The sequence below is a fragment of the Microcoleus sp. A006_D1 genome, from assembly GCF_036702805.1.
In the GTDB taxonomy this organism is placed as follows: domain Bacteria; phylum Cyanobacteriota; class Cyanobacteriia; order Cyanobacteriales; family Microcoleaceae; genus Microcoleus.
In genome coordinates, this window is sequence record NZ_JAUBVZ010000014.1 from 58770 (window position 1) to 116440 (window position 57671).

At 47.2% G+C, this 57671-nt stretch carries 56 protein-coding genes and 3 pseudogenes (1 of these 59 only partly in view); 25 read left to right on the top strand and 34 right to left on the bottom strand.

Annotated features, from left to right (window positions below):
• From QUB68_RS22270 to QUB68_RS22310, 9 genes and pseudogenes are all read right to left on the bottom strand, one after another.
• A pseudogene (locus QUB68_RS22270) lies at window positions 1–438 on the bottom strand (hypothetical protein); the annotation flags it as partial.
• 104 nt (window positions 439–542) lie between these two features.
• The gene (locus tag QUB68_RS22275) at window positions 543–1010 is read right to left on the bottom strand and encodes a hypothetical protein (RefSeq protein WP_332996523.1); all 468 of its coding nucleotides are present in this window, start codon (window positions 1008–1010) and stop codon (window positions 543–545) included.
• Window positions 1007–1516: a hypothetical protein gene (locus QUB68_RS22280; protein ID WP_332996525.1), complete on the bottom strand. Its 510-nt coding sequence runs from the start codon at window positions 1514–1516 to the stop codon at window positions 1007–1009. The genes QUB68_RS22275 and QUB68_RS22280 overlap by 4 nt, the downstream gene beginning before the upstream one ends.
• Before the next feature lie 471 nt (window positions 1517–1987).
• The gene (locus QUB68_RS22285; protein WP_332996527.1) at window positions 1988–2377 is read right to left on the bottom strand and encodes a HEPN domain-containing protein; all 390 of its coding nucleotides are present in this window, start codon (window positions 2375–2377) and stop codon (window positions 1988–1990) included.
• Window positions 2374–2700 (bottom strand): nucleotidyltransferase domain-containing protein, encoded by a 327-nt coding sequence (locus tag QUB68_RS22290; protein WP_332996528.1) that lies wholly within the window; start codon window positions 2698–2700, stop codon window positions 2374–2376. The genes QUB68_RS22285 and QUB68_RS22290 overlap by 4 nt, the downstream gene beginning before the upstream one ends.
• 285 nt (window positions 2701–2985) lie before the next feature.
• Complete coding sequence (locus QUB68_RS22295) at window positions 2986–4200, bottom strand: acetate kinase (protein ID WP_332996530.1); 1215 nt, start codon at window positions 4198–4200, stop codon at window positions 2986–2988.
• Between the two features lie 68 nt (window positions 4201–4268).
• Window positions 4269–4907 (bottom strand): histidine phosphatase family protein, encoded by a 639-nt coding sequence (locus tag QUB68_RS22300; protein ID WP_332996532.1) that lies wholly within the window; start codon window positions 4905–4907, stop codon window positions 4269–4271.
• A 28-nt stretch (window positions 4908–4935) separates the two neighbouring features.
• Complete coding sequence (locus tag QUB68_RS22305) at window positions 4936–5622, bottom strand: DUF3226 domain-containing protein (protein ID WP_332996534.1); 687 nt, start codon at window positions 5620–5622, stop codon at window positions 4936–4938.
• The gene (locus QUB68_RS22310) at window positions 5615–6682 is read right to left on the bottom strand and encodes an AAA family ATPase (protein ID WP_332996536.1); all 1068 of its coding nucleotides are present in this window, start codon (window positions 6680–6682) and stop codon (window positions 5615–5617) included. Before QUB68_RS22310 ends, QUB68_RS22305 begins: the two co-directional genes overlap by 8 nt.
• 95 nt (window positions 6683–6777) lie before the next feature.
• On the opposite strand from QUB68_RS22310, the gene QUB68_RS22315 reads away from it, so the two are divergent.
• Window positions 6778–6987, top strand: a complete 210-nt coding sequence (locus tag QUB68_RS22315; protein WP_332996538.1) for a DUF433 domain-containing protein — start codon at window positions 6778–6780, stop codon at window positions 6985–6987.
• A gap of 182 nt (window positions 6988–7169) precedes the next feature.
• Here the strand turns inward: QUB68_RS22315 and QUB68_RS22320 are convergent, their stop codons facing one another.
• A complete protein-coding gene (locus QUB68_RS22320) occupies window positions 7170–9647 on the bottom strand; it encodes a phosphoketolase family protein (RefSeq protein WP_332996540.1) in 2478 nt (825 codons plus the stop codon).
• Between the two features lie 400 nt (window positions 9648–10047).
• Here QUB68_RS22320 and QUB68_RS22325 point away from each other — a divergent pair, with 400 nt between their 5' ends.
• From QUB68_RS22325 to QUB68_RS22355, 7 genes and pseudogenes are all read left to right on the top strand, one after another.
• Window positions 10048–10278, top strand: a complete 231-nt coding sequence (locus tag QUB68_RS22325) for a hypothetical protein (protein ID WP_332996542.1) — start codon at window positions 10048–10050, stop codon at window positions 10276–10278.
• Window positions 10269–10643 (top strand): type II toxin-antitoxin system VapC family toxin, encoded by a 375-nt coding sequence (locus QUB68_RS22330; protein WP_332996544.1) that lies wholly within the window; start codon window positions 10269–10271, stop codon window positions 10641–10643. The genes QUB68_RS22325 and QUB68_RS22330 overlap by 10 nt, the downstream gene beginning before the upstream one ends.
• A gap of 196 nt (window positions 10644–10839) precedes the next feature.
• Window positions 10840–11199 carry a DUF433 domain-containing protein gene (locus QUB68_RS22335; protein WP_332996546.1) on the top strand — a complete coding sequence of 120 codons (360 nt, stop codon included), beginning with the start codon at window positions 10840–10842 and terminating at the stop codon, window positions 11197–11199.
• Between the two features lie 58 nt (window positions 11200–11257).
• Window positions 11258–11584, top strand: a complete 327-nt coding sequence (locus QUB68_RS22340) for a DUF433 domain-containing protein (protein WP_332996547.1) — start codon at window positions 11258–11260, stop codon at window positions 11582–11584.
• Between the two features lie 4 nt (window positions 11585–11588).
• A pseudogene (locus QUB68_RS22345) lies at window positions 11589–11942 on the top strand (DUF5615 family PIN-like protein).
• Window positions 11943–12232: 290 nt separating this feature from the next.
• Entirely contained in the window at window positions 12233–12592 is a 360-nt protein-coding gene (locus QUB68_RS22350; protein ID WP_332996549.1) for a DUF433 domain-containing protein, read from the top strand.
• 4 nt (window positions 12593–12596) lie between these two features.
• The gene (locus QUB68_RS22355; protein WP_332996551.1) at window positions 12597–12947 is read left to right on the top strand and encodes a DUF5615 family PIN-like protein; all 351 of its coding nucleotides are present in this window, start codon (window positions 12597–12599) and stop codon (window positions 12945–12947) included.
• A gap of 33 nt (window positions 12948–12980) precedes the next feature.
• On the opposite strand, the gene QUB68_RS22360 is transcribed toward QUB68_RS22355, so the two are convergent.
• Together QUB68_RS22360 and topA are read right to left on the bottom strand one after the other, a co-directional pair.
• Complete coding sequence (locus tag QUB68_RS22360; protein WP_332996553.1) at window positions 12981–13226, bottom strand: hypothetical protein; 246 nt, start codon at window positions 13224–13226, stop codon at window positions 12981–12983.
• 194 nt (window positions 13227–13420) lie between these two features.
• A complete protein-coding gene (topA, locus tag QUB68_RS22365) occupies window positions 13421–16195 on the bottom strand; it encodes a type I DNA topoisomerase (protein ID WP_332996555.1) in 2775 nt (924 codons plus the stop codon).
• Window positions 16196–16681: 486 nt separating this feature from the next.
• On the opposite strand from topA, the gene QUB68_RS22370 reads away from it, so the two are divergent.
• The 3 genes from QUB68_RS22370 to QUB68_RS22380 all read left to right on the top strand — a co-directional run bounded on the left by QUB68_RS22370 (window position 16682) and on the right by QUB68_RS22380 (window position 18141).
• The gene (locus QUB68_RS22370; RefSeq protein WP_332996557.1) at window positions 16682–16975 is read left to right on the top strand and encodes a type II toxin-antitoxin system HigB family toxin; all 294 of its coding nucleotides are present in this window, start codon (window positions 16682–16684) and stop codon (window positions 16973–16975) included.
• A gap of 14 nt (window positions 16976–16989) precedes the next feature.
• Window positions 16990–17367: a helix-turn-helix domain-containing protein gene (locus QUB68_RS22375; RefSeq protein WP_332996558.1), complete on the top strand. Its 378-nt coding sequence runs from the start codon at window positions 16990–16992 to the stop codon at window positions 17365–17367.
• Window positions 17368–17469: 102 nt separating this feature from the next.
• The gene (locus QUB68_RS22380) at window positions 17470–18141 is read left to right on the top strand and encodes a VOC family protein (RefSeq protein WP_332996560.1); all 672 of its coding nucleotides are present in this window, start codon (window positions 17470–17472) and stop codon (window positions 18139–18141) included.
• A 14-nt stretch (window positions 18142–18155) separates the two neighbouring features.
• On the opposite strand, the pseudogene QUB68_RS22390 reads toward QUB68_RS22380, so the two are convergent.
• The 4 genes and pseudogenes from QUB68_RS22390 to QUB68_RS22405 form a co-directional block, all read right to left on the bottom strand.
• Window positions 18156–18381: pseudogene (locus tag QUB68_RS22390) on the bottom strand (helix-turn-helix transcriptional regulator).
• 27 nt (window positions 18382–18408) lie between these two features.
• A complete protein-coding gene (locus QUB68_RS22395) occupies window positions 18409–18564 on the bottom strand; it encodes a hypothetical protein (protein WP_332996566.1) in 156 nt (51 codons plus the stop codon).
• 6 nt (window positions 18565–18570) lie between these two features.
• Window positions 18571–18837, bottom strand: coding sequence for a LysR substrate-binding domain-containing protein (locus QUB68_RS22400; protein WP_332996568.1), 267 nt, complete (start codon window positions 18835–18837; stop codon window positions 18571–18573).
• Window positions 18838–18869: 32 nt separating this feature from the next.
• Complete coding sequence (locus tag QUB68_RS22405; RefSeq protein WP_332996570.1) at window positions 18870–19337, bottom strand: LysR family transcriptional regulator; 468 nt, start codon at window positions 19335–19337, stop codon at window positions 18870–18872.
• Window positions 19338–19461: 124 nt separating this feature from the next.
• Here QUB68_RS22405 and QUB68_RS22410 point away from each other — a divergent pair, with 124 nt between their 5' ends.
• Genes QUB68_RS22410 through QUB68_RS22425 form a run of 4 tightly spaced genes read left to right on the top strand, consistent with a single transcriptional unit; the run spans window position 19462 to window position 23235 of the window.
• Window positions 19462–20106: a DsbA family oxidoreductase gene (locus tag QUB68_RS22410; RefSeq protein WP_332996572.1), complete on the top strand. Its 645-nt coding sequence runs from the start codon at window positions 19462–19464 to the stop codon at window positions 20104–20106.
• 43 nt (window positions 20107–20149) lie between these two features.
• Entirely contained in the window at window positions 20150–21427 is a 1278-nt protein-coding gene (locus tag QUB68_RS22415; protein WP_332996574.1) for an NAD(P)/FAD-dependent oxidoreductase, read from the top strand.
• Entirely contained in the window at window positions 21424–22605 is a 1182-nt protein-coding gene (locus QUB68_RS22420; protein WP_332996576.1) for an FAD binding domain-containing protein, read from the top strand. Before QUB68_RS22415 ends, QUB68_RS22420 begins: the two co-directional genes overlap by 4 nt.
• 3 nt (window positions 22606–22608) lie before the next feature.
• Window positions 22609–23235, top strand: a complete 627-nt coding sequence (locus QUB68_RS22425; RefSeq protein ID WP_332996578.1) for a TMEM175 family protein — start codon at window positions 22609–22611, stop codon at window positions 23233–23235.
• A 165-nt stretch (window positions 23236–23400) separates the two neighbouring features.
• On the opposite strand, the gene QUB68_RS22430 is transcribed toward QUB68_RS22425, so the two are convergent.
• From QUB68_RS22430 to QUB68_RS22445, 4 genes are all read right to left on the bottom strand, one after another.
• Entirely contained in the window at window positions 23401–23493 is a 93-nt protein-coding gene (locus QUB68_RS22430) for a helix-turn-helix domain-containing protein (RefSeq protein WP_332996581.1), read from the bottom strand.
• Window positions 23471–23689: an AraC family transcriptional regulator gene (locus QUB68_RS22435; RefSeq protein ID WP_332996583.1), complete on the bottom strand. Its 219-nt coding sequence runs from the start codon at window positions 23687–23689 to the stop codon at window positions 23471–23473. Before QUB68_RS22435 ends, QUB68_RS22430 begins: the two co-directional genes overlap by 23 nt.
• A 24-nt stretch (window positions 23690–23713) precedes the next feature.
• Entirely contained in the window at window positions 23714–24271 is a 558-nt protein-coding gene (locus QUB68_RS22440; RefSeq protein ID WP_332996584.1) for a hypothetical protein, read from the bottom strand.
• A 218-nt stretch (window positions 24272–24489) separates the two neighbouring features.
• Window positions 24490–25083, bottom strand: a complete 594-nt coding sequence (locus QUB68_RS22445; RefSeq protein ID WP_332996586.1) for an MmyB family transcriptional regulator — start codon at window positions 25081–25083, stop codon at window positions 24490–24492.
• 213 nt (window positions 25084–25296) lie between these two features.
• On the opposite strand from QUB68_RS22445, the gene QUB68_RS22450 reads away from it, so the two are divergent.
• The 6 genes from QUB68_RS22450 (at window position 25297) to QUB68_RS22475 (ending at window position 30863) form a co-directional block, all read left to right on the top strand.
• Entirely contained in the window at window positions 25297–26133 is an 837-nt protein-coding gene (locus QUB68_RS22450; RefSeq protein WP_332996588.1) for a HipA family kinase, read from the top strand.
• On the top strand, window positions 26111–26494 hold the full coding sequence (locus QUB68_RS22455) for a DUF3037 domain-containing protein (protein ID WP_332996589.1): 384 nt from the start codon (window positions 26111–26113) through the stop codon (window positions 26492–26494). Before QUB68_RS22450 ends, QUB68_RS22455 begins: the two co-directional genes overlap by 23 nt.
• A 20-nt stretch (window positions 26495–26514) precedes the next feature.
• Window positions 26515–26925: an MAPEG family protein gene (locus QUB68_RS22460; protein WP_332996591.1), complete on the top strand. Its 411-nt coding sequence runs from the start codon at window positions 26515–26517 to the stop codon at window positions 26923–26925.
• Window positions 26926–26997: 72 nt separating this feature from the next.
• Entirely contained in the window at window positions 26998–27870 is an 873-nt protein-coding gene (gene blaOXA / locus QUB68_RS22465) for a class D beta-lactamase (protein WP_332996593.1), read from the top strand.
• Between the two features lie 318 nt (window positions 27871–28188).
• Window positions 28189–29139: an ABC transporter ATP-binding protein gene (locus QUB68_RS22470; protein ID WP_332996594.1), complete on the top strand. Its 951-nt coding sequence runs from the start codon at window positions 28189–28191 to the stop codon at window positions 29137–29139.
• 50 nt (window positions 29140–29189) lie between these two features.
• A complete protein-coding gene (locus QUB68_RS22475; RefSeq protein ID WP_332996596.1) occupies window positions 29190–30863 on the top strand; it encodes a hypothetical protein in 1674 nt (557 codons plus the stop codon).
• Window positions 30864–31546: 683 nt separating this feature from the next.
• On the opposite strand, the gene cruG is transcribed toward QUB68_RS22475, so the two are convergent.
• The 11 genes from cruG to QUB68_RS22535 all read right to left on the bottom strand — a co-directional run bounded on the left by cruG (window position 31547) and on the right by QUB68_RS22535 (window position 50444).
• Window positions 31547–32749: a 2'-O-glycosyltransferase CruG gene (gene cruG / locus QUB68_RS22480; RefSeq protein ID WP_332996598.1), complete on the bottom strand. Its 1203-nt coding sequence runs from the start codon at window positions 32747–32749 to the stop codon at window positions 31547–31549.
• 281 nt (window positions 32750–33030) lie between these two features.
• Window positions 33031–33969, bottom strand: coding sequence for a gamma-carotene 1'-hydroxylase CruF (gene cruF / locus QUB68_RS22485; protein ID WP_332996599.1), 939 nt, complete (start codon window positions 33967–33969; stop codon window positions 33031–33033).
• Window positions 33970–34079: 110 nt separating this feature from the next.
• Window positions 34080–34352: a hypothetical protein gene (locus tag QUB68_RS22490; protein WP_332996601.1), complete on the bottom strand. Its 273-nt coding sequence runs from the start codon at window positions 34350–34352 to the stop codon at window positions 34080–34082.
• Between the two features lie 150 nt (window positions 34353–34502).
• The gene (locus tag QUB68_RS22495; RefSeq protein ID WP_332996603.1) at window positions 34503–37118 is read right to left on the bottom strand and encodes a CHAT domain-containing protein; all 2616 of its coding nucleotides are present in this window, start codon (window positions 37116–37118) and stop codon (window positions 34503–34505) included.
• 114 nt (window positions 37119–37232) lie between these two features.
• Entirely contained in the window at window positions 37233–40196 is a 2964-nt protein-coding gene (locus tag QUB68_RS22500; RefSeq protein ID WP_332996605.1) for a two-partner secretion domain-containing protein, read from the bottom strand.
• A gap of 60 nt (window positions 40197–40256) precedes the next feature.
• Complete coding sequence (locus QUB68_RS22505; protein ID WP_332996606.1) at window positions 40257–43220, bottom strand: two-partner secretion domain-containing protein; 2964 nt, start codon at window positions 43218–43220, stop codon at window positions 40257–40259.
• Window positions 43221–43272: 52 nt separating this feature from the next.
• Complete coding sequence (locus tag QUB68_RS22510; protein ID WP_332996608.1) at window positions 43273–43890, bottom strand: Uma2 family endonuclease; 618 nt, start codon at window positions 43888–43890, stop codon at window positions 43273–43275.
• Between the two features lie 169 nt (window positions 43891–44059).
• A complete protein-coding gene (locus tag QUB68_RS22515; RefSeq protein ID WP_332996610.1) occupies window positions 44060–46075 on the bottom strand; it encodes a ShlB/FhaC/HecB family hemolysin secretion/activation protein in 2016 nt (671 codons plus the stop codon).
• Between the two features lie 369 nt (window positions 46076–46444).
• Entirely contained in the window at window positions 46445–47449 is a 1005-nt protein-coding gene (locus tag QUB68_RS22520) for a protochlorophyllide reductase (RefSeq protein WP_332996612.1), read from the bottom strand.
• 331 nt (window positions 47450–47780) lie between these two features.
• Window positions 47781–48344, bottom strand: a complete 564-nt coding sequence (locus QUB68_RS22530) for a Uma2 family endonuclease (protein WP_332996615.1) — start codon at window positions 48342–48344, stop codon at window positions 47781–47783.
• A gap of 75 nt (window positions 48345–48419) precedes the next feature.
• Complete coding sequence (locus QUB68_RS22535; RefSeq protein ID WP_332996617.1) at window positions 48420–50444, bottom strand: RluA family pseudouridine synthase; 2025 nt, start codon at window positions 50442–50444, stop codon at window positions 48420–48422.
• A 256-nt stretch (window positions 50445–50700) separates the two neighbouring features.
• On the opposite strand from QUB68_RS22535, the gene QUB68_RS22540 reads away from it, so the two are divergent.
• The 4 genes from QUB68_RS22540 to QUB68_RS22555 all read left to right on the top strand — a co-directional run bounded on the left by QUB68_RS22540 (window position 50701) and on the right by QUB68_RS22555 (window position 54284).
• On the top strand, window positions 50701–52383 hold the full coding sequence (locus tag QUB68_RS22540; RefSeq protein WP_332996618.1) for a tetratricopeptide repeat protein: 1683 nt from the start codon (window positions 50701–50703) through the stop codon (window positions 52381–52383).
• A 40-nt stretch (window positions 52384–52423) separates the two neighbouring features.
• Window positions 52424–52561: a hypothetical protein gene (locus QUB68_RS22545; RefSeq protein ID WP_332996619.1), complete on the top strand. Its 138-nt coding sequence runs from the start codon at window positions 52424–52426 to the stop codon at window positions 52559–52561.
• A 256-nt stretch (window positions 52562–52817) separates the two neighbouring features.
• Window positions 52818–53129, top strand: a complete 312-nt coding sequence (locus QUB68_RS22550; RefSeq protein WP_332996623.1) for an RNA recognition motif domain-containing protein — start codon at window positions 52818–52820, stop codon at window positions 53127–53129.
• A gap of 543 nt (window positions 53130–53672) precedes the next feature.
• On the top strand, window positions 53673–54284 hold the full coding sequence (locus tag QUB68_RS22555) for a hypothetical protein (protein WP_332996624.1): 612 nt from the start codon (window positions 53673–53675) through the stop codon (window positions 54282–54284).
• Between the two features lie 305 nt (window positions 54285–54589).
• Here QUB68_RS22555 and egtD read toward each other — a convergent pair whose 3' ends face one another.
• From egtD to egtC, 3 genes are all read right to left on the bottom strand, one after another.
• Entirely contained in the window at window positions 54590–55633 is a 1044-nt protein-coding gene (gene egtD, locus QUB68_RS22560; RefSeq protein ID WP_332996627.1) for an L-histidine N(alpha)-methyltransferase, read from the bottom strand.
• Between the two features lie 344 nt (window positions 55634–55977).
• The gene (egtB, locus tag QUB68_RS22565; RefSeq protein ID WP_332996630.1) at window positions 55978–57348 is read right to left on the bottom strand and encodes an ergothioneine biosynthesis protein EgtB; all 1371 of its coding nucleotides are present in this window, start codon (window positions 57346–57348) and stop codon (window positions 55978–55980) included.
• A protein-coding gene (gene egtC, locus QUB68_RS22570; protein WP_332996632.1) for an ergothioneine biosynthesis protein EgtC crosses the window boundary here: on the bottom strand, window positions 57320–57671 show its 3' end. It continues 437 nt past the right edge of the window; only the last 352 of its 789 coding nucleotides appear in the window; its start codon lies beyond the right edge, outside the window; its stop codon occupies window positions 57320–57322. Before egtC ends, egtB begins: the two co-directional genes overlap by 29 nt.

Here is a 57671-nt window from a genome sequence, read left to right on the forward strand (position 1 = left end):
GGTGTAAATTTCCAAGGATGCCTGAAAAGCTGCGATCGCCAGTTCGAGATTCTCGGCTTTTTCCCCTCTGATTCTGTTGTGGTAGAAAGTTCCCACACATAATTGAAACATTGCCCACTTTTCCGAGTCAGCTTCGCGGGTGACAACAGTTAATCCTATCTCCAAACAAGCAATACTAACCTCTAAATTACTTGCCCAACTGCCTTGACGCAACTTATAAAAACTCATACCCAAATTGCATAAAAAATTAGCACGATTGTATGCTTGTTTTGCATCCAAGGTTGCCAGAGTTTCAGTTGCCCACTCTCGCAAATATTGGGCAAAATCCTCATCTATTAATTCTAGGTTAGCTTGCAGGATCTCGATTCGTTCGTCGCTGGGACAGGTGACGAGAGATTCAATCAGATTTTGATAGGCTTGGCGGCGTGCTTCGTTCATTGCTTACAACCCATGTTTTTAGAATTTTACATTCTTTGTGGGGGAAAAACAAGGGGGAAATCACGGGTAAATTAAAACCGCGCGGTTTCAACCACCCGGTTTATTTACGGAGGAGTTGGCGCTGACTTAGGATGTTTTCCTGCATAGTAAACAAGCACTTTGCGTTTGTCTTCATCCGGCACATAAAATACTCTGTCTGAACTTGTTACTTCATATTCCCACGCACCTTGATAAAGTTTGCCTTTTAACGGAAAAACTCTCTTAGGTTTTCTCACCATCGGGCTAGTACATAAATCCTGATAGCAGCGACGAGTATTCTCAGGAGCACGTAACAATAAAGCCTCCCAATCCCGGTTAACCCGTCTGTTTTTCGCTACTACTAACCAGGGCGATTCAGATAATTGCAGGATAACATCGGTTGCGTTTTCTTTAGCAGATACGGGTGTTAGAGGTGCTGTAAGTGCTTCTTCAGGCGGGATTACCCACTCAGAAATCACGGGTACAGGTGCGGAAACTTCTTCAGAAGAAACCCCGCTTTCAGAATCATCTGGAGTGGGTGGAATTTGCGTCATAACTGAGTCGATTCAGTAGTGCTTTCTCTTTGAGGAGGTGTTAGCAAAACTTCGTCAATTTCATCGCTGAAAGCTGCTGCAAGTACCGGGCTAGAAATTGCTTTAGCGCTTTCATGCCATTCATGAATTACAATCTCAATCAGACTCCACGCCCCAGGTTCCGATTCAGCAAGTCGGTAAGTTTTTTCTAATTCAGCAATCAATTCGCACAGTTCATCTGAGTCAAATACTGTCAGCCACTGATAGGGATGTTCAGAACTAATCGCTTCTCCCAATCGCAGCCGGTAAGCAGCCGCCGTCACCTCAAATACAGTCAAAGAAAGCGTCGCAGCTTTTACCCACAGCGCCATTTCTTCGCGGCGCAACAAAGCAAAATGCTGGTCATTACGAGTGATAGTGACAGGGTGCTCCATCGCCAAATCCAGAACTCGATGCGGTTGTTGGTTCAATTCCGTTGCGGTAATTAATTCATCGCCGTAAACAAGGCGCGAAGATTCACTTAGCATAGTTTTTGTGTCTCCATGAACTTAGCTTGTCAATCTATGTGTAGTATAGCGCTTTCTAATTCAGCAATCAATTCGCTGAGTTCATCTGAGTCAAATACTTTCACAACTTACGCACGGTTGGCCAGAAACCGGGTTTTTTCCGAAAATCTTTCGGTGTAGTCCACAGATTAAGTAAAAAACCCGGTTTCTTAGATGGTGGTGCATCCAGGACTGATTTTTGTGATAGCAATTATGCAACATCTTGCTATCACAAAATTATTGGGCGGAGTGAAACGGAGGGTTGTTTAGACTGTGTAGGCTGGTGCGTCGCTGTGAGATTGTCGATTTTTATTCAGAGATTTTCAAGGGCGACACACGCTACAATTTTTTATCTTTGATTGGCATAGTCCTTCGCCGGACACGGCAGTGCCGTTTCCCTACAGATGATAGGCTAAATATGAAAGATTGAGCGCTAACTTTCAGAATTGGTATTTAAGGCGGCGGTAGAGGGCCAATCAGATTTTGAGCTAATTCGAGAAATTCTTCAGCTTGGGCGATCGAATCTGCTGCTTGATTACCCATTACAGCATTCATTTCGCCATAATCTCCAGCATTTCGCAATTCCTGCGATCTAATTAAGAATTGGTGAAATTTTACAGGTACTCTTCCTGTACGAGCAAATTCTCGGCCAAAGGCGCTGATAACTGCGGAATGTTTGGAAAAAGATAATCCTTCACCCTCTAGAAATGCTTCAGCAATATAAAACATCGTGTAGTAGGCGCGAGAAGCTGCATAATCTGGATATTCACTATCCAACATCAATCTTGCTGCTGAAAGGCTTTGACGAGCTTTCAGAAGTAAGTTTAATTGATCGGGTGTCATATTAAAATTCCCTCTCTACGAATATTTCTGAGCAAAGGGCCTTGATAATTAGTAAACCGTTCCTCATTCATAAAGTTGCAGCTAATTACTACGTCATTTTGTAGGGATAAATCTGCTACAATTGGGATAGTTCGATCGATTTCTTCACCGATTTGGACTGGTGCTTTGAGAACCACCAAAACATCAATATCCGAGTCGGGATGGGCATCGCCGCGCGCTTGGGAACCGTATAGTATCATTTTGGTCAGCCGATCGCCATACAGGAGCTCAAATTGATCTCGCAACTCGGTTAAAATAGTCTGGAGCTTATCGTTGACGTTCATATTGGCGATCGATAAATGGTTTAAGGGCGATTCCCTACGGGATAGCTACGCTTCACGGACTCAGCCTGTCAATCTACGTACAGAGTATAGTCTAAATCCACAAAGGGCGATCGGTCAAAACCGTGCACTCTTCAACCCGCGGAGGCGGGTTTCGTCTGTGTAGACGCGGTTTCAACCGCCGCCAAAACCGTGCACTCTTCAACCCGCGGAGGCGGGTTTCGTCTGTGTAGACGCGGTTTCAACCGCCGTCTCAACCGCGAACAAACCCCGAACTCAACCGCCAAATCATCTACGAGAAATATCCCAACATTCTCGCGCAATTTCCCAATCTTCCTGAGTATGAACCACCAAAACCCGCACCGCAGAATCAACCGCCGCAACATCATCATCAACCGGCGAATTCAAATTCTTTTCCCCATCCAATTTTAACCCAATAAACCCAAAAACCTCGCAAACCGCAGCCCGGACAACCGCCGAATTTTCCCCAACACCCGCAGTAAAAATCAAAGCATCCAACCCGCCCAAACTCGCCAACATCGCCCCAATACCGGCCCGCAAACGGTGCACATAAATATCCAAAGCAAGTTGAGCCCGATCATTGCCATCCTTAATAGCCTCCGCAACCAGCCGCATATCGCTAGAAACCCCAGAAATCCCTTTCAAACCAGAATTCCGATTCAGAATATTATCTAGTTTCTCAGGACTACAATCCGATCGCCTTAACAGATGAATTATGATACCAGGATCGATCGCACCCGATCGACTCCCCATCATCAAACCATCCAAAGGAGTAAAACCCATCGTAGTATCAACACTCCGACCGCCGCGAACCGCCGCCAGAGAGCATCCGTTGCCCAAATGACAGCTAATCAGCCGCAAATCGGCAAAATCGCGGTTCAGAATTTCAGCAGCCCTGCGAGCGCAATATTGATGGCTAATGCCGTGAAAACCGTAGCGGCGAATTCCGTTTTCCAGCCATTCGTAGGGGCCGGGATAAACAAACGCAGCGGGCGGCAATTGCGCGTGAAAAGCAGTATCAAAAACAGCAACTTGCGGCACATTTCCGAGGATTTTCTCAATGGTTTCGATACCTTCCAAGTTAATCGGATTGTGGATGGGAGCAAACTCAGATAAACGGGCGATTTCCTGTTTTACTTCCGGCGAAATCAGCGTACTTTGCTGATACTTTCGCCCGCCGTGAACCACGCGGTGGCCGACAATATCAATCTCGTTTAAACTGTTAATAACTTGAGTTTCACCGTGCCACAGAGTCTCTAGCATTTGAGCGATCGCCCCGGCGCGAGAATCCGAGGTAAAGTCTTCCTCAAGCGTATGGCCCGCAGCAGTTTTGACTTGCAACTCCCCCGCACCTTCGCGCTGAGTCCAGTCTATTTTTGCTTCCCAGAGAGGTTGTGGCGGGCGATCGGGAAGCGTGTCATTTAGTTCGTACAAGCAGCTTTTTTGACTGCTAGAACCTGCGTTTAAAACTAATATTTTCATAGGTTAATTATATTTGTACAACAACTGGAAATATCAGGACACGGCAATGCCGTGTCCTTGCGATTCAACTAAGTACCGGGTAAATTGCGGAGAGTTTCATCCATGTACGATCGATCGCCCAAAACCTCCAGCAGCGGCCCGCGAACATCAAACTTGACAATACTGACCGAAGCTGCTAACGCGCCAATGCGATAGCGATAACGTCCCAAATCAATCCCCAAGAGACTGCAAAGAATAATCCGAATTGTAGCTTTGTGCGAAACAACCAGCACATTTCCACTCTTGTACTTTTCCTCAATTTCTCCAACAACTAACAAAGCTCTATTAGCAATTTGCACAGAAGTTTCGCCGCCATTCGGTGCATTCCAAGCAGGTTCAGTCAGCCAGTTAATATAATCTTCAGAGTATTCTTGTTTGACAGCTTCTAGCGTTTTGCCTTCCCACATCCCGTACTTAATTTCCTTAAGTCCGTCGCGAAGCTGCATTTCAATTCCTAGAGTATCACACAAAGGTTTTGCAGTTGCGATCGTGCGCTTCATGGGACTGACAAAAACAGCATCCCAAGGCAACTTTGCGTAAGTGGCGGCAAACTGTTCTGCCATTTGAGCACCTTCGGGCGTTAATTCTGGATCGATAGCGCCACAGAAACCGCCTGTTTTGCTGTAAGTCGTTTCACCGTGTCGCAGAAAGTAAATTTTTAAGCTCATGAGTTAATTGTGTGTGAATTTTACTATATTAGCAAAAGAGTTTAAAAAACTCCTTCAAATCATCAAGTGCAGGATTATCCCAATCCCAAATATTTTTTTTGTGTTCCATAACATAATCAAACCCTGACATACTGCATTTCTCTCCTGCTCGTTTCTGTTCCTTCTTTGAGCAAGTATCATACCTGAGATAGATGCTCACCCAGAATTTATCAAAACCTTTGATATCGATTGTCTTTCCCTGACTTTCTATGCAAGTTTTCCAGCTATCCAAACAATCAGCATAAGGAGAATCTCTAGCCTTTATTGCCTTTAAAAGCGTTTCCAGTTCGCCTTGACCTCCAACATTTGTAAAGTAACAAGCCAATCTTGCATTTGTTCCACTCTCTCCGCAAATATCGATAAATTGTTTAGTGCTTGACAAGCTTTCAGCTTCAAACACTTCTTTTATACATTTATTTACCAATTCCAGCCGCTCTTGCTCTGAATCGTTATCAATATCAATAATAATCCCTATTTTTTCTATATCTCTTTTTTGCAGGTCGGCTTCTAACTCTTTTAAAGTAGTGATTAACTTGGTTTCGCTCAAGCCTTCCAAACTTTCATAATCATCTATATAAATAGGTGGTTCTACCTGGATATCGCAGTTAAGTTTCTCAACCATTGCCTTCATGAAAATTGCATCATTTTTACTTTCTACTATGACAATATTACTCACCTCTCACTCCTTTTTGATGCTCTAGTGCGTAATTCAATGTTTCCAAATCGCGTCTGATGCCGATTATTTGATTTGTTTTCGGTTTCCTTGCTAGTTCAAAATATGCGCTGCTACATTCCTGATTGGGTTCTAAACCAACATCAGCAAATGCTTGCAGCATCTCTAAACTGTGAGTTGTCGCAAAAATCTGCGTATCCAGTTCAACAGCCAACCTAAACAGAATTCTCCAAAAATTTCGATGATTAGTATAGTGAATGCCATTTTCTATTTCATCGATTAGCAGTATTTTGTGTTTAGCGTTTACCAATTTAAGCATAATATATGCAACTCTATTCATTGCATCTCCAAACAATGAGAGAGGCAAACGCTTTTCGCCTTTTCTTCTCAAGTAGAGCGTGGGTTCCCCGATCGAAAAACTCTCTACCGATTCGATCGCCGGATCGATAACTTGAAAAGCTTTCAAAACTTCGCTATCTTTGTCATCCAAACGGGCGCGATCGTAGGCTTGTGTGAGTTCTTTTCCCGAAATCCTGATAAACGAGGGAATGATTGGTACTTCACCAGTAGTAGGAATGCTATCAGTAGTTATTCCATCTGTGTCACCATTTACATTTATTAAACCTTTGGAACTAGCAATTAACAAGTCAGTGCTGCTACTGACCCAGAATGTGCTTTCATTTGATTTGTTTGTGTGCGATGTACTTAAATTAAGAGTTTTTCGATCAATAATTTTTGGATCTATAGGCTGGATGGTAAATTGATTGGTATCATTATTTTCATCTGTTCCAATAATTAGTATAGATTTGTCTTTTTCCAGTACATGAAATAAGTTGTCCCAGGCTTTGTCAGGCATAGCTTTCATGGCTAATAATGACTCTTTTCTTAGCTCTCTTAGTAATAGTATGCTGCTAGGTTCTGGAACAACATTGAGAAAAATTGCTTCTAGCAAGGCTGTTTTGCCAGCATTGTTTTTACCACCGATTAAATTGACCCTTTCAAATCCAGAAATTTTGATTTGCTCAAAACACCTAAAATTTTGGATTTCTATTTCTTTAAGCATTACCGCCTCTTTTGAATGTACAAATAAATCATGGTTGATTTATGCTAAGATAACCTAAATATTACATTGTTTTAATTATATACTAAACGAATGTCATGCAGACTATAGACCTATTTGAAGTCATTGAACGTCATCCAACCAAGGTGAGTGGTGCATGGGTATTTCGGGGAACGCGCGTACCTGTTGCCGCTTTTTTCGAGAACCTTAAAGATGGAGCCTCTATTGACCAGTTTCTCGAATGCTTTCCGGGGGTAACTCGCGCCCAAGTTGAGGTGCTACTCGATCGCGCACTAGCCTCATTTTAGCATCATCATTAATCATCACTCTCTAATCTTCCTCTGTGTTCTCTGCGTTCTCTGCGGTTAAAAAAATCCGATCCAACCGGAATTAATGTGATTCATACTAACAGAACTTAGGGGAAAAATGGAAGGACTTTAGTCCGCATCAATCTAGCTGAAGAAGGACTAAAGTCCTGACTACGAACCTATTACCCAGGTGCACCCGATCGCACACCTTGATCTCCCGTCACCTCCGAACCTTTAGTTTCCTTCGGCGCATCCGACGCAACCGCGCCACCGTGAGGCCACTTCCAGTCACGGATTTCCGGCATATCATCGCCGTGTTTAGTGATATACTCCCTGTGATCGATCAACTTGTCCCGCATAGCCTGTTTGCCGTAAGCTGCTACAGAACTCAGTTTCGGAACGCGATCGAGTACATCACCAACTAAATGGAATCGATCGAGATCGTTAATCACCACCATATCAAACGGCGTAGTAGTCGTCCCCTCTTCCTTGTAACCCCGGACGTGAATATTCGGGTGATTAGTCCGGCGGTAAGTCAAGCGGTGAATCAGCCAAGGATAACCGTGAAAAGCAAAAATCACAGGCTTATCTTTCGTGAACAAAGCATCAAAATCGCGATCGGACAAACCGTGGGGATGTTCGCTAGTAGGTTGCAGCGTCATCAAATCCACCACATTCACCACCCGCACCTTTAACTCAGGATAATCTCGGCGAAGAATGTCAACAGCAGCCAAAGTTTCCAGCGTCGGAACATCACCCGCGCAAGCCATCACCACATCCGGTTCGCCGCCTTTATCGTTGCTAGCCCATTCCCAAATGCCGAGGCCAGTCGTACAGTGTTTGATCGCAGCATCCATATCCAAATACTGCAAAGCCGGCTGCTTCCCTGCAATAATCACATTCACATAGTTGCGGCTGCGGAGACAGTGATCCGTTACTGACAGCAAAGTGTTCGCATCCGGCGGCAAATAAATCCGCACCACCTCCGCTTTTTTGTTAATTACGTGATCGATAAAACCCGGATCTTGGTGAGAAAAACCGTTATGGTCTTGCCGCCAAACGTGAGATGTTAGTAAATAGTTGAGAGATGCGATCGGTCTGCGCCAAGGAATCTCGCTAGTAGTTTTCAACCATTTAGCGTGTTGGTTGAACATCGAATCAATGATGTGAATAAACGCCTCGTAGCAAGAAAAAAATCCGTGCCTTCCTGTCAGCAAATAGCCTTCCAGCCATCCCTGACAGAGATGTTCGCTGAGGACTTCCATCACCCGGCCGTCGGGAGACAAGTGCCCGTCGTCTTCCGGCAAAGTTTCCGCCGCCCACACCCGATTCGTCACCTCCAACACCGCATCGAGCCGGTTTGAAGCAGTTTCGTCGGGCCCGACAATGCGGAAATTCTGGTTTTCCTGATTCAGTTTCATCACGTCCCGCAGGAAGCGGCCGGAAGCGCGGGTTGCTTCTGCCATTACAGTCCCCGGTTTTTGCACGTCAACGGCGTAGTCTTCAAATTCCGGCATTTTCAAGTCTTTCAGCAGCAGACCGCCGTTAGCGTGAGGATTTGCCCCCATCCGTCGATCGCCCTTCGGTGCAAGTTCCGCCAATTCTGCAATCAATTTACCCTTGTCGTCGAACAATTCTTCGGGCTTATAGCTTTTCATCCAATCTTCCAGGAGTTGGACGTGTCCGGGCTTAGAAGCCATTTGTGCTAGCGGGACTTGGTGCGATCGCCAAGAGCCCTCAGTTTTCTTACCGTCAACCTCCTTGGGCCCAGTCCAGCCTTTGGGAGTTTTCATCACAATCATCGGCCACTGCGGGCGATCGGCATAACCATCAGTCCGGGCTTTTTCCTGAATCGCCTTAATTTCGCCGATCGCAGTATCGAGAGTTGCAGCCATCAACTGGTGCATCGTCTCCGGGTCTGAACCTTCGACCCAATAAGGCTTGTAGCCGTAACCCACCATCAAACTTTCCAATTCCTCGCGGGGAATGCGGGCCAACAGCGTCGGATTAGCAATTTTGTAGCCGTTCAAGTGCAAAATCGGCAACACAGCCCCGTCCCGAACCGGGTTGAGAAACTTGTTAGAATGCCAGCTAGCAGCCAGCGGCCCGGTTTCCGCTTCCCCGTCGCCGACAACGGCCGCCACAATCAAATCGGGATTGTCGAAGGCCGCGCCGTAAGCGTGGACGAGGGCGTAGCCGAGTTCGCCCCCTTCGTGAATCGAACCGGGAGTTTCCGGGGCGACGTGGCTGGGGATACCGCCGGGAAACGAGAACTGTTTGAACAGCCGTTGTATCCCCTCTTCATCTTGGGAAATGTTCGAGTAATATTCGGTATAAGTGCCTTCGAGATAGGTGTTAGCCACCAAGCCCGGCCCGCCGTGTCCTGGGCCTGCGATGTAGATGGCGTTGAGGTCTTGGGCTTTGATGATGCGGTTGAGGTGAACGTAGATGAAGTTGAGGCCTGGAGTGGTGCCCCAATGTCCGAGGAGTCTGGGTTTGACGTGTTCGAGTTTGAGGGGTTCTTTGAGTAGCGGGTTGTCGAGGAGATAGATTTGTCCGACGGATAAATAGTTGGCCGCCCGCCAGTAGGCGTTCATTTTGTGCAGTTCTGAGTCGGAAAGCGGCTTTAATTGCGGGATCTCGGTGGTTCCTAGCATCATCGGCGGTTGACTCCTGAGTTTTGGTTGTTTCTTTGGTAAACTTTGTTTTGAAATTAGGAATTCTGGGAGATCAGAAACCGGGTTTTTTGCCGAATCTGCGGGCTTCAACAAAGTATTTTTGTGAAAAACCCGGTTTCTTTGTCGGAGTGCGTAATTTATATTTACTCCATATTTCACAAGCAAACAATTGAATTCTACCAATTTTATCTAAATCCAAGTTTAAATCAACGTTAATTTTTGAGTAACAAGCGCGCTACGATAGCGGCAGAAAAGCCGGAGGTTGTGGGGGGGTAAAAGCCAGCAACAAAAAAATACTTCTTTAGGTAGATGTGAGAATAATTTATATTAGATATGCAGGTTTTCAATTGTGGAGCTATAATGAAAAAGTTAAACATTAAATATGAAGGGGGCCTTAATGCTACCTGTTAAGAAAAAACTTGTCACCGATGAAGCAATGCGTCCAGTTGCAGTATTGATTGATTACGAGGACTGGCAGAAAATTGAGCAATTGTTAGAGACTCTGATAATTCAAAAGACAGAAGAAAGTAATTTAGCCAAGTATGCGGGTGTCATTAAACTAACTCAAGACCCGTTAGATTATCAGAAACAAATTAGGGAGGAGTGGGATTGAGTCAAGCTTTAATTGTGTTAGATACCAATGTAGCTTTGTACTACTTGGGCGGTCGCTTAATAAATCCATTACCAGCAGGACAATATTTTGTTTCTGTGATAACTGAGATAGAGTTATTATCTTACCCTAGTCTCAGTTCCGATCAAGAGGTGCTGATTCGTGATTTCTTGACTAATGTTACAGTGGTTGGGCTGGATAGTAATATCAAGGATTTGGCGATCGCATTGCGGAAAACTTACAGGCTCAAACTTCCCGATGCCGTAGTTGCAGCAACAGCCAATTTTCTCAATGCAATGCTGTTGACGAATGATCTCAAACTGACTAATTTAACAGAGATTAATACTGAGTCAGTGCAAATTTTGTAAAAAAGGGCGATCGCACTTTCATCGAGGTATTGCAAAAAGTGCGATCGCACTTTTGTCCGGGATTCAAAAAAAAGGCGATCTCTTTTTTATCTCTTTATTATCTACCAACGACCTTCTGATTGCAAGAAACCTAACTAATAGGGCGATCGCCCTACAATATCAAATACATACATAATTAATAAATCAAATAAGCTCTATGACAATCCCAGAATTAGAAGCACAACTCAAGGCCTTAACGCCAAGGGAGAAAGCAGAGGCAATTCGCATTTTAACCCAGAGTCTCAAAAACAGCGGACGCTCTATTACAAAAACTCCCGCTGTGATGGGAGGCGATGCTTGTATTGACAATACTCGCATTCCCGTTTGGTTGCTCGCAAGCTATCGAAATGACGGCGCTACCGATGCTTTTATCCTAGATTGCTATCCCCATCTGGGTGCCACTGATTTAGTAAATGTTTGGGCTTATGCGGTCGCTTATCCTGATGAAATTGAGGAAGCAATTAGGCTGCAAGACGAGGCTGACGAAATCTTAGATACACCTGAAAATATCCAATAAATCTACGATCGCGCTACAATAGCAAATACATACATATTGCATAAATCAAACAGGTTGTATGACAATCCCAGAATTAGAAGCACAACTCTTAGCCTTAACGCCAACAGAAAAAGCTCAAATTATCCAATTATTAACCCAAAATTTAGCTAACACCTGGCAAGGAATTAGCAAAACTCCCGGTGTCTGCGGCGGTGATGCTTGTATTAGAAAGACTCGCATTCCTGTTTGGGTGCTAGTGAGTTTTCGCCGCTTGGGTATGAACGAATCCCAACTCTTAGATAACTATCCCACACTAACTGCTACTGATTTAGGAAATGCCTGGGCTTATGCGACAGCTTTTCCCGATGAAATTGAAATAGCTATCCGCGAGAATGACGAGGATTGAGATAATGGCGCGTCTTTATGCTGACGAACAATTTCCCAGAGTAGTTGTAGAATTGCTGCGCCAGATGGGACACAACATTCTGACAGTGCAAGAAGCCGGAAAGGATAATCAAAAAATTCATGACGAAGAAGTGTTAGCTTTTGCTGTCAGTTAAAATCGGGCTGTTTTAACTCTCAATCGCCGTCATTTTATCAGACTGCACAGCTTACAGCCTCACCATGCTGGAATCATTGTCTGTAGGGCAGAGGATGATTTAGGCAGAATGGCTGCTAATATTAATGAGGCTATTTCCTCACTTGAAACATTAACAGGTCAATTGATTCGAGTTTATCGATCGGCGCCGCCGTCTATATCTTAAGCCGATCGCCACAGGCTAGTTGATATGGGCAGTTTGTGCGATCGCACATATGGCCTTTTTGGCGACTGAGGAGATTTTAGACCAACGCGAGGTCAGGGATAGGGTGGGTGGTGCGATCACGCAACGGCACTCAGCAGTCACCGTTGACCTTTGATTGAAGCCCTCACTCACCGCGATAAGCTAGAACTAGCAGCAGAATTAATTCACAACGTTTTGCAAGAAACCTAAGTAATAGGGATATCGCCCTACAATATAAAATACATAGATAATTCATAAATCAAATAAGCTCTATGACAATCCCAGAATTAGAAGCGCAACTCCTAGCCTTAACGCCAGCAGAGAAAGCAGAGGCAATTCGTATCTTAACCCAGAGTCTAAAAAACAGCGGACGCTCTATTACAAAAACTCCTGGCGTGATGGGTGGCGACGCTTGTATTGACAAAACTCGGATTCCCGTGTGGTTGCTCGCTAGCTATCGCAATGACGGCGCTACCGATGCTTTTATCCTAGATTGCTATCCCCATCTGGGTGCCACTGATTTAGTAAATGTTTGGGCTTATGCTGAAGCTTACCCTGATGAAATTGAGGAAGCAATTAGGCTGCAAGACGAGGCAGACGAAATTTTAGATACACCTCAAAATATCCAATAAACCTATGGCGCGTATCTATGCAGACGAACACTTTCCCAGGCAAGTCGTGCAGAACCTGCGTTCTTTGGGGCATGATGTCCTGACTGTTCAACAAGCAGGAAACGCTGGACTACCTGATGAGGATGTATTAGCATTTGCGATCGTTGAAAATCGGGCTGTTTTGACCGCCAATCGGCGCGATTTCTTTCAACTGCACAAGCTGCAACCTGACCACTGCGGTATTATTGCCTGTACGCGAGATGACGATATTGCTAGACTGACTGCTAATATTAATGATGCGATATCTACTGCTGAGACACTCACGGGAAAAGTGATTCGAGTCTATCGTTCTGGGCCACCGTCTATCTCTTATTAGCTCTACTTCTTACTAAATTTCTAGTAGCGCGGTTTACGGACATGAGGATGCTATAACTTTAGCATTAATTAAGGTGAAAATCCGATCTAGTTCTAGTAAGCTTGCTAATTCTACAACCTCTTCTGAGGTTAAAAGACTAGCCTTTTTTCTCTCGGCTAATTCTTCTAATCTGGCTTGCAGGTTTTCGGTAAATTTGAATAAGTAAAAATCTCTGACTTTCTGAATCGAAATCTCCCGATCGATCCAGTAGGAAGGTTGTACCATAAGTTCAGCTATCATGGTGATTCAATTACTCCAATTACTACATGGATATTTGTGATTATATCATGAGAACGAAAGGATTACTTTAGAAAGAGCCGACCTACTTACGCACGGCGCGATCGAAGAAACAGAGTTTTTTACCGAATCTGTCTGCTCAAACAAATTATTTTCGCAAAAAACCCGGTTTCTGACCGTACAGTGCGTAAATTCTGCTAACTTGACTTAGTTTCTTTCTTAGTCTTTGTCGCAGTCGCCGTCTTTTTAGCAGTAGTTGTTTTCTTAGCCGCAGTTTCCGATTTCGCCGCAGTCGTCGTCTTCTTAGCAGTAGTTTTCTTCGCCGCAGTCTTCTCAGTTGCAGTCTCCGACTTCGCCGCCGCAGTCTTAGTTGACTTCTTCGACTTACTGCTAGACTTACCGCCGCCCGCCGCTTCCTTAGCTGCTAACAAATCCAGTGCTTTTTGTAAGGTGAAATTCTCTACAGATTCATCCTTAGACAAAGAAGCATTGATATCGCCGTGTTTCACGTAGGGGCCGTAGCGGCCGTCGTAAACATTGAGGAGTTCTCCCGATTCTGGATGCGCGCCCAATTCCTTCAAAGGTGTGGCTGTTTTGCTGCTACCCCGAACGGCTTTCGGTTGCGCTAATAACTCTAATGCCCGATCGAGCGTTATAGTCAAAACATCATCCGGCGGCTTGATCGATCGATAATCCTTACCAACCTTACCCTGGTCGTGTACCACATAAGGCCCATACATCCCCAAATTAGCCTGCACCTTAGACCCCGTATCCGGGTGAGTGCCCAACAGGCGAGGTAGAGTCAACAAACTCACCGCCATATCCACCGTCACGCTATCCTTATCCGTCCCCTTCGGCAAAGAAGCCCGCTTCGGTTTCTTATTAGTATCCGAAACATCCCCCAACTGAACATAGGGGCCGTAACTGCCAATCAGCACATAAATCGGTTCCCCAGTGTCCGGGTGAAGACCCAATTTTTCCGGGCCTTCCGTCTTTTGTTTTAACAGAAAATCGACTTTTTCCGGGTCTAAATCTGCCGGAGTCAAATCCTGGGGAATCGATGCTTTTACCTGGCCTTCTTCATTTTCAGATTCCAGGTAAGCGCCGTATTTACCGATGCAAACTTTTGCCGTGATATTCTCCAATATCACAGTTCGGGCAACTTTAGCATCGATTTGATTTTCCTGTTCTTTAACTTGGGTGGCGAGTCCCATTTCCCCTGTATAAAACTTTTGCAAATACGGCAGCCATTTCGCCTCGCCGGTGGCAATTTCATCGAGGGTTTGTTCCATGCGCGAAGTAAAACCGGTGTCTACTAAATCGGGGAAATGTGTTTCCAATAAAGTGGTGACGGCGAAAGCAGTAAATGTCGGAACTAGGGCGTTAGCTATTAATTTCGCGTATCCGCGATCGACAATTGTACCGATAATACTCGCATAGGTACTCGGACGGCCCACCCCTTCGCTTTCCAGCATCTTCACCAGAGAAGCTTCCGTATAGCGGGCGGGAGGTTGAGTTTCGTGGCCAACAGCCCCTACATCCTTACAATTAGGTTTATCACCCACCTTCAGCGCCGGCAAAATCACCTCTTGGTCTTCCAGCGCCGCATTCGGGTCATCGGAACCTTCCACGTAGGCGCGCAAAAAGCCCGGAAAATCAATGCGTTTCCCGCTGGAACGGAAACCGGCATCTTCTACCTGAGTTAATACCGTGACATGAGTTTGGCGCGAATCCGCCATTTGCGAAGCGACAGTCCGCTTCCAAATCAAATCGTAAAGGCGGAAATCAATCCCATCCAATCCCGTTTGCTGCGGAGTCCGAAAAGTGCTGCCGGCGGGGCGGATAGCTTCGTGGGCTTCCTGGGCGCCTTTGCTTTTCGTTGTGTATTTGCGCGGTTGGGGACTGAGGTATTCGCTGCCGTAAAGTTCTTGCACACAACTGCGGGCGGCGGTAATCGCCTGTTCGGATAAATGCACCGAATCCGTCCGCATATAGGTGATAAAACCGCGTTCGTACAAACTTTGGGCAATTCGCATGGTTTCCCGCGCACCCAGTCTCAGCTTCCGGTTAGCCTCCTGCTGTAAAGTCGAGGTCGTAAACGGCGGCGAGGGTTTGCGGGTGACTGGCCGTTCTTCGATATTGCCGACAGTCCAGGGTTTGTTTTGAATGCGTGCGAGTAAAGCCCGCGCCTGGTCTTCGTTCAGCAAAAGTACGCGGCGGCCTGCGATAATTTGCCCGGTGTTTTCATCGAAATCGCTGCCGTTGGCAACTTTCACATTCCCGACTGTGACGAGTTTGGCATCAAATGCACCCGCCTGCCCCTTCGCGGGAGGTTTCGGGGGGGTCAAAGTTGCTTTCAAATCCCAGTAGCTACCTTGGCGGAAGGCGCGGCGTTCGCGTTCCCGGCACACCAACAGGCGTACAGCGACTGACTGGACTCGCCCTGCGGACAAACCCCAGGCGATTTTCTTCCACAGTAGCGGAGAGAGTGTGTATCCGACGAGTCGATCGAGAATTCGGCGAGTTTCCTGGGCCTGTACTACTCGATTGTCGATATCGCGGCAGTGGGTTAGGGCATCGCGGATAGCTTCGCGGGTGATTTCGTGAAACACCATCCGCTTGATGGGAACTTTGGGTTTGAGGATTTGCAGCAAATGCCAGGAAATGCTTTCGCCTTCCCGGTCTTCGTCAGTGGCTAGAATCAGTTCTGTAGCGTCTTTTAGCGCGTCTTTGAGTTCTTTAACAATTTTCTTTTTATCTTTGGGGATGACGTAGAGGGGTTCAAAGTCTGCCTCCACGTTGACGCCGAGTTGCGCCCATTTTTCTCCTTTAACGGCTTCTGGTATTTCTTCGGCGGAGGATGGGAGGTCGCGCACGTGGCCCATAGATGCCTCTACTCGGTAGGTGGAGGGCAGGAAGTTGCGAATGGTACGGGCTTTTGTGGGAGATTCGACGATGACTAAGGTTGACATGGCATCTTTTATATATGGATGGCGGCGCAGAAGCGAGTGTTTAATTTACAGAGTGTATGTCAGATGTCAAGGCTTATGGGAAAAGTGATGGCTTATTTTCAAACTACCTTAATTTGTAAGTTATTGCCGATCGGGTTGCAGGATACAAGCTGATGGGATTTTACTGCTGTCGGCGCAGAGGCTGGGAACCCTTGTCTCTGCAAGATGCAACGGATGTCTCACCTGACTTTAGCAGAATTGCGGGTCATTGGATGCTGAGACTGCTGGATGCGGGCGGATGGTTCCTCAATTTTAGATTTTGGATTTTAGATTTTAGATTCGGAAAGATTTGATGGTTTCCCCGCAAAAAAGACTTGAAATGCGATCGACCATTTGACAAATTCTCGATCGCATTTACACAAGCAGTCGATCGCACTCACCAGCTAACCTCAGATATTGTGGGACTAATTCTTGATACCATTTTGGGAGCGCGCTATTATAAACACTATGCGTATCTTGTCCCGCAGCACCCTACGAGACTTCTGGGAGTTTCATCCAGATGTTGAAGAAGCACTGAAAACTTGGTACTACGAAGCATCTCACGCGGATTGGCAGAGTCCAGCCGATATTAAAACTGCTCATCGTAATGCCAGCATCATTGCTAACAATCGTGTAGTTTTCAATATCAAAGGCAATACCTATCGACTGATTGTGGCAATTCGCTATGACATTGGCCTTATTTTTATAAGATTTATTGGTACTCATGCCGAGTATGACAAAGTAGATGCGGAAACGATCTAAACAGAGGTTGATGTATGGAATTACACCCGATTAGAACTAAAACAGATTATCAGGAAGCCCTGCGAGAAATCGAATCACTGTTTCATGCAGCCCCCAATACCCATGAATGCGATCGATTAGATATCCTCAGTACCTTAGTGGAAGCCTATGAGAAGGCACACTTCTTCATTGAAATACCCGATCCAATCGAAGCAATTCAATATTATATGGATACCCGTGGATGGTCTCGTCATGATTTGGATGTATGTCTTGGCAGTCGAGATAGCGTGTCTGAGGTGCTATCTCGTAAACGTTCCCTAACCTTGGAGATGATTCGGAAGTTGAATCAAGAATTGGGGGTTCCGGCTGAAATTTTGATCCAGCCCTATCAGTCGGTACAAACCCCTGCCTAATAATGCCCATGCACACCGATCGCCCAACCTCTATTGTTGACTCATGGCGATCGGAATATTGTGGAAAATATCAAAAATATTACGCCAAATATCTTGAAAACTATGGCATTTGAATTTGACCATCTCTTCATCCTCACTGATATTGGTGCTGACGAAGCCGATCGTTTATCATCATTCGGTTTAGTCGAGGGCGGCTCTAGAATTCATCACGGACAAGGTACAACCAATCGCTGTTTCTTTTTCCATAACGCGATGTTGGAGTTGTTGTGGATTCACGATCCAGAAAAGGCGCAATCTGAGCCAATTCGCCTGACTCGTCTTTGGGAGCGATCGACTTCTCGGCATAATGGCACCTGTCCCTTTGGCATCTGTTTGCGTCCAGCCAGAGGTTCTGAGAACACAGTTGCATTTTCTAGTTGGGCATATCATCCGCCTTATTTCCCTGAAACGATGAGTATTGCGGTGGCCACAAATAGTGATAATTTAAGTGAGCCGATGCTGTTCCAAACTCCCTTTGGTAAGCGTCCAGATCGAGACCCTGCTGAGAAGTTACAGCCTTTGAATCACGGTGTTGGTTTCCGCGAAATTACTCGTGTAGAATTAGTCAGTCCTAATGCAAATAATCCGTCACCAGAACTTCAGGCAGTAATTGATACAAATCAGGTCAAGTTACGACTCGGAACAGAGTATTTTGTGGAGCTGGGTTTTGATGGAGAGGTGCAGGGGAAACGGGTAGATTTCCGGCCGGGATTGCCGCTTATTATCAGTTGGTAATGTAAACCCGCCAGCTAACAATGAGTTCTGTAAGCTGTCGGTGTCATGCCCGTCAACTGCCGAAACTGTTTGCTAAAATGACTGTGGCTGTTGAATCCACATCCAGGCAATTTCCATAATCGATCGCTCTTTTTGCGTCAACAACTCCTTCGCCCGTTCAATCCGTTGCTGGAGCAGATATTGATAGGGAGCTGTTCCGATCGCCACTTTAAACAAATGGCTGAAATGAAATTGACTCATACCCAGCAATGCCGCCAAATCAGCCGCTTAAATCACTTCTCGATAGCCTAGGTTGCTCAAATGCTGAGTCAAAAAATCAATGAAGATTTGAACTCGTAGCGAATTTCGGCGGTTAGGTAAGTAAAGGGCATAGATGCCCGTATCGAGATTTGCTTGAGGATGGAACTGAAAATCTGTAAGCACAGCTTGTCACCTGCCAGATTGAATGTCTTCGCCAATCAACCAAGTTGGCATCAAAATTAGACCTGCACCATCAAGGCAGAGTTGACCTAGCACTTCAGCATTATTCACGTTCAAGGAACCGTTAACATGGATCTCACAAACCTCATCGTGACGCTTGAATCGCCAAATTTCGTAGCCGGTGGCGTAGGTAAAACATAAACAATTGTGGTGAACCAAATCATCTGGATGAGTCGGGATGCCGTGCCGATCGCAATAAGCTGGACTTCCGCACACTAAACGACTATGAGATGATAGCTTGCGGAGAATCAGATTCCCACTCTTGGCGATCGAGATTGCCAATGCGGATCACCAGATCGATATCTTCTTCTACCAGGTTGGCTAACCCATCGCAAAGAGCGCAGATCCAGTTTGAATTCTGGATACTGAGCCAGAAACTTGCCTAAGAGTGGGGCAATATGAAGCCGTCCAAACGCCACAGGCAGACTCGCCCGCAAAATTCCGCGAGGAATATCGCCCTGCTCAATCACAGAAAGAGTTGCGGCTTCCACATCTTGCAAAATCTGCACTGCTTTGTCGTAGTATTTGTGTCCCTGGGTGGTCAAGGTAATGCTACGGGTAGAGCGATTGAGCAACTGCGTGTTTAACATTGCTTCCAGGGCGTTCACTTGTCGCGTGACTGAAGAAACTGCTAGGTCTAGCTGACGTGCGGCTTCTGAGAACCCGCCTGCTTCCACTACTTTGACAAACGATCGCATTGCTGCGAATTGATCCATCGATCGCCATCCTCTATTTTTGCAAAAAACGCAAAGGTGTTTAGCACATTCGATATATTAACATTTTTTATGAATGCAATTAGAGTGGAACTGTGAGTTATTAAATCACCACTAGGAGGAAACGATGACATTGACGATCGCCATTACCTCAGATTTCATTTGTCCCTGGTGTTTGGTCGCAGAAACGCGATTGAATCAGGCAATTGAACAATTGAATTCACCTGTTGAAATTCAACGGATTTGGTATCCATTTGAGCTAAACCCAGAGATGCCTGAAGCTGGGATGGATCGCAAAACTTACCGCAGCCAGAAATTTGGCAGTTGGGAATACTCGCAGGCACTCGATGCCAAAACGGTGCAAGCAACCCAAGCTGACGGCATCGCATTTCGCTACGACTTGATGACCATTACACCTAACACGCTGAAAGCACATCGCTTAACGTGGTTTGCAGGAAAACAGGATAAAGCAACAGCAATGGCAGAACGCATTCTGAAGGCATATTTCACGGAAGGACAAAATATAGCTGAAGTTGAAACCTTAGCGAATCTAGCGGCTGAAGTAGGCATTGATGCAGAGGCGGCAAAAGCCTTCTTGTTGTCTGATGCAGGGATACAAGAGGTGCAGGAATTGAAACGTCTGGCGATCGCTCAAGGGGTTCGTGGTGTGCCTTATATCCGTATTGGTCAAGAAGTTTTGTCAGGCGCTCAATCGCTTGATGTCTTTCTCTCTGCCTTGCAAAATGCAGTGAATGAATTGACAACTGCTTGAACAAAAAGCGAACACGATTGATCCAAATGGCAGCGATAACACCATGACAAATTATTCAGGCTCATCGTCTAATCCCCGCAGAGTCAAACTCTATGGACAACCTAATTCAGCCGCCGCCTACGAAATTCGCGATTTTCTTAACCGTACCGTGGTTGAGTTTGACTGGATTGAACTGAGCAACGATGCTGACTGCGATCGAGAACTTAGCCTTTCAACGTTGAGTGATATCCGCTTACCTGTTGTTGAATTTCCAGATGGAACGCAACTATTTGCCCCGACCATTCGAGAGATTGCTCAACGGCTCGGCTGGGTGACGCAACCCAAATTCAGAGAATACGATCTGTCGATTTATGGTGCGGGTCCTGCCGGATTGAGTGCAGCCGTATATGCCGCATCTGAGGGTCTACGCACCGTTCTGATTGAGCGCCACGCTGTTGGTGGACAAGCGGGCACCAGTTCTTTGATTGAGAATTACATGGGGTTTCCTGAAGGCATTAGCGGTGCTGATTTAGCGGAACGCGCCCGCCAGCAGGCAGTCAAATTTGGCATCGAATTGCTGCTGTTGCGCGAGGGGATGAAATCAGAATTTCGAGACAATCGCATCTACACGGACATGGCAGATGGCAGCAAAATGATTGCCCGCGCCAACATCTGTGCCACGGGTATTGAATACCGACGGCTTAATCTTCCCAATGAAGACCAGTTTCTCAAAGTCGGATTGTTTTACGGTGCGGGTGCAAGCGAAGCGCCTCTGTGTGGCGGCGAACAGGTTTTTATTGTGGGTGGCGGTAACTCAGCAGGTCAAGCTGCCATGTACCTTTCGCGCTATGCAGAAAAAGTAACCATGCTGATTCGCGGCGATACGCTAGCGGCAACCTTATCGCAGTACCTCGTTGAGCGCATTACCCATCAAAGCAACATTGAGGTGATCTTTCAGGCTCAGGTAACTGGGCTGGCGGGTGATACCTCGTTGCATCAGATTGAAGTAACCAACTGTCGCGATCGATCGACACAGAAAATCGATACTCGACGGTTATTTGTTTGCATTGGCGGTGCACCGAACACGGAATGGGCAAAGGATACCAACATCATTCGCGATCGGGCAGGCTACCTGGTAACTGGCTCAGATTTGTTCCAAGAGGGTCGCCCACCTGCCTGCTGGACACTCGATCGCGATCCGTTTTTTCTGGAAACCAGTGTTCCCGGTTCTTTTGCTGCGGGAGATGTGCGACATAATTCTGTGAAGCGGGTGGCTTCAGCCGTGGGTGAAGGCGCAATGGCGGTCACGTTTGTTCATAAGTATTTAGAGGAAACCGGATGAACGCTACAGGAAACCATGCGATTGTGATTGGTGGGTCATTAGCTGGATTATTTGCCGGAACTCTGTTGCGATCGATCGGCTGGCAAGTGGATATTTACGAGCGATCGCCCCACACCCTCGACAGTCGCGGCGGCGGGATTGTGCTTCAACCGGATGTGTTGGAAGCGTTTCAACGAGCAGGAGTAGGGTATCAAGCCCCTTTAGGTGTGGTGGCGCACGAACGTTACTATTTAAACCGAGACGGCAGCATTGCTCAACGAATGCCGATGCGTCAAACCTTAACCTCCTGGAACTTGCTCTATGGCTCAATGCGGCGGCATTTTCCGGCTGAACATTATCATCAAGGCAAGCACCTGACTGAGATTCAGCAAGACGGGACACGGGTGACTGCGATATTTGCCGATCGCACCCGTGAGACAGGCGATCTGCTCATCGGGGCGGATGGCCCAACTTCAACGATTCGCCACTTGCTTTTGCCTGACTACACGCCTCAATATGCTGGGTATGTTGCCTATCGCGGCTTAGTTGATGAACGGGAACTCGATCCGGCAACGGCGAAACTGTTGACCGAACGATTTGTATTTTATCAGTTTCCAAATTCGCACATTCTGCAATATGTGATTCCAGGAGAGAATGAATCGTTGATTGCGGGGGAACGCCGCTTCAACTGGGTTTGGTATGTCAATTACGACCAAACAACCGAGTTGCCACACATTTTGACCGATAAAAACGGTCAGCGTCGGGATTATTCGATCGCACCTGGAACGATCCATCCGACTGTGGAACAAGCGATGCGATCGTATGCCGATCGCGTTTTAGCGCCTCCATTCCAAAAATTAGTGGCAGCAACCCAAGAACCATTTGTACAAGCGATTTTGGATCTTGGCGTGCCACAAATGGCGTTCGATCGCGCTAGCGTTGCGGAGCAACATCGCATTGCCCTGATTGGCGATGCTGCTTTTATTCCCCGTCCCCATACGGCTGCTAGTACCGCCAAGGCTGCTGCCAATGCGATCGCCCTTGTGGATGCTTTGGTTGACTCCAATCATGATGTACCCAAGGCACTGGAGGCATGGGAAGGCGATCAGCTTGCGCTGGGAATGCGCCTAGGGAAATCTGGACAGGCTTTGGGAGAGCGATCGCAATTTATGTACGGTAAGGGGCGAACGGAGGGATAACCGATGAAGTCATTCATGAATCTGAATCGATTTGAAGCCTTCAGCGATGGGGTATTCGCGATCGCCATGACGCTACTGGTGATTGAAATTAAAGTACCAGATTTGTCTGAGGCAACTGCATCGACCGCAATTAATGCACTAATTCATACCGTGCCGCATATTCTTAGCTACATCACCAGCTTTTTAGTCATTGGCGTTCTGTGGCTCAACCATCATGCTCTGTTTCATTTGCTGAAGCGGGTCGATCGCAGTGTCTTGACAATCAACTTAGTGTTGCTCATGTGCATTGCTTTTATTCCCTTCCCAACAGCCCTGATCGGTGAATACGGCCGGCTCCAACCTATTGTGATGTTTTATGGTTTAACGCTGTCGCTCACCGGAATAGTCTACAATGTCCTGTGGTTTTATGCCGTTCGTCAATATCTCTGGGGTCATCCTCAAGTCGATCGCCGTTTCATCTATCAGGCTTCTCTTTGGAGTATTGGTTATCCCATTCTTTACTTAATTGCTTCGCTATTGTCATTTAACAGTACAACCTTGAGTACAATCCTCTATATCCTAATTCCACTGTTCTATCTATTTCCCAGCGCAATCGATCGACAATTGGTCAGCCTACCCGATGAGTCCTGAGACAATCTGTATCTCTACCAGTAGATTAAGATGCAATCCTGGATCGACTCTATACAGGTTTGGCGGTAGCGATCGCGGTCGAACAATAAGCCCGCTCGCCGTTCGAGTCGATCTGTCGCCGCTCAATTTCATCTTATACTGCGTACTGTACAAAAGCATGGTTGTTTAATTTGCTCTGTAGGCTGTAGGCGTCATGCCCGTAAGCTGCCGAAACTGTTTACTCAAATGACTGTGGCTATTGAACCCACATCCAGGCAATTTCCATAATCGATCGCTCTTTTTGCTTCAACAACTCCTTCGCCCGTTCGATCCGTTGTTGCAGCAAATATTGATAGGGAGCCGTTCCGATCGCCACTTTAAACATATGGCTAAAATGAAACTGACTCATACCCAGCAATGCCGCTAAATCTGCCAGCTTAATATCTTGACTTAGATGTTCGTTTATGTATTCCAAGACTTGAATAACTTGACGCTGAGATCAACCACCCTCGTAAATTGTCAGGCGCGGTTTGGCAGTAAAGTATTGTCTGAACAAATGCACTGCTAAGATATTTGACAGCGATTCGATGTAGATATTTCCGCCTAAATTCTCCTGTTGCAGTTCCGAAAGCAGCATCATGCCGATCGACTCAATCTGCCGATCGCGCGTCCGAAATTCCGGGAGTAACTCAAGCCGATCGGGATTCATGTCAAAGGCTTCTCTAGCAACGCTTTCGATGAAACGAGATGCAATGCGAATCTGCATCGGGCGATCGTCACTTTCCCAACGGGCAAAACACGGTATCTTTGCAGGCGTTATCGAAATGTCGCCTTTCGCGTACAGCCCAGCGTAGGTTTTTCCTCCCTGGATTTGCAGCAGGCGCACTGGGCGAGGTGCAAGAGACAAATTAATTGTATGTTCATCCCTGTAATGACAGTTCCCCTCACCAGTCGGCGCATCGAATTGCTCAACCCAAATATTCTCCCAAGCCCGATGTTGGCTAGACACGAGCGGCAAGCTGGCACATTCAATCTGGTTGGTGGCAGTCGTCTTCATGGTGCAAACCCAATTCCTTTAGTTTCGATTGTACTGCTAAACAAGATTGACACAAAGTAGACAAGACTGACATCAACGACACATTTAAAACTTACTTTCTGCTTCTTTCTAGGAAGTCCTCTCCTTAACGCCAACGATCTGATAACTGAGATTCCAGAGCCGGAACTCGAAAGGCTAGAACTGCGATTGAAGAGTTAGCAATCCAGCGGTAACACAAATTATTTCCAACTTTGCTCTGTTGCCTCATCTGCGGGAAATAAACATTCAATTCGCAATTCTTGCAAAGTGATATCGTAAGAAGTGCCTAAAGTGGCGATCGTTGAAAAGAACTGCAACTCTAACGGATGTCGCTTGAGGTGGACAGTCAGCAGCAGAGTGCTTTGTGCAACTCGGTTTGAGGTTTGCCAAATATCAGAGACACCCGGATAGCTCATCAGTTCATAGAACAGTTCAACAGATCGATCGCTCTGCCCGTTAGCATTTACTAACCCATGTTGAGCTGCTTCGTTCATGGAACCATAGGGCGTGCTCATTGCTTCACGATGCACCCGTCGCAGCAAAGGCCCTGCAAAGTCCTCCCAATTCACCACAAACGGGCGCAACCCTTGGGGATGAAACATCACTCGCATCAAATTGACTTTTCCATCTTGGCAAAACTGACTCTGCAACGTTTCTAAGTCGATAAAAGCAGCCAGCAGTCGATCGGCAGCATCGTTAGTTAACACTAAGTTCCAATAGCGATCGATCGCAAAAGCCGGATACGGTTCCTGTTTGTGCAACATAAAATCCAGTGCTTTGCGAATTGCCGTCATTTCCGTAGCCGAAAGGTCGGTTTCAGTGTGGATGGGCGCAAATCCTGCGGCGCCGCCATCAAAAAAATCCCCAAAAAATCGACAATCTCATAACGATGCACCTGATAAAATACAAGATACAAAGTCCGCAGCGATTAAAATTTTACGTGACGTACAACAGCAAAAATTATGTAAATAATGGACTTTTTAACTACTGGATATTGAGAATCAGTTATGCCCAATTCTTCAATCGAAAATCAAAAATCGAAAAGCGAAAATAGCATGAGTCCCAGCTTGCGAACAGTAACTGCTACCAGATATGTCACTCCCTTGCGGGAGGGCGGCTCGCTACCGGCGATCGTCGAAGCCGACGATGATGGTTTGTACGTGCTCAAATTTCGCGGTGCGGGCCAGGGAGCCAAATCTCTGATCGCGGAGCTCGTAGCGGGGGAAATTGCGCGCGCCTCCGGGCTACCAATCCCCGAACTCGTGTTTGTGGAACTCGATCCCGAACTCGCTCGCACTGAGCCCGATCCGGAAATTCAAGATTTAATTCGCGCCAGTGCTGGCCTCAACCTCGCCCTCGACTATCTCCCCGGTTCCATCACCTTTGACCCGGTAGCAGGCAAATCCGAGGCGGATCTTGCCTCAGAAATTGTCTGGTTCGATGCTTTTGCGACCAATATCGATCGCACGCCGCGCAATGCAAATATGCTGGTATGGCACCGCCGGCTTTGGCTGATCGATCACGGTGCAGCTATGTACTTCCATCATACTTGGAAAGATTATCGATCGCGCAGCCGCGATCGTTTTCCCGCCATCAAAGACCACGTTTTGCTGCGCTTTGCTAGCACCCTCGAAGCGGCAGATTTAAAAATGACTCAGATGCTAACAGCGGACATCATTCGCAGCATCGTTAAACTGATTCCTGATAGTTGGCTGGTAGCAGGTTCTCCCTTCAGCGACAGCAACCAACATCGCGATGCTTATACCGAGTACCTGCTAAACCGGTTAGAATCACCACATATTTTTTTGGAGGAAGCGATTAGTGCCCGATCGATGTCTGTATGATTACGCGATTATCCGCGTCGTTCCCAAAGTCGAGCGCGAAGAGTTTGTCAACGTCGGCGCCATTGTTTCTTGCGGTGCAAAAAAATTCCTCGAAGCCCGCATCGAAATTGACGAACAGCGCTTGATGGCGATCGACTCAACCTTGGATCTGGAACTGATTCGCAACCACCTAGCGGTCATTCCCGTCATTTGTGCGGGCGGCAAGGAATCTGGCGCGATCGGTCAACTTCCCCACAGAGAGCGCTTTCACTGGCTCGTAGCGCCCCGCAGCACGATCGTTCAGACATCGCGGGTACACACCGGTTTTTGCGAAAATCTACCGGGCGCGATCGAACGCTTGCTCGATACAATGGTGCGATAGTTTCGCAAGGTAGAAAGATCATGCAAATTGAACCGACAAATATGACTTTCCCTCTCTGGGGTTTAGCAATTTTCATTTTGTGGACGATCGCAGTCGTCATCCTGCTGATAGCAGTCAGGATTCGGCATCTATCTGCGGGCGGATCTCCCAAAGATTTCGGAACACAGAACGATGAAAGCTTGCTGTGGCGACTATTTCGAGTACAATCCAACTTAATAGAAAACTTGCCTTTGTATTTGGGAGTTGTTTTCCTGCTAACAGTTAGGGGCGTCTCAGGAACAGCCGTAGATTCGCTGATTGTTGCGTACATCGTATTTCGGCTGGTGCATTCAATAGTTCACATCGCCGGCCTCGATCCCAAGTTTCGGATAGTGAGTTTAGCAATTCAGTTAAGCTGCTTAGTTGCCTTAACTGCAATGGCAGTTTTATAGTTGAGGAATCACAATTATCTGCGTTCATCTGTGTTCATCTGCGGTTTCCTCGAATTGAATCAAACAAAGTTTATGAACCGAACATTTCGCGCGATCGCTCTGATTGTAATTGTATTAAGCTGCATTACTGCTGTTATAGTTCAGACACAGCAATCGGCCTTAACCGCGCCAACTCCAGCCCTGGAATCTCTGCGAGGGCGTGGAGATGTGGCTCAGACAGTGAATTTTGCACGGCATTTTCAAGAGCTGGGAGTTGAAGGGGCGATCGCCATTTGCGACTTGAAGGGCGATCGGCTTTACCAACACAACCCGCAGCGCAACAGCACAGCTTTTTTACCCGCATCTACATTTAAGATTCTCAACTCTCTGATTGCCTTAGAAACAGGCGTAATTGCCAATGAACTTGCAATTCTAACTTGGGATGGAATTCAAAGGCAAATTCCCGCCTGGAATCGAGACTTGAATATGAGAGAAGCCATCAAACTTTCCGCCGTCTGGTTTTACCAAGTTCTCGCGCGCCGAGTCGGACACGAACAAATGCAAAAATGGGTAGCCAAAGCCGATTATGGCAACCAAAACATTGGAAAAAAAGATGATATTGATAAATTTTGGTTAGAAGGAGAACTGCGAATCACACCCAACCAGCAAATTCAATTCTTGCGCCGTCTCCAAAACAACGACTTACCCTTTTCCGAGCGATCGATCTCTCTAGTTAAAGATATCATGATTGTCGAACAAACTCCCGATTACACAATCAGGGCAAAAACAGGCTGGGCCGGCTTTGGAGAACAAACAAAGGATCAAATCGGCTGGTATGTCGGTTATTTAGAGCAGAATAAAACTGCTTACTTTTTTGCCACAAACATTGACATTCGCAGTACAAAGGATGGAGCAGCTAGAATCGAGTTAACGCGCCGTTGCTTCAAAGATATGGGGCTGCTGTAAATGCGTTATCTGTTTTCCAATCACAAACCTGTAGATAATTCTTCTAAAGTCTTACCATTTCATATCTTGAAAAATATCTGCGTGTATCTGTGTTTATCTGCCTCGATCTGCGGTTTCCCCATTGCTCAAAAAATCACGCAATAAGTTTACCAATTATTAATTACCTTTTGCCCAACCATACCAAAACTCAAAATCTTTTTAATACTTAACAATTTATTTTGCGAAATACCGATGACAACTGCTGTATTAAAAGGCTAAGCTAGTTGCAAGCTTTGGAACTAGGGATGCACCGCAGCAAATTTCACTCGCCTTTAAAATATGGCAAAAGAATTAGCAATAGACACTCGCGGACTCACCAAACAATTCGATCGCCATATTGCCGTCAATGACATCGATTTGCAAGTCGCCGCCGGAGAAATCTGCGGGCTCATCGGCCCCAACGGTGCTGGCAAAACTACTTTGCTGCGAATGTTGGCCTCCGCTGAAGAACCGACTACAGGGGAAATTTATATCAACGGTAAGCGCTTGTTGCGCGATCGAGCTAACCCCACTCTCAAACAGCACATCGGCTTTCTGCCCGATGACTTTCCCCTTTACGACGACTTGACTGTGTGGGATTATTTAGATTACTTTGCCCGATTATACAACTTGCGGCAGCCCCGTCGCCGAGAACGCATCTATGCAGTGTTAGAACTCGTGCAATTAACCAACAAGCGCAACAGCTTAATTTCCACTCTGTCGCGGGGGATGAAACAGCGCCTGAGTTTGGGGCGCACTATTATTCACGAACCGCTGTTGCTGCTGTTGGACGAACCGGTTTCGGGTTTAGATCCGATCGCGCGATCGCAATTTCGCGAAATTATCAAAGCTGTGCAACAAGCCGGGATGACTGTAGTCATATCATCCCACGTTCTCAGCGATTTAGCCGAACTTTGCACCTGGGTAGGGATTATGGAACTCGGTTATCTTGTCGAAAGCGCCCCTTTGCAAGAACTTTACAAACGCCTGGGAAAACAGCAAATTTTCATGGCAACTTTGGGTGATTTAGCAGCGCTGACATCGGAATTAAAAAACTTTCCTTGGGTAGAAAGTTGGGAAATATTGCCGGAAAATCAGCAGGTGTGCGCTCATTTTTCTGGAAGCCGGGAAGATGCAGCTAATTTATTGCGATCGCTCGTCAATGCTAACATTCCCCTCACCGAATTTCACTGCACTCAAGAAGATTTAGAAACTATCTTCCTGAAAATGGGACATAAACAAGCATCTTAAATAAATCTCCCCAATTCTAATTCTTCACTCACTACTCAAAACAATTACCTATGAGACTCAACTTGCTAGACACAATCGGTAACTGGAATTCCCAGTTATTTCGAGAACTCAAAGGCCGCCTGAAAATGGGCAATATTGCGATCGCCAGCGTCCTTTCCCTCAGCAGTCAACTGGTGCTGTTTTTGTCTTGGCGCGCCCAGATACCCATTGTCCCTCCCGTCTCTGAGGGCAATTACCCCACTCATCACCAATTCTGCACTGGATTTGACGGCAACACCAAAGGTGACGGAATCAAGTGTATCCAAGATGCGACGGGAAACTTTATCATTAACTGGCCCTATTGGTGGCTAGAAATATTCGTTTACTTGAGCATATTTAGCGCGCTCGCACTATTAGTAGCAGGCACTTATCTGCTCGTCAGCGACTTAGACAAAGAGGAACGCCGAGGCACGCTCAACTTTATTCGCCTCAGTCCCCAGTCTGCCACCACAATTTTTATTGGAAAAATTCTCGGCGTCCCAATTTTACTGTATCTAGCAGCAATTCTGACTCTACCGCTGCACATCTACAGCGGATTAGCAGCTCAAATACCTCTGCATCATATTTTATGTTTCGACATAGCAATGGTAACTAGCTGTGCTTTATTCTACAGTGGCGCAATGCTATTTGGCTTAACAACCAGTTGGTTAGGAGGGTTTCAACCTTGGTTGGCTAGCGCTGCGGTTTTGACTTTTATTACCACAGCTTTTTATGCACCGTTAGTCGGCAATGCTGCTGATTTGCTAACATTCTTGTCTCCGGCTGCTGTCTTCAAACAGGTAGTTTATCAAGTTTATTCGCCATCCGATTCTAACCCTGGTCGGTTCATTGAAAAATTCAACAATCTCGAATGGTTTTATTTGCAGGTTGGCGAAAATATTTTGGCTTGTACCGCCTTATCTTTATTGATTGCTGCGGTTGCAACGTACTGGATGTGGCAGGGATGGCAACGTCGCTTTCCCAACCCGATCGCCACTGTTTTGAGTAAGAAGCAAAGTTATTTGCTGGTGATTTGCTATCAGTCAATAATTTTAGGATTTGCACTTCAATCAATAAATAGGGGGTACGGGCTTAACAGTATCATCTGTTTGTGGATTCCAAATTTGATGGTGTTTTTAGCTTTGATTGCGGCTTTAACGCCGGAAAGACAAGCTTTGTACGATTGGGCGAGATATCGCCAACAAATCGTTCCTAGCAGTCGTAAATTGTGGCGCAGATATCCGATACTCGATTTAATTTGGAGCGAAAAAAGTCCGGCATCATTGGCAATGGCAATCAATCTGATCGGTTCAACACTGATTATAACACCTTTCCTAATGATGAATGAAAACGCTTTTCCCGCCACCATCGCCTTCATAAATCTCATCCTAATTTACAGCGCCCTCACCCAGCTATTCCTATTTGCAAAAATCAGAAACCAGGAAATTTGGGCAGCCTGTACAGTCGGAGGCGCTATCATTTTGCCGCCAATTATTTTGTGTATGCTTTCCGTCACTCCAGAAAAAGCTCCTTTAATTTGGGTCTTTTCAGTCTTTGGGGGCTCGATTCTGGAGAGCGCGTCAGCACATACCATTTTGCTCTCGATACTCGGCCAGTGGACTGTCTTGGTGCTGCTTAACCTGCAATTGAAGCGGCAACTCCGACTCGCAGGCGAATCAGCCTCTAAAGCGCTGCTGAAGGCTTGAAAAGATTAAGACGGCGGTTGAAACCGCCTGCTATTTTTGAAATTGTCGGACGTTTCAATCGAGAAGGGATCTGTAGGGTGTGTCGCCATTGAAAATTCCTCAAGAAAAATCGATAATCGAGCGAGCGACGCACCTAGATTCTTCAATAGCCCGTGCAAACAACCCTCCGTTTCACTCCGCCCAATAATTGTGTAAGGTGCGTCGCCATGAAATTGTCGATTGAATTTAGGAATTTTCTTTCTTCGACGCACCCTACAAATACTTTTGCTCTTATGCTTTAAAAAATCTAAAGATATCGCATTAAGGATATGTAACAACAGGATAATATGATTACTTTGAATACCCAGTGGATTTTCAAATCATATTTTTGTTCAAGGAAGTAGTGGAAGGGAGGAAAGACGGCTAACAGCATGATGAACCAAGCCAAAGCTCCTGCCTGGTAAATCTTGCTTTCTGTATAGGAAGCGAATAAGAACACTCCGAAGCAGACAGAAAAGTAAATTGATAAAAGCCAACTAATTAATTGACAGACTATGCTCATAAAGCTGACATTTTTTAACAATATTTGTGTGTGATATGGCCTTGCTCGATTAAGTGAGGTACGCGGGTGAGCAATTACCAGAGATCTTGCATTCATTAGCTCTCATATCTTGAAAGGAATCTGCTACATTGTCGGTCATTCACTAACTATACTTGCGGCCGCGCCACTGAGTAGGCTGATTAAACGCAGAAATCAGAATTCGCACAAACGCTAACGGATCGGCTAAAGGTGACAGCCAAAACAGCCATTTACCCGATGCCTGAGTGCGATCGTACGAAGGAGCGATCGCAAAACACAAAGCCGATCGCACCGCCACCAAAAACACGTTCAATCCCCACAGCCAAAAGTGCGGAAACACGCCAACCGCCGGCACAGAACCAGATAGCAAATAGTACAGGACGATCGGCACCGGCAAACCTTGAACCGCCAGCAACAGCCACAAATCGCCCCAAATTTGACCGCGAGAAGCAGCATCTTTCAAATCGAGCGATCGCCCCCACTCGTTCCAAGTCTCGATCGCCCCCTCATACATCCGCACCTTCAAAACCTTCGCCCCATCCAAAAACCCCACCTTAAAGCCCTTAGCAGCAGCATAGCGAGCCAGAGTCACATCATCGCAAAAAGAACCTTTTGCGACCTCATAGCCCCCTAAAGCCACCAAAACCTCGCGCTTACACAAGAAACACTGACCGTTCGCCATCACCCGTTCCGGCACATCTCCGCCAGTCCCCGTCGGCCCGAACCGATAAACCAAAGTCATTAACAGCGCAGGTTGCAGCCACAACTCGCCCGGATACTTGAGGATAAACTGCGGTGATAGCGAAATCAAATCATAATTTCCAGCAGCAGCCGTTTTCAGCAAACTCGCAATCAAACCCGGATGCGGCTGAGTATCCGCATCGATGCCCAAAATCCACTCGCACTTCTCGGAACTTGCCAAAAAACCCGCATTCAGCGCCCACGGACGCCCCACCCAGCCCGCCGGTAGCGGATCGTCGTTAATCAAGCGAAACCGCGGGTCTTTTTCGGCGGCAGCTTTGACTAAATCCCCTGTTCCGTCTACCGAATAGCTGTCAACAACCACAACCTCCCGGAGCTCGTAACTTTGGCGGCTCAATCCTTCCAAACAAGGCGCAATTCTCTCTGCTTCGTTCAAAGTCGGCACTACCGCCGTACAAGCGCCCAACAAGTCCAGCGTCGGCGAATCGGGTTCTAGGGGCGGGATGCGCGATGGGCCTTTGATCAATCGCGACATTAAAATGGCGGCGGCGGGTAATTGCAGCAGCAGGAGCGCGACAGGGATGATGCTTGTCAAGAGATTTGGGATGTGGTTGGGGGCGATCATAGGATTTTAGATTTTAGACTTCGACTTCGCTGAGTCGAACGATTTTAGACTGCGACTTCGCTGAGTCGAACGATTTTAGATTTTAAATTGAAGAATTGGGAATTACGGCTGGTATCAATTTAAAAAACTTAATAAAATTTTGGCTTCAAACATATTACAGGAATTGGGCATGAAAATATTGCTGCTGAAAAACCCGGTCTCTGGTAGAAACCGGGTTTTTAAATTAGCTCAAAATTTCGTGTAAATTTTCGCCAAATCAGCCGCGATCGCACATCAGCCGCTTACTTACGCAAAGCGCCCACGCGCTGAGATGGAATTTCAGCTTTGAGAGCAGATTCTAAAGACGGAATTGCTTCTGTTACGTCATCTACTGCGGGTTTAGCGATCCAGCTTAAGGCGATCGCCGGAACTACACCCAGAAGCACAGCTAGCGATGTCGGGAACCAGAACCGAGAATCCAAGGAAGTTACAGTGATAATTGCTCCGAAAGCAAAGTTTACCAAATAAACAATTAACGGCAAACCCAATTCAGCTCGCTCTAATTTAATCGAGCTTTTTCTCCAGAAGAAAGCTGCTACGGACATAAACACAGCGCCAGTGCCCATCCAGCCCGCCAAATTGCGGTAAGGCATCCCGAAGAAAGCTCCAAGTTCCTCAAACTCCCAAAAAGGCATAGAAGTTTGACTCATCGCCGGATCTAGTACAAAATCCCAAGCTGTCAGCAGCAAAGCACCAAGGGCGATCGCCCCTATTTGGCGCACCCAGTTGAGTTCACCTTTACCACCAGCGACTCCAGCGCGAGCAATTATGTATGAAACCAGTCCTAGATAAAACCACGACAGGGGAATTGTAAACGGCACCAGCCCTGCAACTTTGTAACCCAAACCGCTCAAATAGTGGTAGTTACCGAAGGGAAAACCGGTACTCGTTCCCAACAATTCGCTACCCAAGGACAAAAACACAGAAGGCAGCAAAAATGCCAGAGTTGTACTCGTACCCAACGTCCGAAAGGCATAGAGAGCAACCGCGGCTGCACCAAAAATGATATAAACTACTCCACCCCCAGCCATCCCCCACTGGAACAAAGTTTGCCCAGCGGGCGGTAAACTCATCACCAATTCGGGACGGGGTAAAATCAGCAGTAACCCTGCCAATCCAAAAGCCATTGACAAGACGTGGGCAATCAGGCAAAAGCGCTCAGCAATCAAAAGTTGCTTCATGGGACTCCTCGAAAAAAAATATTAGATGCAAAAAGCACTCGTCACCAGTTTACAATCTTTAACAAAAAACCAAGCATTTAAGTGATTAGTCATTGGTCATTGGTCATTGGTCATTGGTCATTGGTCATCTTGCCCGCTCGCGTAGCCGAAGGGTGGTCATTGGTATTGGTCAGTTGACGGTTGACTGCAAGCCCGATGCCCGATGCCCGATGCCCCATGCCCGATGCCCGATGCCCGATGCCCCATGCCCGATGCCCGATGCCCGATGCCCCATGCCCGATGCCCCACTGGGAATTGGCATTTTTCCCAGACTGACACGCAGCGCCCAGAAACCCGGTTTCTTGGTAATGGATTGGCTGCAACAAGCCTAGACAAGATTGCAAAAATAGCGAAAATTTTTTCCCAGGCCAGTTGACAGTTGACAGTTGACAGCTTGGGAAAGAGAAGGGTTGACCAATGACCAATGACCAATGACCAATGCCCCATGCCCTATGCCCTATGCCCCATGCCCCATGCCCCATGCCCGTCTTAAATTATTGCCAATTCCCCACGAGCACGAAAGGTGCCCAGAAATAGGGATTTTGATACTCTCGGTTTTTCAGCAAGGTTAATTGAGCGTTGCGGAGGGCTTCAGCTTTGCTGGTTTTAGAAGAAGCAAGCTGCTTGTAAAACTCAGTCATAAAAATAGCTGTAGATTCGTCGTTGACTTGCCAAAGCGTGGCTGCGGTGCTGCGGGCGCCCGATCGAATTGCGGCACCAGCCAAACCCAAAGCCGCCCGGTTATCGCCCGAAGCCGTCGCGCAAGCACTCAACACCAAAAGCTCGATCGGCTGTTGGTTGTCTCCAGTGCGATCTCGCAGCAGCCGATCGAACTCATTGACATTCACTTTCTGATCCCAAGTCACAATAAAAGTATCCGCCGCATTCGAGCTAAACTGACCGTGAGTTGCTAAATGGACGATCGGGTAAGACAAAGCTTTAATGCGATCGTGCAACCGCCCGCTCACAAAATCTTGATTCAGCAGCCCGCTCGCCGGCATCTGCGCTGCAATTTGTTCAATTTCCCGCTTCACCCCCGGCAAAGCCGAGAAGCCTTGACGCGCTTCCGAGAGGGCAGCGGTAAGCACTTTTAACTTGACTTGACTCAGCGGTTTCGGTGCCAGCAATTGCAGTCCCGGCGCTAAAGCAATACTGTACTTTTCTACCAAAAACTTTTCGCCATCGTGCAGCACAGCCATCGGCAGATTGCGAATGTTACCGTCGAGTACAAATACCAGAGTTTTAATCCCGCTGGCAGTCAAATCGGCCTCCGCAGGGCGGATCAACCAGTCATAAACCTGTTGGACAAGCGGCAACCTGTCACGGGGAAAAGCAGCAGGCCTGATGGCATTTTTGGCTTGTCTGAAAGCAGTTTCTAACTCGGCTTGAGACTTCTTAGTCCTGTAGCGGCGCAGAGGTTTGCCGGGAATTGACAAAATTACCTCCAAACGATCGCTCAAAATAATCGGATAAATCACCGCCGCTGTCGGATCAATTTCCTCGATCGACTTTGGTTTAGCATCAGCACAAGCATCCCGAAAAAAGTTATCCAATTCCGCCAACTGCAAAGATTCCACCGTTTGGCGCGCCTGCTTTAACTTATCTTGACTGGGAGATTCCTCTGCCAAAAGCAGCCCGACTAATTCCCGATAAACCGGTTCGGCACTTTCCCGAAACGAAAATTGCACTTCGGGATTGACTGTCACCAAATCGCCCCGCAGAGAAGACAGTACATTCACAGCTTGAGTATATTGGGCGATCGCCCCTTCTGTATCTCCCTGAGCTTTCCGAATTCGCCCAAGTTGCCAAAACAATTGGTAAGCAATATCGGGAGATTGAAACGCCGGCGCTAAACTCAAAGCCTGATTTGTAAACGTTTCTGCCTGCTGATTCTGCTTTTGGATTTCCGATAGTTTGCCTTTGGCTGCCATAATATAAGCTTGTATTCGTTTGTCGCCCAAACTGTTCGCTGGTTCGAGAGATCGATCGAGCATTTTGTCAATATCAATTAAACTCAAAGTTTTACCAGGCGACTGAGCTAATTTCATCAAGCTTTGAGCCAGATTAATTTGAGCATAAAGTCCGGCGCGATTTGACGGAAGTTGAGCGACTTGAGGCTCGATGGAGCGCCAAAAAACCTGTGCCTCCGACCAATTTTCGCGATCGACTAACAAACTCAATTCGTTCAACTTCGCCTGAATTTGTAGAGGCGATGTCACTGGAATTGCTGCGGCCGATCGAGCATAATATTCTAGGGCCGAGCGTTCCAACTCAGTCCGCTGTTGGACAGTCAAACCCGGTTTATTGCTTTTAGCCCGTTCAGTATTGCCCAGATTCAGAGAAATTGCCGCCTCCTCTTGTCTAACGCCCAATTTTCCCGCCGCTTCCAGTCCTGCTAATAGCAAATCTTGCGATCGTTCCAGTTGTCCTAAAACTCGGAACACCCGCCCTAAAGCATTAATTCCCCGGACGTTTTCAACGGAAATCGGCTGATTTTTTAAACTTGCCAAACCCGCAGTTGAAATTTCACAGGTTTTGTTTTCCAGTTTGAACGAAGCTAACAGAATTTTGCAAGCTCTGGGGTAAAGTCCGAGAGTTTCCCACGCTCGACTTTGATTGATTTGAACTTGAAAAAGTTGGTTTTTGCGATCGAGTTTCTCGAATATTTTAGCGCTTAAGTCGAAATTGTCGATCGCCTCTTGAGTCTGCCCCCGTTCGAGTTTAATCTGTCCTTGAATATTCAGAGTTTCCGCCAAAATCCGCTGTTGTTCGGGAGTTGTCGGTTGCGATCGCACAACTGATAAACTAGCATTCACAGCTTGTTCTGCTGGTTCCCAAAGTGTTAACTGCCCGTAGGTGGCAGCTAAATTGCTCAAAGCCGTGGCGCGATCGAGATTTTGACCTTTTGCCTCAAAAGCCGCCGCCGCTTGCTGCAACAGCGGTACAGCTTCCGAAAAACGTTCCGAAGTGTAGAGAGTTTTAGCTTGTCTCAGAAGCTGCACTCCTTGTGGTGGCTGAATCTGGGCAACTCCGGGAGGAATCGCCACGGCTAGCAGACAGGATATCAGAAATAAGATAATTGCTTGTCGGAGCGATCGGGTAAACTTCATATAAGCTTAGAGCACTTGTATTTTAAATCGATTGAAAACCCCAGACCAAAACCTGTGGGAGCGTAGATGAGCACCAATATTTATCCGCGTTGATCCGCAGTAAAAAACATCTTGTCAGCGCGGCGGACAAACAGAATGCGATCGAGGATTGCGAGAGTCAGCAGCATTACCCCGATTGTCTCCAACCAGCGTAACTTCTCCTTGAGTATTCACCACCCAACCCCGCGCCGGAACAACTTCCCGATCTTTTTTCCCCGCTTCTTCCCTCTTTCCTCTATCCGTTAAATCCCGTACAGTGCTCGCTGCCGAACCTTCCACCCACGGAAACGGCGTTTCTGCACTGCTGAGGGCATCATTCGGACTCGGTGGCACTCCCCCTTTTCCAGTAATAGTAAACTCGCTTTTTGCCCCTTTAATGCAGGGATTTGCCGCAATTAACGCAGCCGGATTCACCACATTTTGCGGCAACTCTACTAAACCTTGAGCCGGATTCACACCAGAAGAACTAAATGTTACCGCCCCTTGCAAAGCCGGGCCAGCGTTTTGGGAAATAGCAGCAATGTCGCTGGTGGGAACTAAAGAAGTAGGACTTACTTGCAAAGCTGCAAATTGAACATCTGTTAATTCCAAATTGCCTCGCACTTGTTCGCGGCTGACTGCCGTAAAGCCCAAAACATTGGGGACATTGACATTCACGCGGCCACCGGCTGCGCTGCGAGCATTCGCAGTAATATCGCTATTTTCCTTGGGTAAAGCAGCCAAAGTATCGCTGTTAATATTGATATTTCCACCCTCAGAAGTACCTGCATCTGTTGTAATTCTGCTCCCGCGTCGCAACTGGATATTTCGCGCTTGCAGGTTAATATTTGCCCCGACACCGGATACAGTCGTGCCGTCAATACTGGCTTTGTTGTCGAGGGCGATCGAACTTGCGACAACATTAATATTACCACTGCGTCCCGATCCCAAACTCCCAACAGCGATCGTCGCCCCATCCCGGATAGTCAAGCTTGGGGTAGTAATGCTGATGTTTCCCGCCGCGCCCGTGGGGGGAGCAAGCCCAAATAAAGTCTGATACACAATCTCTCCAGAAGCGGTTGCTATACCGGAAGCAGAGAAATTATCTTTGGTTCCAATCAGTTTTACCGATTCCGAAGCATTGACAATGATATTTCCGCCATTACCCTCACCTAGAGTAGATGCTCCTATTGCCGCTGCACCTTCAAGAGTCAATCGCCTAGTATTAATCCTCAAATCTCCAGAATTACCACCCGCAACAGTCCCGGTAATTAATTGACTGCGAGCAATATTAGCAGCGGATAAGCTGTCACTTTGGCTGCTACCAGTTAGTGTCACAGAGTCGGTGGCATTTATGGTAAGGTTTCCACCCCTGCCGATAGCAGGAATCACACCAGTTCTAGATGCAACTCCGCTGGTAGAACTGATCGACGTTCCCCCTTCTATCAGTACAGAGCGTGTATTAATTTCTATATTTCCCGCGTTTCCCGTACCGCCAATACTGTTAGTGATAATACCAGTACCGAAGGAACTATCTAATCGGTATTCTGTGAGTAGCACCGAGTCAGAAGCTCTCACGATTAAGTTTCCACCATCACCTGCACCCACAGTTGCGCTTGATATAACTGACCCATTACGCACAGTTAGCTTTGCGGTATCAACTATTAAATTGCCTCCCCTACCTCGATCGATCGCGGTAGTGAACAGCCCCGATTCGCTGACGGAGACTGATTCAGAAGCTTTAATTGCCACATTCCCCCCTGCTCCTGCACCGTAACTCGGGTTGATGATTAACGCGCCTTCTCGGAGCATTAGTTGCTTAGTATCAACTGTAATATTCCCCGCCGCACCCGCGCCCACTGTCCCGACAGCTATGCCGCTTTGCCTGGTTAAAAAGCTAGAAGTTCCTGTTGTGCCGGCATCGAGAACATTGCTCCGAAAGTTATCAAATCCAATTCCTGTAATTTCTACAGCATCTGTCGCACGGACGCTGACATTTCCTCCGGCTCCCGTCCCGGTAGTACCAGTTGAAATAAAGGCTTGGCCTAATATTCTTAACTGTGCTGCATCAACTGTAATATCGCGGCCGTTGATACTTCCCAATGTATCGGAAACTAGGGAAGCCCGATCGCGCAAAATCACATTTGAGCCCCGGAGTGCGATCGAGCCACCACCAGGCCCGCTCGCTGTCACCGCCGATAAACCTGATAATTCAATGTTGCCAAATTTGGAAATATTTGTATAGTCTAAACCTAATCCTATGGGCGTGATATTGAAGCTTACCAAACCCGGACTGGCGACGCTTCCTAATTGAATGTTACCGCTAAAAGCGCTCGCAAAACCATTATCAAAAGTTAAATTTCCTCCTACCAATGCTAAGGTTTGACCGGGAGTAACTGCTAAACCCACTGGTATTTCTGTACCTTCAATAACTTGAGTAACTCTCGAAGCGTTGACAATTGCACCGGGATTGTCTCGAAAGCTTAAACCCACAGGAATGTTAATCGCTAACAATGGCACTGCATTAGGATTAGCAGCACTAAATTCAAAGCCATTATTAAACACAACTCCGCTAGCAGTTGAACCCATAAATGAACCGCGTAAATCTAACCGTGCATTCGGGCCGAAAACAATTCCTTTCGGGTTAATTAAAAATAAATTAGCATTGCCTAGAACTCCCAAATTTCCTAAAATATTTGAGGAGTTACCGCCCGTAACGCGGGTGAAGATGTTAGAAATTCCGTTAGGATTTTCAAAATAGCCTCCCCGCCCTTCATTAATGTTGAATTCGCGCAAGCTGTGAAATAAATTAACGCCGCGAGTTGCACCGCCAGTGATTCTATCTGAGGGTAAATTGTTGATAGTATCGGGAACAATGCGCGAACTTTCCGCGCCCAAGCTGCCGTCGGGGACGATTTGGGCGATCGCACGAACGGGAAAAAAGCACAAGTAACAACTCGCAAATAAAAGATAAATCGCTGCTGAAATATAGTATTTGTCCCGGTTTTTTAGTTCGTTGATTTTGGATAGTTGCCAGAAAAAGATATGTTGGAAAACCATAATTAACCTATTGTTAGCTGACATTCGGCGAAAAAATTTTAAGCATAAGCTATTTTGAGATCATCGGGGCGGACAAGCCGACACTGGATTCCTCGTGCGCCCTGAAAATTGACCCGCATCGTCAGAAGCCACCAGCGTAACTTCCCCTTGAGCATTCACCACCCAACCCCGCGCCGGAACAACTTCTTGAGCTTTTTTCTCCATTTCTTCCCGCATTCCTTCTTCCCTCTTACCTCTTCCTTCTTCTTCCTCCCTTCTTTTCACCCTGAGCGAAGCCGAAGGGCCTTCTTCCTTCTTGCTTCTTCCTTCTTCTTCCACCCACATAAACGGTGTTTCTGCACTGCTGAGGGCATCATTAGGACTCGGTGGCACTCCCCCCCGACCAGTAACTGTAAACTCGTTTTCTTGCCCTTCAATGCAGGGATTTGCCGCAATTAACGCAGCCGGATTCACAACATTTTGCGGCAACTCTACTAAACCTTGAGCGGGATTCACCCCAGAAGAACTAAATGTTACCGCCCCTTGTAAAGCTGGGCCAGCACTTTGGGAAATAGCCGCAATATCGCTACTCGGAACTAAAGAAGTAGGACTTACTTGCAAAGCTGCAAATTGCGCGTCACTGAGATTCAACCTGCTTCTGACTTGTTCGCGGCTAACTGCTGTAAAGCCAAAAACGTTGGGGACATTCACATTCACGCGGCCGCCGGCTGCTGTGCGGGCGTTGGCTGTGATATCGCTGTTTTCTTGGGGAATAGCCAGCAAAGTATTGCTTTTGATGTTGATATTGCCACCTTCAGAAACACCGGCATCGGTGGTAATTCGACTTCCGCGCCGCAATTGGATGTCTTGCGCTTGCAGGTTAATATTTGCTCCGGTACCGGATACAGTTGTACCGTCAATCCTGGCTTTGTTGTCAAGGGCGATCGAACTTGCGACAATATTGATATTACCAGCGCGTCCGGTTCCCGTAGCCTGCACCGTGATTGTAGCTCCATTTGTGACAGTTAGCCGATCGCGCGCATTCAAATTCAACGAGCCGGCATTTGCTGTAGCATTGGGATTAGTACCGAATGTCTTGCCAACCGAGGCATCAATTGTACTAACAAACAGACCGTTATTACTGGTGCCGCTGACTAAAATGCGATCGGCATTAACAGTAATATTCCCCACATCTCCCGTACCCAAAGAACTCGTAGAAACTATCCCCCCATCCCGCACAATGAGGCTGGGCGTATCAACACGAATATCCCCGCCCCGACTAGAACTCAAAGTGCCAGAAGTCAGCGCGCTAGCATTCTGAATTCCGCTAGTCAAAACTTGAGAAATACCTGAAATTTCTACTGATTCAGTAGCCCTAACCGTTAAATTTCCAGCAGGCCCGCCATCCTGAGAAAACAAAAACCTGCCAACTAAAACACCCGTTCCTAATGTAAACGCAGAACCGCCAGAGAGACTCAACCGCTTGGTATCAACATTAATATTACCAGCACGTCCGGTAGAACCGATAGTTAGTGTGCTAATTCCGGTTGACACAACTGTTTTCGGGCCGCTGTTAGACAATTCGATTGATTCAGCAGCTTTAATATTAATACTCCCAGACGGGCCGCTGCTGTAACTTGTAGTACCCAGAAGAGAACCGTCGCGCATAATTAATCGACTGACATCAATACTAATACCTCCTCCCGCCCCGGTACTTTCTTTCGTCGTCCCGTTGTTGACTCCAGAACCCACCATTTCAAAAGTATTGGCGCGAACAATCAAATTTCCGCCCCGGCCAGCACCAAAAGTTATCCCGCTACCGAGTACCCCATTGTTGAATAGCAAGCGTCCGGTATCGAAGGTAATACTCCCCCCAGCACCAGCACCTGCACTAGCATTAAACATCGTAAATAGCGGGCCAAACGGGTCTGTGGTTCCCGATACCAAATATGTAATTGCCACTTGTTGAAAGGCATCAACTCCCAGACCGCTCATTTCTATTGAATCAGCAGCGCGGAAATTGATATTACCTCCGGCACCATCTCCTAAAGTCAAAGTAGAAAATTGCGTGCCGTTTTGCGATCGCAACTTTTGGGCGTTGATATCGATACCTCTACCATCAATATTGCCCAGTGTAATCGCATAAAATCGCGCAGCGTTCAGGGTGATATTTCCACCTTTTAACTCTACTCTGCCGCCACTGGTGCCGCTGGTATTTATGAGCGTTCCATCGGATATTTGAATGTTGCCGAAGTTCTGAATTTTCTCATAATTTAAACTTAAATTTCCATTTTCCCCCGCTGTAATTGCCAAATTAACTAAACCGGGACTGGCTGCACTACCGAGCAAAATTTGTCCGCCATTGGCGGTTAAATTGCCGCCTGGGATTTGGATGTCGCCGCCAATCAGTGCTAAAGTTTGACCTGGATCTACGGCTAAACCAACTTTATCTGTAATCGGAATTGGCACGGAAGATGCTGGCAGGTTAATCTTTCCCGTCGCCGTCGATTGATTGACAATTGTACCAGGACTGTCTCGAAATCTTAAACCCACGGGAATATTAACTGTTAATAGCGGTGATGTTTGCGGGTTGCTGCTGCTGAATTCAAAGCCGTTATTAAACACAATACTGTCAGCAGTTGAACCGATAAACGAACCGCGCAAATCTAACCTAGCATTCGGGCCGAATACAATGCCTTTCGGGTTAATTAAAAATAAATTAGCATTGCCTAAAACTCCCAGAGTTCCTAAAATATTTGAGGATTTACCGCCCGTGACGCGGGTGAAGATGTTAGCAATTCCGCTGGGATTAGCAAAATAAGCTCCCCGCCCTTCACGGATGTTAAATTCGCGCAAGCTGTGAAAGAGGTTAACGCCGCGAGTTGCACCGCCAGTGATTCTATCTGAGGGTAAATTGTTGATCGTATCGGGAATTGTGCGCGAACTTTCTGCGCCCAAGCTGCCGTCTGGGATGATTTGGGCGATCGCACTTCCGGGAAATAGCAAAAATAAAGCACAGACTAGGGAGGAATGCAAGCGAGACATAAAAAACTCCTATCAACGATCAAATTTATCTGTGTAAGCTCATCTAATTTATCTAAAGTGTTTGAATTTGGCTGCTGAGTACAATTTGCTCGACAGTGATTTCCAATTCTGAAAAAGTGGGGGAAATAATCCGCTGATTGTCTCTAAAACTTTGAACTACATAGCGGTCATTTTCCAAAGAGTAAACGAAAACGGTGGGAACTTTGGGATTGCCTAGATAAGCCCGAGAAGCGATCGCCAAATAGTCCACAATCCAATACTCACGAATGCCGAGCCGTTGATACTCATCTAGCTTATCAACATAGTCGTCTTCCCAGTTAGTCGAGGTAACTTCTACTGCTAATTGGATTGGTTCGGTAAGAGCTCCGTAACCACGTACATTGCTATTCCATACTGATGCTTTAACCACGCCAACATCAGGATTTCTGCCTTGTTCTTGTCCTGAAGCTTTGACTGTTCTAATCACTATATCTTTGTCAACAATATAGTCAAGTTCTAAGCGGCTGATTTCATCGTTAAAGCCACATACTAGAAATCTTGCCACATTTTTATCAGCTCTAATTGATTCGACTTTGACAATCTCCCCATTTACAAGTTCGTAGATGCCAGATCCGTCTGGGTATTTTTGCAGGAAGTCTGCAAATGTTAATTTAGTTTTTGTCTGAACCATAAGACAATCCCTCTGGTGTGAACTACTTTATATTTTAGAACATGGTTTGTAGTGAGGACTTTAGTCCTCAGATGCGGACTAAAGTCCGCACTACGAACCTATTTTTATTTCAGATGCGGACTAAAGTCCGCACTATGAACCTATTTTTATTGTTGTCGCTTTCTAATAGCTAGAAGGGAAAATAATTAATCCGAAAGTAGATGCCTTTTTCTTGGAAAGTTCGATCGCCCGACGATCGAGCATTAATCAAAGGAATACCATAATCTAGACGCACATTCAACCGATCGCCCATTTGCCAAATCAGCCCCACACCTGCACCCAGCAGTTTGTCAGAGTCAGGATTCGGTTTTTCTCCTGAATGGTTCCAGCCTACCCCAAAATCGACAAACGGAGCGACTTGTAACAATCCTTTGACTTTCGGCACCCGCCACACCGGGATTCGCACTTCCGCAGATGCGATCGCACCGCTATCAGTTAACAGCAAATCTTGGCGATATCCGCGCACACTTTGCACGCCACCGATCCCGATTTGTTCGAGGGAAAGCAGCGGGCGATCGGCTAATTGAATGTCGGAACGCACAATCAGCAAGGTTTCCGGCGCTAGCAGCCGCACATACTGGGCTTGTCCGCGCCACGACAGAAAGCGACTGTCTGGGCTGCTGTTATTCACAGTAGCGCCCAAAAAATTAGTACCGACAGAAAACTGCGATCGCGCCGCGATCACTTGTCGGGTATTCCGCTGCACGTATTCCTGAAAAAACCGCACCGCCGAAACCCGCGTTTCGCCGCGCTCGTTTGCTCCCGCCGACAGCGCAAATCTTTCCCCCAACAGGAATGTGTCGCTTTCTTGCCGCGAAAATGTCACTCCCGCAGCCAAAGTGCGATCGGGCTTTTCGACAATCGGCTGGCGGTAAGTTAACTCGTAAGTCCGCGATTTTCCCTCGATTCCAGCACCATCAAAGGGTTGCTCGATCACGTTGGTGCTCGCCGCACTCGCAGCAAACCGAATCGTGCCGTTGCGCGCGTTGACGGGGACTGTGTAGCTGCCGTTGAATTCGTTGCTGCCGTCGGTGTTAGCATAGGATACCTCTAACCCGTCGCCCAAACCGAGCAAATTCGCTTGATTGACGCGCACACCGCGCCGAAAACTGCCGACGCTGGGCGATCGATTATTGTCTGCAAACACTTCACCGCTAAGGCTGTCTGCTTCTTTGATCCGCACTTCTAAACGGCTGTTTTCCGGGCGGCTTCCGGCTTGCAATTCGGCGGAAACATTGGCAATTAAGGGGTCGAGTTGCAGCATTTGCAAGGCTTCCAGCAGCCGATCGCGATTCAGGGGCCGTCTGGTAGCGCGCTCTAGGCGCGATCGCACGTAATTTGCATTTAAGCGCCTGTTTCCACTAATCTCAATTGCATCTAATCCGCCTTCGATAATCCGAATTTTCACCACACCTCCTTCTCTCGGAAAGGTTTGGTTAGCGGGAATTACAGCGCCGGAATTGATGTATCCTGCTGCTACGTATTTTTGAGTCACAGCCGCTTCTGCTGCGATCAGTTCGGCAAAGGTGATTTCGCGCCCCGCAAACTGTTGCGTAACTTCTGCGAGTTCGCGATCGCTAAAGGCTGTATTCCCCTCAAATTCAAAGCGCGAGACCCTAATTGTACCCGGAATCCCCGGTCTCATGTCGCCGGGAACTGGTATTGGGACGCTGGGTTGGAGGGGAGACGGCGGCGGAGGTTGCGGTGCTGTTGGTGCGGGTAATTCCGGCTCTCTCGGTTGAATTGGGTTGGGCAGTTGGCTCAGTTGCGAATCTCGATCGGCATCTAAACCCGTTTTTTTGGTGTCAATACTTTCTTCTAGTTGTTTACCGGGTTGAGAAAGCGCGGTTTCTTGAGCTTTTGTGTCTAATGTGCGATCGACCGAATTTGCCGTTTGCGACTGCAATTCGGGAGCAGACGCAGGTAACTGCGTTTTCTCGTCAGCGTTTGTCAAGTCTTCGCGGCGGCTGATATCGGTGTTGGTGGGAAGCAAAGCGCGATCGGCTCCGCTGCTGACTGCTGCCAAATCCTCCACATTTGAGGTCAAAATGTCAACGGTGCTAGCGAATGTTTGGGTTGGTTTGGCCAACCAAACTAACCCAAACATTCCCGCGATTAAAAATAGTTTTTGCGATCGACAATTCATAGGCTATAATTATTTTCTCTAATAATGGGGTGCCAATATTTTCAGGAATGAATCGCCCTCAGCTTAAAATCAATCTTAACCGCAAAGAAAGCAACAGCCCCTGCCACCAAAAGTTGTGGAACGGTTAAAAACCAAAAGGTCGATCGAGCTTTTAGTTGATCCGCCAAAACTTACGCAGCAACGGGGTGCAGATCCGAAAAATATCGTGTAAGTCGATCGCAAATCCTCAAATAATCGGTTTGGGCGATCGTAAAACCAGAGATTTGTAAAGGTTCGTAGTGAGGACTTTAGTCCTTCTGATTGCGGACTGAAGTCCTCACTACAAACCCATGTGCAGACTAGGTTTCAACCGCCAAGTCTTATTTGGAATTATGCAGAAACGCCCGCACTAGCAGCACCCATTTGAGATCCATCAGCCAAACCCACCAACTTAGCGCTCAACTCCCACATCCGATCGCCTTTCTCATCATCGCGCGCCTGCGGAGAAACCTTCTGCACAAAAGACTTACCATCTTTTTTCTGGCGGTTTCCCCAACTCCAATAAGCCCCAGATTGCTTGTATTCCGGATCTGCAACCACCATCGCCAGCCTTTCGCCCGCCAACTCCTGCGACACATAACCGCCGGTGATATTCTTCTGAAACAGCGGGAAAAGTTTCTGAAATAAAGGATAGTGATTGCGAAACAGTGGCGTATCCGCGACGCATCCCGGATACAGCGAAGTGAAATTAATCCCGGTGGATTCGTGAAAGCGGCGGTGCAATTCCCGCATCGTCAGCACGTTGCAAACTTTGCTATCTTTGTAAGCCTTGACGGGTTCAAACTTCTTGCCGTCAGCCATCGAAACCGGGTCTTTAAAACCCGCTTCAAAGCCCTCAAAATTTCCCAAATCCGGGCGCGGCGGAATCTTCCCGCCCAACTCGTCTGGATTGTGCGTCACGGTTCCCAAAATCACGATTCTGGCATCTTGATAATAGGAAGGCTTCATACTCTCCATCATCAGATTGCACAGCAGGAAATGACCCAAATGATTGGTAGTCATCGTCAACTCGTAACCTTCAGGGCTCCGCTGGGGTTCCTTAATCAAAGGCATATAGATAGCCGCGTTGCACACCAAAGCGTCTAGAGGCCTGCCGCTTGACTTGTATTCCCGAGCAAAGCGGCGCACGCTTTCCAAATCGCCCAAGTCAATCTGCATAATTGTGAAACTGTCTTGAGGTATGCCCAACTCTTGGGCGGCGTCTCCGGCTTTGCGCACGTCGCGACAGGCCATGACTACGTGCCATCCTTTGTCTGCAAGGGCTTTCGCGCCGTACAAGCCGACGCCGGAGGATGCGCCGGTGATGATAACCGTTGACTTGTGATTTTGTGCCATTTTCTTAAAAATGCTTCCGCTATTGATGATTTTGGGGCATCTCAAAAGCTGAGCTAGCAGCTTGGATATTTTGAGATACCCTCAGGTTAATAGGATAGGCGGAAACGTTGTGGATCTCAACTGTTAAAATAAGTTTATAGTTTAGTATTCTGCCAAGAGCTATGCGGTCGATCGAGCAACTGACAGAGGAAATATTGTCTTTGCCTAGTGCATCAAGAGCACGAATTGCAGACAAAATCGACAATCTTACAGCGACGCACCTGACAAAAGAGTTGAGTAAACAAACCCAACACTTTTTTTGTAGTAAAATTTTTGAGAAATGGTATTAGTTTTAATCAAGCAGCCAACTAAATAAACCTTCAACAGTAAGATTGAATTCTCTCGCAAATTCTGGCACTGGTAACAGTACATCGGCTTCATCATAAAATGCTGTTGGTCGATCGCGCAAATAAATAAATACACATTGCTCAGATGGGTCAATCAGCCAACCCATCTGCGTTCCATGCTTCAAACAGTGTAGAATATTTTTCGTTACCTTAGTTTGGCTTTGGTCGGGCGAAAGAATTTCAATCGTCCAATCTGGCGCAATTGAGAAAACATTAGCCACTTCGCCATTTTCCTTACGAGGAATCCTGTTCCACAGGAATACCGAAACATCGGGTATAATCGATCGCCCACCAAAAGTGCAGCGGAGTTCTGAGAAAGCTCGTGCAATCTTCTGGGATCTTACAACCGAGTTGATTGCAGGGGACAATTCTGTCTGAAGTGCACTATGTTCTCCTTGTGGCATTGGTTTTTGGACGATGCCTCCATTGATGTATTCGCTGGCTGGTTCCGTTTCTGGCAGCTTCAGAAACTCTTCTAGGGTAAGGGTTTTAGTGGGAGTCTGTACCATTTTAAGGTTTCCTGAACAAAGGCGAGTTGAGATTCCTATAGTTGTAATTCTACTTTCAGGCGATCGCGAGTGCGATCAAAATGGTGTCGCCACCTGTAAGCTGAGCCTCGATCGCAACTGCGGGTGCTCGAAGACAAGTTCCCGTGCGTGCAAGTGTAGCCGGTTCGCAGCAGCGCGACATCCGTACAGGCGATCGCCCAAAATCGGTATTCCCAACCCTCGGACATCCGCCGCATGAACCCTCAATTGATGCGTGCGCCCCGTCAACGGCAAAAACTCCAGGCGATCGTAATTTCCGTGTTTCGCCATTACCCGAAAGCGAGTAACGCTGGGTTTTCCGCACTCCCAATCAACTTGCTGAAGCAGGGAATTTTCCGCGTCTTCGGCGAGAGGCAGTTCGATAGTCCCCACTTGTTTGTTCGCAGTCCCCGAAAGCACCGCTTCATAAACTTTGTGAACCTGCCTTTTCTCAAATTGCTGCCTGATTTGACTGGCGGTTTCTTTGTCCCGCGCCAGCAGCAAAATCCCCGATGTTCCCATATCTAACCGATGCACCGCAGTCAGTTCTAACCCGTCCGGTAACAAGTTCCGCAAGCGACTCAGCACGCTATCTTGATTTGCCAAGTAACGGCCGGGAACTGACAGCAACCCCGAGGGTTTGTTGACCGCAATCAACCATTTGTCTTCATAAACAATCGGCAGCATTTGCTGGGGATTGGTAACGGGCAAGATGCCCGTTCCACAATAATTTTTATGGCTTGTGGGGTGGGCATCTTGCCCGCCCCAAGAGAGAGTCTCTGCCTCCGCCACAGGTGTTTTTGCAACGGGCAAGATGCCCGTTCCACAATAATTTTGATGATTTGTGGGGTGGGCATCTTGCCCGCCCAAATCTTGAGGCTCTGCCTCCGCCACAGGTGTTTTTGCAACGGGCAAGATGCCCGTTTCACAATAATTTTGATGATTTGTGGGGTGGGCATCTTGCCCGCCCCCAAAAGGCGGATTTACACTTGTTTTTGACACGGTTTTTGACAGAATCTTACTATTAGCTGGCTCTGAAAAAGCCGGGTAAGCTTTCGGTTGCGAAATACTTGGATTTTGAGCTAATCCTGACAGCAAAAAACCCATCAATGGCTGACACCGATCGCCACAAGCGCCATAAAATTCTCCCTGAATCTTATCACCGGATGGCGGCCCCCACCAAAACTCAGCCATTGCCAGCGGTTTCAAATTGTGTACTGCCGCGCAGTGCAGCAATTTTGGGGCGCAGCAGTCGCCGGTACCAGTGGGAATAGAATTAGCTGGCATTAATTCCTGGAGCGATCGCGATTTTCCCAAAAAATTGACCAGGGTGTAAGCCACGTGCATCTGCGCCTGAAGTTCGCGGGAAAGTTCTTTTCGCCGCTGTTTCAGCCCCCGCATCCGCTCGTCAGCAGCTTCTATTAATAGTTTTAGCGGCTGCAATATTTCATCCCGCTGCCGTTTCAATTGCCTGCGTTCAATTCCCTCCAAACGGCTGGCTTGATTCAGTTGTTCGATCGCAATTTCCAGTGTTCCTGCTGCCAGAGTTTGACACAGTAACTGGCGTTTTTCCGATCGCTGCTGCTGGCAATTGCTGTGGCGCGCCTTCAAAACTTGCAATTGCAATTCAAACTCGCCACATAAAGCTTCATACTCTTGTCGCTGCGGGAGTTGATTGAGTAAAATAAGTTCCTGTTTCATCGTCTCCAGTTGAGCCACCGTGCGGGCTTCCTCGAATGCAACTCGCGATCGTCCCGGAATCGGCGGCACCCAGCCGTCAACAACGCTGCAACCGTTGAGCAGCCCGGAAAATGCTTTGAGTATCCGCAGCTCTCCCCAAGGCATCTCCACCAGCAATATGCCGTACATCTTGCCTTCGCGATCGTAGAAATCGTCAGCAGCCAGGTACTGCATCAAACCCCGGGCGATTTCCTCAGACATCCGAGTGCGGGGCAGTCTCAGCAGTTCGCCGCTTTCAGGACAACAGCCTTCGTAGCAATAACTGGGGCCAGAGTCGATCGCCCCCGAATGACAGTCGGCAAAGCAGTCCGTGAAATCTAAAAGCGCGTGCAGAACGAGCATATAAAATTTGGTTTGAAATCTGGATGAGGACATATTTGTATGTGTCCCGACCCTATTGTACAGCCCTGTACCGAAAGTAAAACCGCTGCCAAATTTTATACATATATAATCAAGGATAGTTAAGTAAAAATAATGAGTGGCAGCAGAACGGATATGATAAGTTGGTTTCTTGCACAACAGCGAGTTAACAAAAGCGTAAGTTAATATATAAGACCGCCAGCTTGTTATCCCACTAAATTTTTTATATGTAAGGCGTATGCCAGACCTCTCGACTTCGGCCACAGAAAACTCCTCAAACCCCCAACCAGCTCTGCTGCCGCCGATTTTAAGAATTTTGGCAGCATTTCCAGATTACGATCGGGGCAACAGACAGTACGCATCGGGAAGGTACGAAGCGGCAATCATTTGCTACGGAAAAGCGGTGCAAATTAAGCCGGACTGGGCCAGGGCGTGGCTGAATCTGGGCAAAGCTTACAAGCAACTGCACTCCTACGCAGAAACCGTGGCCTGCTGCGATCGAGCGATCGCGATTATTCCGGAAGAATACTGGGCTTGGATGCTGCGCGGGACAGCACTCTTAGGTTTGCAAAATCACTCAGAGGCGATCTCCGCTTTCGATCGAGCAATTCAAATCAACCCCGAAAAGCACGAAGCTTGGTATCAGCGGGGCAGAGTTTTAGAAGAATTGCAACAATGGGATGCAGCAGCAAGCTGTTACAAAAAAGCCACCCAAATTCATCCAAATTTGCCCGCGATGTGGTACCGGCAAGGCAGCGCGTTGCTGCAAGCGGAGCGCTACGCCGAGGCCGTGGCCGCCTACGAGCGCGCCCTCAAACTCGTCCCCACTAACTGGGAAGCTTGGCTGAACAGAGGTTTGGCTCTGATGAAGGCGGAACGCTACGCTGAAGCTGTAACTTCTTACGATCGCGCCATTCAACTGCAACCACAAAACAGTCTGGCTTGGTTCAATCGCGGCATTGCTTCGGCAAAATTGCACAAATACGGAGAAGCAGTCACAGCTTACGATCGCGTGCTGCAACTGCAACCCAACGACTGCGAAGCTTGGTTTTATAAAGGCATGGCCCTGAGACACCAGTGGCGCGATGGCGCGATCGCTTGTTTCGATCGCGCGATTAAAATTAATCCTGCTTATCCCGAAGCATGGATCGGGCGCGGTCAAACACTGTCAGAATCGAGAGATTACGAAGGGGCGATCGCTGCTTTCGATCGAGCCATTCAAATCAATCCGAATTTCCCCGAAGCTTGGCTGGGTAGAGGCATCGCCCTAGCAGAATTGGAACGCTACAAAGATGCGATAATCGCTTACAGCAATGCCCTACAAATTGAGAGTAATTTTCTAGAAGCTTGGAATGCGCGAGGCGAAGCTCTGGAAAAATTGCAGCAATACGAAGAAGCGATCGCCTGTTTTGATAAAGTAATCTCTCTGAGTTCCGAAGCAGAAATCACCTCAAAAGTAGGTTTGCAGCAAGGCGCAGCCCTGGAAAAATTGCAGCGTTACGAAGAAGCCGTCGCAGCTTACAACCGCGTCATTAAAATCGTGCCAGACAGTTTTGAAGCTTGGTTGAAACGCGGCAACGCCCTGTCAAACTTGGAGCAGTACGAACCAGCTCTAGCATCCTACGATCGAGCAATTACTATCTGGCCGGACAACTATCAAGGCTGGGTGCAGCGAGGCCTGGTGCTGGGGAAAATGCAGCGCCATTCCGAAGCACTCGTCGCCTTTGACCAAGTTATTCAACTCAAGCCCGACAACTGGGAAGCTTGGGCGCAGCGCGGCGACGTTTTGCAAAAATTGCAGCGGACTCAAGACGCCATTAGCTCTTACGGAGTCGCCCTAGAAATCAAACCCGATTACTACGAAGCTCTAGTCAGTCGAGAAGAATTGAGACTCAAAAACGCCATCCCAGGAAAATGGTAAGACAGTTGACAGTTGACCTGGGACAGTTGACTGTTGACAGTTGATTACCGCTGAGGGAATGCTGGGAAACAAACCGCCCCTGATTCCCGATCCGAGTCACTCGGTGGCGCTGTTGGGAAATATCGCAATTCAACAGGAAAGTGTGGTAGTTGTTTTGAGCGAAAGCGAGGTGCTTTGATAACGCCTTTGAGAGTTTTCGGATTCATTCAAGAATCCCCGTGGCTTCAGCCCTGGGGAGTATCAAGAACACTTGATGTCGGAGATTTCCCAACAGTACCCTAAATAGAAAATTCTGACAACTAATTGCTGATTCTGCTGGCTTCATGTTATAGTAATTATTCAAGAATTAAATTCGGTTGCGTAGTTTGTTGGTGTTTATTTACAAGCCTATCTCCGAATCTAACTCTCTGCACCTTAAGGATTCTAGAGATTTTATGTCGATTTACGTTGGTAATCTTTCCTACGAGGTGTCATCAGACGACCTCAGCCAAGTATTTGCCGAGTACGGTACTGTCAGCCGTGTCCAAGTGCCAATGGATCGGGAAACAGGCAAGATGCGGGGTTTTGCTTTTGTCGAAATGGCAAGCGAAGCAGAAGAAGCAGCAGCCATCGCAGCCCTAGACGGTGCTGAGTGGATGGGCCGCGACTTGAAAGTCAACAAAGCCAAACCTCGCGAAGACAACAAACGCTCCTCCGGTGGCGGCGGTGGCTGGGGCGACAAGGATCGCTCTTCACGACGCTACTAAGCTTTCAGACTGAAAATTAGAATTTTGGTAGTTGACAGCAGGTGCGAATGCTGATGTTTTTTTCGGGTTGTTCGACTCGTCAAAGATAACTCCCAAACCTCTAAGTCAATTTAGCCCCCTCCTCCGAGGGGGCTTTGTTTTTGGGGCAAAATCCCGCGAGGTAAGTAGAAGGTAGAAGGAAGAAGGCTTTAGTTATCTGGGAGAGAAGGAAGAAGGTGCTTCGGCTTCGCTCAGCATAAAAAGAAGAGATACACAACCAGCTTGAGCGCGATCGGTATTTTAGATTTAATTAAGTGGATTTACTTACGCCCGCAGCGCAGCGGACAGCCTAACTGGCGATTAGGTCTCCTGTTAACTCCTTTTTTCAAGAAGCTTTCGGGATTTCTGGGCCCAACTCCTGTAAACTATCTAACTAGAATTAAGCAAAAAGAAAAGTTACAATAACCGCAAAAGTGATATTGCTCAAAAAAAAACAATCTTTATTAAAAATTAGCTGACAAAACTAGCCAGACCCGCAAATCAATAGATTTTGCCTGAATAAAGATGTCCAAGCTCTACAGCACGGCCCAACTCATTAAAATCCTCGAGGAAGAGCGCCAAGCCTGCTTGCACGGGCGACGCCTCAATTTGACTGAAACGGATGCTACAGGGAACCCCGTGATCGATCGCTTTCTCAAATCTGAGGGCGTTCAAAAGTTCACTGCTTATCAAAATTTTAAGGCTGCCGTGCACGAATACCAGCGGGAACATCAAGTTTCTGGGATTGTCTGGCGGGAAATGACGGTTAAAGGCAATACTCTACGCTATCCGGCCGTCAATGACGAATTAATCGCTCTACCGATTGATTTGATAACGCTGAAGGCTGCTAAGACTGCTATGTTGGAATTCTGGCAGCGGGTAACTGCGGGGATGGATTTGTATTTGAGTATTAACAGCGGGAAGGATTTTAGATCGATCGAGCCTATCGATGTAGAGGCTGTAGCCCAGCGCACAGAATGGGCGAGTCTCTCGAAGTGGGAAAAGTTGGATTTTCTGGAAATTTTGTTGCAGTTGGGCTGGGGGAAGCCGGAGGAAGCCTATTACAAGCGGGGATGGCCGACATCGGGCAGCGAGTACATTCACGCCGTAAAACCCGGACAGCGCCCGATTTGTTAACAGTTGACAGTTGATAGTTGACAGTTGACAGTTGACAGTTGACAGTTGACATTAGCGAGGGAAAGAAACCGGGTTTCTACAATTTTTGGGTTGAGTAACGAGAAATATCGCCAGAAACCCGGTTTCTGAGGTCGTAAGTGCATCCATTAACTTCTGAATTATTACTTCAGGATTCACCTATGAGGGTAAAAAACTAAACTGGTGCGTACTACGTTCCTACTTCTCAACTAATGACTAATGACTAATGACAACTGTCAACTGTCAACCCTTCGAGAAGCTCAGGGCAAGCTGTCATCTGTCAACTGTCAACTGTCAACTGTCAACTGACAAAGCATCAAGCCAAACCACTGATTTGGATCTGTCCAAACTTGCACCGGCTTTAAACCACGCTGCGAAAGTTCTTCCTGCACAGTATTGAGATTAAACTTGCGGGAAATTTCGCTGCGGATAGTTTCTCCAGCAGCAAATTCCACCGTTAAATTCAGAGTACGTAAGTTCACGGTTTGCGCTTTCTTACTTCTCAAGTGCATTTCAATTTGACATTCCTTTTGATTGTAAAAAGCCCAATGCTCGAACTGTGCCAAATCAAAATTTCCCTCATACCTCCGATTTAAATGCCGCAGCATATTCAAGTTAAATGCTGCCGTCACTCCTTGACTGTCATCGTAGGCGGGCTCTAAAATATCTTTAGATTTGTCCAAGTCAATTCCCAGCAAAAAATACTCTCCGGGCTGCAATGCACCGACAACTTGCGAGAAGAATAAATCGCATTCTCGATGGTTGAGATTGCCGAGGGTACTGCCGAGAAAGCAAATCATTCGGGTTGGCAGCGGCGACGGGGTAATTTTAGCTAAGGCTAATTCGTAAGTGCTGACAAGTCCGTGAATCTGAAGTGATGGATAATCTGCCAATAGTTGACAAGCGCTGCTTTCTAGGATAGTAGGGCTGATGTCGATCGGCAAATAGTGCAGGGGATATTCCCGTTGGCTGTAAGCATCGAGGAGAATCCGGGTTTTGGTGGAACTGCCGCTGCCGAGTTCGACGATTTCGCACGGGCCCGTCAAATTTGCGATCGCCCCCGCGCAACCCTGCAAAATCGCCGTCTCAGTGCGCGTCAAGTAGTATTCCGGCAACTGACAAATCAACTCAAACAGCTTCGAGCCGCGATCGTCGTAGAAATACTTGGGAGGCAGGGATTTGGGGTTTTGAGTCAACCCACTAACTGCATCGCTGCCAGCATTGATTTCTGCGGGTGTGGGTGCTGCTGCGCTCACCAGGCGCTCTAAGTGCAGTCGGTTTTGCTTGGTTGAGGCTGGGCTTGTCGTGTCGGACAGTCTTGGGGATTTCATAGAGTAAAATTAAGATGCACCAATGGGTATAACACACAGTCGCGTTGCCAAATATCGCGCTCAAGCTAGATTTTTCATGCCGATCTCCGTTCTGTATTTTCTCACCAGATGGCGATCGCATCCGCAAATTAAAATTCAACAAATATCAACGTAAATCATTAAATCATTTACAAACCTTTTTTAAGCTAGTATTTTTACAGGGGGAAATTTTTGGTGTTTAACAAACAAATATTGTCTAATATTTACTATAAATTAAATTTGTATTTAAACAATAAATTTTCCAGGTTCGTAGTGAGGACTTTAGTCCGCATAAAATTAGAGGACTCGCATTCCTCACTACGAACCTATGTGATTGTAGTTATAGCGCAGCGAAAACCAGCGATAATTTGCCGCACGCCCGGATAGTACCAATTCCGAAAAGTCGATCGCATTGCCTGAGGAAAAGTCGCCCAACTCCCGCCTTTTAAAACCCGGTGTTCTCCATCAAAATAAACTTCCGAGTATCCCCTGTAAGGATAACTTTCAAATCCCGGATAGGCGTCAAAGGTGGAAGCTGTCCATTCCCAAACATTGCCCAACATATCGCAGCAGCCGATCGCACTCGCTCCCTTTGGAAAGGCATCAACGGGCGAGGTACTGGCAAGATGATTGCTATGATTGCACAGGCTGGCATTTGGCGGTGATTCTCCCCAAGGATAGGTGCGATTGGTTTGATTTTCCGCATCCCAACTCGCGGCTTTTTCCCATTCGGCTTCCGATGGTAAGCGCTTGCCGGCAAAGTTGCAGTAGGCTTCGGCTTCGTACCAACTAACGCCACAAACTGGATGGTTGTTGAAAGCTGGATTTTCTGACCAGTAAAGCGGGCGATCGACTAAATGAACTTTTTGCCATTCCCAGCCCTCAGCAGACCACCAATCAGGGTTCTGATAGCCGCCGGATGCCATAAAATCTCGGTATTGAGCGCAAGTGACGGGATAGCGATCGATCGCGTATGCTTCTAAATAGCACAAGTGGCGCGATCGCTCATTATCCAAAGCCTCAGCAGCATCGCTTCCCATATAAAATTCCCCGCCCGCAATTGCGATCGCCGAATCGGTAATGGGTAATTGGGAATTGGTAATGGGTAATCGGTAATCAGTAATTAATCTTCCTTCTTCCTCTTTGCTTCTATCCGTTACATCCGTTACATCCGCTACAAAATCCGTTGCTAATCTTCTTCTATCCGTGACATCCGTTAAATCCCGCACATTGCTCGCTGCCGAACCTTCCTGACAGTGCATTTGCAACACAAAAGCCACCGTTTCGCAGTGCTGGCTTTCGTGCTGAATAATAAACCGCCAGAGACGTTCTTGCTGGTCGAGCGGTGCAACTTCCAAATAATCTAACACCTTTTTTCTCACCGCATCCAGATACAATTCAACTTCTGGGAACGACGGCAAAAAAACCCGTTGTTTTTTCGGCAAAATATCAGCAGCAAACAGTTTGTGATACTCAGGAAAAACGGGTTTCAACCCAGCACACCGCTGCAACAGCCACAAATCCTCAGTATAAGCAATGTGACCTAAGTGCCAGCCAACCGGACTGAAATCTGGATGAGCTTGGCGGCAAAAAGTATCGCAATCGATGTCTGCAAATAGTTTAAAAGTGCCGCGGCGACACTGCTGCAAATCGCGATAAATTGCCTCTTTACAAGATTGGATAGATTTCGATATCACCGTCTACTCCGGTACTGATAATGCTTTGGGCTGGACACTCGTGCCAATTGCCAACAAATAAAGGCTCAGAAGCAATCATGACAGAATTGGGGAAATTTAGATCGTCCCGTAGCCAATAAAGGGAAGGAGGGGTTTTTGGGGAAGCAAAGCGAGAGGCAACGAGCTGGTGTCCGTCGCTGATAATGATATTAGCTGAAAATTCTACTTGCTGAGCGTTTGCTAGCTCTGCCAAGGTTTTCAGGGAGTTTTGCAAAGCAGTTTCTAGGGTCAGATTTGCCGCTGTTAATTCATTGACAAATAAGCCGAAAATGTGCTCTGAATCT

Bases quoted from the DNA above. Each gene is read 5' to 3' on its own strand.
- QUB68_RS22510 (WP_332996608.1), bottom strand. From the start codon at position 43,890: ATGGTTCAGACAAAAACTAAATTAACATTTGCAGACTTCCTGCAAAAA.
- QUB68_RS22445 (WP_332996586.1), bottom strand. From the start codon at position 25,083: ATGACGGCAATTCGCAAAGCACTGGATTTTATGTTGCACAAACAGGAA.
- QUB68_RS22500 (WP_332996605.1), bottom strand. From the start codon at position 40,196: ATGGTTTTCCAACATATCTTTTTCTGGCAACTATCCAAAATCAACGAA.
- QUB68_RS22415 (WP_332996574.1), top strand. From the start codon at position 20,150: ATGACAAATTATTCAGGCTCATCGTCTAATCCCCGCAGAGTCAAACTC.
- QUB68_RS22450 (WP_332996588.1), top strand. From the start codon at position 25,297: ATGCCCAATTCTTCAATCGAAAATCAAAAATCGAAAAGCGAAAATAGC.
- QUB68_RS22380 (WP_332996560.1), top strand. From the start codon at position 17,470: ATGGCATTTGAATTTGACCATCTCTTCATCCTCACTGATATTGGTGCT.
- QUB68_RS22320 (WP_332996540.1), bottom strand. From the start codon at position 9,647: ATGATGCTAGGAACCACCGAGATCCCGCAATTAAAGCCGCTTTCCGAC.
- QUB68_RS22275 (WP_332996523.1), bottom strand. From the start codon at position 1,010: ATGACGCAAATTCCACCCACTCCAGATGATTCTGAAAGCGGGGTTTCT.
- QUB68_RS22360 (WP_332996553.1), bottom strand. From the start codon at position 13,226: ATGATAGCTGAACTTATGGTACAACCTTCCTACTGGATCGATCGGGAG.
- QUB68_RS22405 (WP_332996570.1), bottom strand. From the start codon at position 19,337: ATGGATCAATTCGCAGCAATGCGATCGTTTGTCAAAGTAGTGGAAGCA.
- cruF (WP_332996599.1), bottom strand. From the start codon at position 33,969: ATGAAGCAACTTTTGATTGCTGAGCGCTTTTGCCTGATTGCCCACGTC.
- QUB68_RS22420 (WP_332996576.1), top strand. From the start codon at position 21,424: ATGAACGCTACAGGAAACCATGCGATTGTGATTGGTGGGTCATTAGCT.
- QUB68_RS22335 (WP_332996546.1), top strand. From the start codon at position 10,840: ATGACAATCCCAGAATTAGAAGCACAACTCAAGGCCTTAACGCCAAGG.
- cruG (WP_332996598.1), bottom strand. From the start codon at position 32,749: ATGATCGCCCCCAACCACATCCCAAATCTCTTGACAAGCATCATCCCT.
- QUB68_RS22290 (WP_332996528.1), bottom strand. From the start codon at position 2,700: ATGAACGTCAACGATAAGCTCCAGACTATTTTAACCGAGTTGCGAGAT.
- QUB68_RS22515 (WP_332996610.1), bottom strand. From the start codon at position 46,075: ATGAATTGTCGATCGCAAAAACTATTTTTAATCGCGGGAATGTTTGGG.
- QUB68_RS22370 (WP_332996557.1), top strand. From the start codon at position 16,682: ATGCGTATCTTGTCCCGCAGCACCCTACGAGACTTCTGGGAGTTTCAT.
- QUB68_RS22540 (WP_332996618.1), top strand. From the start codon at position 50,701: ATGCCAGACCTCTCGACTTCGGCCACAGAAAACTCCTCAAACCCCCAA.
- QUB68_RS22550 (WP_332996623.1), top strand. From the start codon at position 52,818: ATGTCGATTTACGTTGGTAATCTTTCCTACGAGGTGTCATCAGACGAC.
- QUB68_RS22300 (WP_332996532.1), bottom strand. From the start codon at position 4,907: ATGAGCTTAAAAATTTACTTTCTGCGACACGGTGAAACGACTTACAGC.
- topA (WP_332996555.1), bottom strand. From the start codon at position 16,195: ATGTCAACCTTAGTCATCGTCGAATCTCCCACAAAAGCCCGTACCATT.
- QUB68_RS22475 (WP_332996596.1), top strand. From the start codon at position 29,190: ATGAGACTCAACTTGCTAGACACAATCGGTAACTGGAATTCCCAGTTA.
- QUB68_RS22440 (WP_332996584.1), bottom strand. From the start codon at position 24,271: ATGAAGACGACTGCCACCAACCAGATTGAATGTGCCAGCTTGCCGCTC.
- QUB68_RS22325 (WP_332996542.1), top strand. From the start codon at position 10,048: ATGAAGGGGGCCTTAATGCTACCTGTTAAGAAAAAACTTGTCACCGAT.
- QUB68_RS22375 (WP_332996558.1), top strand. From the start codon at position 16,990: ATGGAATTACACCCGATTAGAACTAAAACAGATTATCAGGAAGCCCTG.
- QUB68_RS22520 (WP_332996612.1), bottom strand. From the start codon at position 47,449: ATGGCACAAAATCACAAGTCAACGGTTATCATCACCGGCGCATCCTCC.
- QUB68_RS22285 (WP_332996527.1), bottom strand. From the start codon at position 2,377: ATGACACCCGATCAATTAAACTTACTTCTGAAAGCTCGTCAAAGCCTT.
- QUB68_RS22555 (WP_332996624.1), top strand. From the start codon at position 53,673: ATGTCCAAGCTCTACAGCACGGCCCAACTCATTAAAATCCTCGAGGAA.
- QUB68_RS22460 (WP_332996591.1), top strand. From the start codon at position 26,515: ATGCAAATTGAACCGACAAATATGACTTTCCCTCTCTGGGGTTTAGCA.
- QUB68_RS22315 (WP_332996538.1), top strand. From the start codon at position 6,778: ATGCAGACTATAGACCTATTTGAAGTCATTGAACGTCATCCAACCAAG.
- QUB68_RS22310 (WP_332996536.1), bottom strand. From the start codon at position 6,682: ATGCTTAAAGAAATAGAAATCCAAAATTTTAGGTGTTTTGAGCAAATC.
- blaOXA (WP_332996593.1), top strand. From the start codon at position 26,998: ATGAACCGAACATTTCGCGCGATCGCTCTGATTGTAATTGTATTAAGC.
- QUB68_RS22280 (WP_332996525.1), bottom strand. From the start codon at position 1,516: ATGCTAAGTGAATCTTCGCGCCTTGTTTACGGCGATGAATTAATTACC.
- QUB68_RS22505 (WP_332996606.1), bottom strand. From the start codon at position 43,220: ATGTCTCGCTTGCATTCCTCCCTAGTCTGTGCTTTATTTTTGCTATTT.
- QUB68_RS22535 (WP_332996617.1), bottom strand. From the start codon at position 50,444: ATGCTCGTTCTGCACGCGCTTTTAGATTTCACGGACTGCTTTGCCGAC.
- QUB68_RS22355 (WP_332996551.1), top strand. From the start codon at position 12,597: ATGGCGCGTATCTATGCAGACGAACACTTTCCCAGGCAAGTCGTGCAG.
- QUB68_RS22350 (WP_332996549.1), top strand. From the start codon at position 12,233: ATGACAATCCCAGAATTAGAAGCGCAACTCCTAGCCTTAACGCCAGCA.
- QUB68_RS22295 (WP_332996530.1), bottom strand. From the start codon at position 4,200: ATGAAAATATTAGTTTTAAACGCAGGTTCTAGCAGTCAAAAAAGCTGC.
- egtD (WP_332996627.1), bottom strand. From the start codon at position 55,633: ATGAAATCCCCAAGACTGTCCGACACGACAAGCCCAGCCTCAACCAAG.
- QUB68_RS22495 (WP_332996603.1), bottom strand. From the start codon at position 37,118: ATGAAGTTTACCCGATCGCTCCGACAAGCAATTATCTTATTTCTGATA.
- QUB68_RS22410 (WP_332996572.1), top strand. From the start codon at position 19,462: ATGACATTGACGATCGCCATTACCTCAGATTTCATTTGTCCCTGGTGT.
- QUB68_RS22470 (WP_332996594.1), top strand. From the start codon at position 28,189: ATGGCAAAAGAATTAGCAATAGACACTCGCGGACTCACCAAACAATTC.
- QUB68_RS22340 (WP_332996547.1), top strand. From the start codon at position 11,258: ATGACAATCCCAGAATTAGAAGCACAACTCTTAGCCTTAACGCCAACA.
- QUB68_RS22425 (WP_332996578.1), top strand. From the start codon at position 22,609: ATGAAGTCATTCATGAATCTGAATCGATTTGAAGCCTTCAGCGATGGG.
- QUB68_RS22530 (WP_332996615.1), bottom strand. From the start codon at position 48,344: ATGGTACAGACTCCCACTAAAACCCTTACCCTAGAAGAGTTTCTGAAG.